Genomic DNA, 56,685 nt, shown 5'->3' with positions numbered 1-56,685 from the left:
TGTTCTTTAACAATGATAAGACTGTATTTCGACAGTTAGTTAGCTTTTTAACCCCTAAACCTATGAAAATCGGGTGGAGATGATTTTTTTGTCGTGTGCAGAGATGAATTATATAATTTGGAAAGCTGTTGAAGGTGCAGCGGCCTTCATGCAAAAACCAAATATTACTCAGGAACATGCATCAAATTCTATTTCTGGCAGCATAGAACGGATTTTCAGAAAGATATCTAGTGGCAACTGGTATCGCAATAAATCTTTCCGCGATGCTAGTCATCCACAGTCTGCTGTGGGCAAGGTGTTTTTTGATTATATGTTTGGAATAGAGGATTGTGGCTTTGACTGTACTCTGGATGAGCTATTTATTCCGTATAGGTCTAAAATGAAATTCAAAGCGATGGATTACTCAACACTAGCAAGGGTGGAAGGTTATGACCAAAAAACCAAAGTTAATAATATATTTATATTATAAGTAACTCTACTTTATCTAGACAACTATATAATAAATAGTCTTATACTGGTGACAAATTTCATTTTATGTCACTATTAAACTCAGTTTACTATGGACATAAATTAAATGTACCTATATCTATGTTTTTAAAGGGCTAGAGTACTTGTCACTAGTGGTTAATGTTACGGATACATGGGCACGGGCGGCTTCTTATCCTCTGGTATGGAATACGTGCTAGAGCTTAACCCTGATGCGGTCATGCGTACCTATGGGCAAGAGTTAAACCCTGAGTCTTATGCCATCTGTAAAGCCGATATGCTGATCAAAGGGCAAGAGGTGAATAACATTAAGCTGGGCAATACCTTATCCAGTGATCAGCTGGTCGCTGAGAAGTTCGACTACATGCTGTCTAACCCACCATTTGGGGTAGATTGGAAAAAGATATCAGGCGAGATCAATGACGAGCATACGCAAAAAGGCTTTGATGGTCGTTTTGGCGCTGGCTTGCCGCGCGTGTCTGACGGTTCTCTACTGTTCCTGATGCACTTACTGAGCAAGATGCGTCCGATTACTGCTACTGAGCAAGAAGCTAGTAATGGTCAAAATAGCAATCAGGGCAGCCGCATCGGTATCATCTTAAATGGTTCACCGTTATTCACGGGCGGCGCAGGTAGTGGCGAGAGTGAGATTCGCCGTTATATCTTAGAGGCTGATTTGCTAGAGGCCATCATCGCCTTGCCAAATGATATGTTCTATAACACCGGCATTGCGACCTACATCTGGATATTAAGCAATAAGAAAGCGCCTGAGCGTCGCGGCAAGGTGCAATTGATTGATGGTAGTAACCTATACAGCAAGATGCGTAAATCACTTGGCTCTAAGCGTAATGAGATGAATGATGACGACATCAAGACCATTACCCGCAGCTTTGGTAACTTTGAAGTGGTTGATGCGCGCGTACTAGATAAGGTTGATGAGGTGAAGTCTAGTCGTGGTCGTCAGTCTGCTAATCTTAAGATTGAGGCTGCCAAGACCTTCGCCAGTAAGATATTTGCCACCCATGAGTTTGGCTATCGCCGTATCACCATTGAGCGGCCGCTACGTCTATCGGCGCAACTATCTGACAGCGCCATTGATAGCCTACGCTATGCGCCTAAACCGTTCGATATGGTCATGTCAGCGCTATATGAAGCCTTTGGTAGTAACTGGACGACTGATAATGACAGTGACAGCTATGGTGATTTATCAGTGGTCACCTTAGAAGCCCGAGCGATGATTAAGGCGGACTTTAGCGAGCTGAAAGAAAGCCAAATCAAAGACGTGCTTGATTCAAAAGTATGGCAGTTACAGCTTGTGCTTATGAATAAAGCCAAAGCATTACAAGCGGCTATAGGCGCAAGCCAATTCGATGACTTTAATGAGTTTGATAAAGTGTTTAAACAAGCGTTAAAAGATACTGAGGTTAATCTTGATATCTCTTTAGATGCTAAAGAGAAAAAGCAGCTGATGGATGCCATCACGTGGAAGAATCCTGACGCAGCACCCGTCATTAAAAAAGCGGTCAAGGTTGCCAATCCGCTCTATGGTGCGTTTAGCTACAAAGCTGCCAATTCAGACAAGCCAGCCAAAATAGTCGAGTTCCAAACTGATAGCGATCTACGTGATTATGAAAACGTGCCGCTTAATCCTGAGGTGACGACCACTGAGTTGATTGAAAGTTATTTCGCCCGTGAGGTGCAGCCGCATGTGCCTGATGCGTGGATCAATGCCGATAAGACAGATGCTATTGATGAAGAGGTCGGTATTGTGGGCTTTGAGATACCGTTTAACCGTCACTTCTATGTCTATGAGCCGCCACGTCCGCTACAAGAGATTGATGCCGACTTGGATGCTGTTAGCACTGAGATTATGAAGTTATTGGGTGAGGTGCATTCGTAATGGCGAAGTATCAGCAGTATGCAGAATATAAAAACTCTGGGGTTGAGTGGCTGGGGGAGATTCCTGATCATTGGGGGCTTAGTAAGCTTAGGTATATGTTTTCATTTGGTCGGGGTTTAACTATAACCAAAGCAGACCTCTTAGATACTGGTGTACCTTGTGTAAGCTATGGAGAAGTTCATTCAAAATATGGCTTTGAAGTTGATCCAAAGAAGCATTATCTAAAATGTGTTGATGAAGGGTATTTACAATCATCTCCTTATGCCTTGCTTACTAAGGGTGATTTAGTGTTTGCTGATACTTCTGAAGATATAGAAGGTTCAGGGAATTTTACCCAGTTAGTTAGTGATGATGTAATTTTTGCTGGTTATCATACAGTTATTGCTCGCCCTTTTGACCGTCAATGTAGTCGCTTTTATGCCTATTTGATGGACTCTAAGGAAATAAGAACTCAAATTAGACACATGGTGAAAGGCGTTAAAGTTTTTAGTATCACCCAAGCTATTCTTAAAGGGGTCGAAATTTGGTTGCCGTCTTTAGATGAAAGACAAACCATAGCCAACTTCCTCGACCACGAAACTGCCCAAATTGATACCTTAATTGATAAGCAACAAACCCTCATTCAACTGTTAAAAGAAAAGCGCCAAGCCGTCATCAGTCATGCCGTGACTAAAGGCTTAAATCCTGATGCGCCGATGAAAGATTCGGGTGTTGAATGGTTAGGGGAAGTGCCTGAGCATTGGGAAACTTGGAAGCTATCATATGCATTTAATTCTATTGGGTCTGGCACGACACCCTCAACAAGCGACGATAATTCTTTTAATGGTACTGTTCCTTGGGTTACAACAGGTGAGTTAAGAGAAAATGTTATAACAGATACACTAAAAAAAGTATCTACACTAACAATGAAAAAATATTCGGCACTAAAAATCCATCCCTCTGGATCTGTTGTTATTGCTATGTATGGTGCGACTATTGGCAGAGTAGCAATACTGGGTGTTGATGCTACTACAAACCAAGCATGCTGTGTTCTTTCAGACTCTAAAGTTATATTTAATAAATTTCTATTTTATTGGTTGTTTGCGTATAGGAATGAAATTGTTCAACTGTCATCAGGAGGTGGGCAACCAAATATCAATCAGGAAAAGGTTGCATCTTTGAAAGTTGCAGCGCCAGAAATGGACAAACAAATTAAAATAGTAAACCATTTAGATGACTTAACCTTGAAAATTGACACTTTAATGGAAAGAGCTAATAAGCAAATTCAACTCATGCAAGAACGCCGCACCGCTTTAATCTCTGCCGCCGTCACTGGCAAGATTGACGTGCGCGGCTGGCAAGCGCCTGATGTGATTGATGATGTTGAAGTAGAAATTGAATCCATAACATAATACTAATAATAAGAACCACACCATGACTCAGACCAGCACTGCTATTAACGCGCACAACGTCACTTATGAATCTGTCTTCCAAGCCGATATCGTCAGCCAAATGCAAGCGCAAGGCTGGCAATTGGGTAGTCCTAACGGCTATCAAGCAGAGACCGCGCTATATGAGCAAGACGTGCTAGACTTTGTGCAGACCACCCAGCCGCAAGAGTGGGAGAAGTTTTGCCGTACCTTTCCTATCGACTCTGAGCGTCACTTCATCGCCGCATTGGTTAAGCAGTTAAACAAAGCCGATGAGCAGTCCACTGATAGAGCGTCGCGCACTTACGGCACATTGGGCGTATTGCGTCATGAGTTAAAGATTCGTAATGCGCGTTTTAGCTTGTGCCAGTTTAAACCTGAACATAGCTTGAACCCTGAAATCATGGCACGGTACGAGGCCAATATCTGCCGTGTTGTCCCTGAGGTAGTCTATAGCCCTCATGCCAGTTTAAAAGACGGCGCTGATGCTAATGACAAAGTCGCTAAGCGTAACCGTATTGATGTCGTGCTATTCGTCAATGGCATACCCGTGACGACGATGGAGCTAAAGTCTGAGTTTAAGCAATCGGTACAAAACGCTATTACTCAGTATAAGAAGACACGCCTGCCAAAAGACCCTGATACCAAAAAGCCTGAGCCGCTACTAACGTTTAAGCGCGGCGCATTGGTACATTTTGCCGTCAGTCAATATGAAGTCTATATGACAACGAAGCTGGCAGGGGACAGTACTTACTTCTTACCGTTTAATAAAGGTACTAAAGCGGGCGGTGCGGGTAATGATACGCCCAGCGATAGCAGCCGCTATGCTACTGATTATCTATGGAATGAAGTACTCACCCCAGACAATCTCTTGGCCATTCTCGGCCATTTTATGCACTTGCAGATAGAGGAAGAAGAGGACGCGATTGGGCGCAAGTCTAAACGCGAGACCATGATGTTCCCACGCTATCATCAGTGGGATGTGGTGACTAAATTGGTTGATGCTGCCGTGACCGAAGGTGCAGGGCAAAAGTATCTGATTCAACACAGCGCAGGCTCAGGCAAGTCTAACTCTATCGCATGGACGGCGCATCAGCTATCCACGCTATACAACAGCGACGGCGATAAACAGTTTCATTCAGTGATTGTCATCACCGACCGTACGGTGCTTGATGACCAGCTCCAAGAAACCATCTATCAGTTTGAACATGCCGATGGCGTGGTAGGTAAAATCAATAGAAAAGAAGGTGACGGCTCTAAATCTGAGAAACTTGCCGCCGCACTGGTAGATTCACAGCCCATTATCATTGTCACCATTCAAACCTTCCCGTTTGTGCTTAAAGCCATTGAAGATTCAAGCGTCCTAAAGTCGCGCCGTTATGCCATCATTGCCGATGAAGCACACTCATCACAGACCGGTTCTACAGCTCGCCAGCTTAAAGAAGTACTGGTCTCTGGTGATATAGAGAATAATGCAGACGATGACGCGCCGCTATCTAGCGAGGACATATTGGACGCCACGCTTGCTGCCCGCCGTAGCAGTCCCAACCTAAGCTACTACGCCTTTACTGCCACGCCTAAACCTAAAACCATCGAGCTGTTTGGACGCTTCCCTAATCCTGACTTGCCAGCATCGAAAGATAACCTGCCAGCTGCTTATCATGTCTATTCAATGCGCCAAGCTATTGAAGAGGGCTTTATCCTAGATGTGCTAAAAAACTACACCAACTATAAGGTGGTCTATCAGCTCAAACAAAAGCTTGCCGCTGCTGATGATGAAGTCGATGCACGCCGCGCTAAGATTAAGCTCAATAACTGGGTACGCCTCCATGAGCACAATATCGCCCAGAAAGTAAAAATCATCATTGAGCACTTTAATGACAACATCAAAGGCTTACTTGGCGGCCAAGCCAAAGCGATGGTCGTGACGGGTTCACGTAAAGAAGCGGTACGTTACAAAATCGCTTTTGATAACTATATCGCTGAGTACGGCTATAGAAACATCAATGCTATGGTGGCGTTCTCAGGTGAAGTCACCTTTACTGATAATGATCCTGATAGCAGCGCATTGCTTGGCGAGAAGTTCACCGAAAGTAATATGAATATCGGACTCAAAGGTCGAGATATGCGTAAAGCCTTTGACAGTGATGACTATCAAGTGATGCTGGTAGCTAATAAGTTCCAGACAGGCTTTGACCAGCCTAAACTCTGCGCTATGTATGTCGATAAGAAACTGACGGGCGTGGACTGCGTACAGACCTTATCACGGCTTAACCGTACCTATAAAGGTAAAGCGGAGAGTGGCACCTTTGTCCTCGACTTCTTTAATGATCCTGAAGATATTTTAGAGGCCTTCCAACCGTATTATGAAACCGCACACTTAGCGGACGTGTCTGACCCTGATCAAGTGTTTGATCTCTACGAGAAGCTGCGCGTTAGTGGTATCTTCACTAAGAACGAAGTCGAGCAGTTTGTTGAAGCCTTCTATAGCAAGAATAAGTCTAATGCCGCCATTAGTAATATCTGCAAGCCCGCGGTCGAGCGTTGGCAAAAGCGCTATAAGCTGGCACGCGAACAAGCACAGCATGCTAAAGCAATGCTTGAGCGTACCAAAGCGACGGGCGATGTGGTGCTGATGACCAATGCCGAAAACGACTATAAAGGCTTTAAAACCGATCAAGATGCGCTGGAGATCTTTAAAAAGGATTTAGGGACATTCACCCGTCAATATGAGTTTATGTCACAAATCGTTGACTATGACGATAAAGAGCTGGAGAAGCTTAGCCTATACGCACGCAATCTACAGCCGCTACTGCGTGAAAGCTTTGATGATGAAGATGAGGTTGATCTAAGTAATATTGTCATGAGCCATTACCGTGTCTCAATTCTCCATCAGCAAGACCTAAAGCTACAAGAGGGTAGTGGGGAACTAGAAGCGGGCGGTGGCGCTGGTACGGCCACGCCTAAAGATATAAAAGAAGCGTTTTTATCGCAGGTAATTGAGCGCTTGAATGAGGTGTTTGCTGGCGAGGACTTTACCGAGAACGACATGGTTAATTTTCAAAACACCATTTGGGATAAAGTCACCGAAAATGAGATTGTGGTCAAGCAATTCAGTAATAACAGTACGGATCAAATCATGCTGGGTGGTTATCCTGATGCCGCAATGGATGCGCTATTTGAGAGCCAAGAAGCTTATGAGGGCATGACCATGCACTTATTGTCTAATCCTAATCAGTTTAAGAAATTTATTAGATTGATGCTTGATACGAAGTTGGGTGCTGAGGTTTCAGGATAGGTTATACAGAAAATTTAAGGTAACAAGGGGTTCTATTCATCTAGGTGAATAAATCCCTTTTTCCTGCTTACTCGTGATTCCAAATTCCTTCTCTGATTCTGCTGTATCTATTACGTGTTAAGCGATTGGCGTGATTCCAATATTCTGAAAAAGGCGGGTTTTGCTTCCTAATTTTCTTGATTCCACGGTTTTGCTTCCAAGTTTTTCGTGTTCAATCGATCAAATAATGGCGGTATGGGTAATCCAAAGCCAAGTCGCTAGCCCTAAACTTGGGGGTATCTGTTAATGCAGTCAATATGTTCAGATGGGCTTATGAGCGTAGTATCATCAGGCACAAAAAAGGCAGACCATACACGCCTGCCTATATGATTAACTATTATTATCAGCTCTGATACTGTACTGCCAAAACTGACAAAACCAAACGCTAGGTAATAAAAAAGGACGCTATTTTTAAATAACGCCCTATAACTGCACTGACGAAACTGACGAAACTGACGAAACTGACGAAACCTATATAAGCTCAGTTAATTTGGGGTTAATCCAGTAGCGTTCTGTTGGTCTGCCACCTTGTCCTGTGCTTTTTACTTCTTTATAGTCGAGCCAGTCATATTCTATCAATACGTCAAGTGCTGTTTGGACGGCATTATCATCAGTTAAGCCTTTCCAGTTCTTGCGCTTTAGACTGCGAGCGGTAAAGCCGTGGCTAATCCAATCGGTTTTGTCAGTTTTATCACTTGGCTTTTTAAGTAATGCCAGTATTTTATTAGCTAATAAAGACGCTTTGAGGTGCGAATTATCAGTAATACAGCTATACACTCTAAGCATGTGCGTTTCTAACATATCACCCCACGCAATCGCTGCCCTTAATGCGTTAAGGCTAACCCCACCTAAATAGCTGCCAATCTCGATACAATCCACTAAATGAAATATCAACGCTAGAGCTGGTATCAGTCTGCCATATTTAAGTAAGTGCTGAGCTATCACCTCATGTTCTGTATCATCAGCTTTGGCTTGTAGTGCATCGTACCAATCCATAAAAACTTTGTAAGCATCATCAGCAAAACGGAAGTAAGGGCGCTTGTAATACTCGTTTGACTCATTAGCGCCATAGCTGGCAAGTTTGCCCTCAAAAAGCCCATCAGCGGCTATAAATAATTCGTACACGGCATCGCGGCTTTCCCTATCGACTGCTATGTCTTTTTCTTTACGTCTTGGTAGTGGGTCAGGGTAAACCATCATCTGAAAGCGTTGCATCAAGCCATCATTGCCTAACCCTCGCATGGTCTGCTCTAAGTACATCTCTAATTTATCAGGCTGTATGCCGCCCATGACCGATAAACAATGATTTTCAATGAATAATGAACCACGCCCTATTCTGTCCACCATTTCGCTACCTGTGCCGTTGAACCCTGATAGATAAAATGCCCTTTGTTCTTGCTCGCTGTCCTTTTCAAGGCTGGCTAAAAATCCTGATAGTTCATCACGAAACTGTAATACACCATTGTTATTTTGGTTCTCGATTTCGCCCAGCTTTTCCATAGTAATATTACCTACCATATGTCTGCGCGGTATGGGTATGCTTTCATCTTGCTTTTTGCTGTCTGCTATAAAGGTGGCTTTTTGTCGTAAGTCACCATCAGTAACTTTGTCCGTGCCGTCATCGTCATCAGTTTGACTAGCCAGCGTATCAGCGAGCTTCTTTAACTCCTTTTCGGCTATCTTGGCTTTACTGTCATTAATGAGCTTTTGGGTTTCATGTTCTTGTTTATTCAGCTCATAGTCTGCCCGTGCTTTACTGACTAGGTTATCAATGGGTTTCATTGCTTCTGTAATTGATGGACTTTTCTTACTAGATGGTTTGCCTATAACTGCACCCCATAGATTAGGCACAATATCCCAGTTATCATAGCGTTTTGGCATGATAGCCACCTTGGTGCCAATAACGCTCCCTAGTGCCACTACTAACGGTACTGCTACAAACTCAATCGGTACGCCTAGACGTTCGGCTGTATTGATAGCATAGTTATATAGGGGTTCAGGTAGCATGTCAGGCGTTATGCTGGTCACTGGTGGCAATATGTGATTGATAGGTTTGGGGTCTCCCCATGCGTCAGCTTGTAAGTTGGTTATAGTGGTTTTACTGTCTGCCAAAATAGCCGCATAGCTTAAGCCGCCATATTCCAAGTGTTCTAATACGGTTCTATCACTGGTAACTACCACATTTACGTTATGACCTGCCAGCGGCTTACCTACCTCGTCCACTTTGTCCAATGTTGTACAGATAGTGATGGGTCTGTCTTGTGAAAAATGCTTAACCGTGTCATTGAATAACCATTCAGTAGGGCTAATAGCTATCGTTACATGCTCGTTGATTAAGCATTTGGCTAAGGTTATGCCATCGTCAAAGTTATCTACTGCGATAAGCTCGCTGTCATTGCTTCGTGAGCCAATAAGATAGGCGGACGGCTGGCTAGTGTCGGTTATGATCGGAGTGATATTGTCATCAGCATATAAGCATCGTAAGCTTGTCGGCTCGTAGTTTTTGTTATATAAAACCATTCCTATAGTGCCTACTGTGTCCAGCTTATCTGCTGCATTTTCTCCTTTGATTGGTGTTACCTTTTCATCAATAACTATTAAGCTTCTAGGGTTCAATAATGGGTAGTTTTGAGCTAAAATAGTAAAGTCTGATAGTGCTTCGATAGTTGCTACTGGATAGTCACCTAAGATGCTAGATAAGCCCACCTTGCCGTGGGCTTTTTCTTGGCTGTCGGTTTGTGCTGTGGTGGTCATCTAGTTCTCCTTGCTTGTGACTGGTTCGGCTTGCGCTGCTCTCCATACTTCTCATAGTAGCTTTTACGCTTGGCATACTTATGGCTTTGCTTTGGCTGCGGGTAGTTTCTCATTAGCTGCCCACCTTAATAACGAAGATTTTAGGTTCGTTTTGCTGGCCAGCCACTAATGATATAAGTAAGCCAATGGCTACTACCTGTGCCATAAAAATGATAAATCTTAGCAGTAGGCCACGCTTGCCAGCCTGTTTGTCGCTGTGCTGCCCGTGGTCGGCTTTTAGATTGGTTTCAGTTTCATTACTACTCATGGCTTGATACCTCCGCTTGTGGTGCTGACAACATGCCGTCTAGCTGGTCGGCTATGTCCTCAGTGGTGGCGGCATTGTCCGATAGCGCCATGATGACCGCGTTAATCACGCCACCTGATACCGCGCAATCTACTTGCACGGCTTGCAGTGCCATTGCTAAATGACCTGCATCAATACTCAATAATACTATCTGCTCATTGATACTTTCTAACTGGTCGGCTGATACTACTATTTGATTACTCATTGATTGATACCTCGTCTTGTGTGATTAGCTCGCCCATGATGTCCGCGCTCATTTTGCTGGCGTGTTCGCTGTGTGCCAGTAGCGCGGAACGTACCGCCACAATCACGCCCTTGCTTGCTGGATCGGCTGTTTCAATCAGGTTCAAAGCATAAGCAAGGCTTTCACAATCGTTCGATACGTCTTGCATGTAGTCGTCCACATGGCACAGCGTATAAGTGTCCACGGCCACTAGGCGCGGTTTTAAGACTTCTAATTGTTCGGTCATGCTCATGGTGTCACCACGCTGTCTGTAGTGTTGGTTGGCTGGGCTATCCAATAACGCTTAAACTGTTTGCCATTTTGCGTGACCATTTCATCATCAATGCTCACACCACTAGCGCGTAACTGACTGATCCGTTGAGCCAAACAAGTGATTTGATGAAGACAGATATAGTCCCATATGGTGATAGTTGCGTCTGTCATTAGGTGCGCCATCATAATTTGGCTATAGGTTTGCTTGGTTGGCTGTTTTGAGGTAATCATGGCTTATACCTCGCTAGTAGTTGCGGCATGACTGGCAAGCCATGCATTAATATCAGACAAGCGCCATAGACTAGACCGTCCGATTTTTACGGGGGCTGGGAATTTATGCTGATTGATTAGATGGTAGATATGTTTGGCACTAAAGCCAGTAATACCGCGTGTGGCAGCTTTGGCTGTGACGGTGCGCTGTTGGCCTGATCGGGTGGTATAAGTCTTGGCTTTACGCTCAGGTTGATTGGCAAGGTCTGCCATTCTTAGATATTGGTCGACTAAGGTCATGATAATTTACCTCGTAGCTATTAAAGGAATTGCCAGTAATGGCGGGTTGCTATGAGGTAAATAATAGAGGGTATTTATATACTGAAATAGACAGTATGGTAGGGAACTATTTCCCGACCATTAAATTAAGAGGTAAGATATTCAGAATGCATAATTTCCCAAAACTTAGTGTTTATAAGCTTTTTAATAGGGGGGTGGGTTAAAATGGCAAGTCATCTTTTTCATGTTCTGAAACGTTAATACTAGGCAAAATAGCGATTAATTCTTTGTGAATTTTTATTTCCTTGCTACTAGCATTAGAATGTTCTTCTAATGGTAGGGTATGTTTGTTTTTTGCTCGCCCACCCTTAGTTGCCCAATTAGAAATGCTTGCCAAACTTTCAAAAACTTTGACGCTCTGATTTTCTACTCCATACGATGAAGCGTTTTTTGATATCCAATTAGTCATGAACTGTTTATATGTTTCACCTTGTAGATCAGCTGTTTGAGCAACCTCCCAAGCTTTAACACATACTGCTAATTTAGGAGCGTAATGAAGATGATTTGAATCCATGTAGTCATCTTTTTTCCCGTTTGGAAATAGCAGAGGAGGATAAACACCTCTATCTTCGAGCCAGTTTTTTAAATCTTCTCTATCTATCATAGTTTCTTTGGGATCAATTCCATTCAAAACTATCCAATCGCTTTGCAAGTTAGATTGTGAAACTCGTTTTTCATTTAGGATTGATACTATGTTTGCTTTCAATCTGCCTACAGTTATAGAACGAGTTAATGATGTCTTAGCAATATTGAATGACGTTTTACTTGAATTTGTGTAGCTTCTATTTTGTTCATTTAAAAAGAAAAAATCATACTGTGAGTCATAGTCCACATCACTTGGTGATGCTCCTGAAATTAATGCAGCTGCATCATTAATGCTTAGTATGTCCATTAGCCTGAAGGACTCTGCATCGGTAATACCAACATATTCCATAATTCACACCTTCTAATACACACTTTAGTATAAAAAGGTGCAAGGCATTACCGTCATAAAGGTGTGTAAAACTGACGGTGTTCGGGTAATTAATCCTAGCCTTGCAATTGGTTATGACAGCGATTGACGCTATCAAGTTCGGTTTTGTCTGTTATATCGCCCTTACCAATAGGTTTCGTCAGTTTTGGCAGTGTTATCATGACGCATAGTCATATTTTCATAGTTAAAATCAGCTGCTTCATGTTGTTAAATGTTGTTAAATGTTGTTGTTAAAGCTGCTCGGCAAGTTTGGCTAGTACCTCTTGTGATACGCCTTGTGCCCGTAAGCTCTTTATCAAAATATCTTTATCATGCAGTGCTATATCAGTCGCTTGCTCATTTCTGCTATCCATTTCTTTAGCGAGTTCATCAGGAGTCAATAAATCAAAGCTGATCACCTTGCCAGCCCGTAAGTCATCAAGATAGTTCGCCCAGCGGTGCATCATCATTTGGCGCTCGGCTAAATGCTCTGATAGGTCATAGCGTCTTCTGACGCTAGATTGTTCAAGGTGGGCGAGTTGTATCTCTATCAAACTTTCAGAAAATTGCAGCTCATACAGTCCTGTGCTGGCAAGCTGCCTAAAGCCGTGACCTGTCATCTTAGGGTAGGGATCATCTTTATAGCCCATACGCTGTAACGCCTGATTGAACCACGCTTCACTATAGGGCTTGTTTGACTCAAAGTTATAGAACACATAGCCTGTCTGTTCGGTCATGGGTCGCATATGCTCAATGATAGCCATGGCTTGCGGTGATAGCGGGATAATATGGTCTTGGCGCATTTTCATCTTGGCGGCTGGAATACGCCACACGCTTTTATGATAATCAATCTCTGACCATTCAAAGTGCCTAAGCTCTTTTGTACGCACAAAGCACAGCGTCATAAGCTGTAAACCTGCTACGGTCTGCTCATGGGCGTTTGGGTGATTGTTAAGATATTGGTCAATGTTACGGAGTAGGTCGGGGAATTGGTGCTGCTCTACCGCTTTCATGCGTTCGGCTTTATGTGGTCTGAGTGCCTTGTTGCGGCCAATGGCAAGGTTAATAATATCATAGCCTAGCGTATTAATAGCATACTCAAAGATTGAGCTAATCAGCCCCATACACTTATGCGCGGTTTCAGAGGTATGTTTGCCTTGCTGCTCGAAGGTCGCTTGAATGGCAAGCCCTGTCTTAATGATGTCCTGCGCGGTGATAGCACCAATAGGGTATGCGCCTAAGTGCTTTAAGATATGATTGTCTAAGAATCCTTGCAGCTTTCGCACGTTCTTAATCGTGGTCTTAGACTTTTCATCTATATAGCTTTTGGCAATGACTTTGAATAAGTCCTTTTGCTCAAAGTTATTCTTTTCGATGCTCTTATGGGCGGTGGGGTCGATACCAACAGTCAGTAACGCTTTAGCCTTGTCACGTTCGATACGCGCTTGCTTTAGCGTTACGTGCGGCTTGAATGAGGCGTCAATGGCTTGCTTTGATGATTTATAGATACCGATTTGATAGGTTTTCTGTTTTGGCTGAATATCCTTGTCCGATTGATAGCGGTATGATATTTGCCAAAACAATGAACCATTGGGGTGTTGTATCAGATATAGGCTATTACCATCGCTATGACGAGCGACTTTATCAGGCGCTGCCTGCTTGGCGATAGATTTCACGCCATTATCAGTTAATAAATAGTCTTTTCTCTTATTCATGCCAGCCCCAAAGATGTTAAATAAATTTTAACAACAAATTTAACAACATTCTATAGGTGCTACTAGGTAATGACAAGTAATATTGAAAGACTTGATATGTTGATAACAAAGGGGTTTAGAGGTTTTAGGTAATGCTAGGGAAGGGGGTAATACGATGATTGGTGCGCTCGGCGGGAATCGAACCCACGACCCTCGGCTTCGGAGACCGATACTCTATCCAACTGAGCTACGAGCGCAAAAGTGCCTAAAAATAAAGACCGCTTAGTCTAACAAATAAAAGTCATAAAGCCAATGAATGAAGCCAGCTATTGAGGTTTTTTAAGAAAAAACAGCATAGTCCGCAAACAGGCATGGCAATCTACCCGTCTTTTCCCTTATAATGTCAGGGAGAATCCATATTTATAATCACCGATTACAAGTGCGCTCGCATGCGGGATGGCTGTTTGCTATTGACAACGGTTTGTTGTCAAAGGAGGACAGACAGAATGTCTAAGTCTTGCTGACCCTTGTATACGTAATAAGAGAACGTGACGAATGAGAAAAGTAGTTATGTTATCGGCAGCTGCCATTCTAGGAATCGCTAGTATCGCTGTGAGCCAAGCTGAAAGTGCTATAGATACACCCGTTACTATATCTGCTGTCGCAGAAGGCAAAGAGGTTGTCGAAAATGCCCCTCAAAAGCTAGGTGATGAGCCTCAAGCGGCGGCTGACACCACGGATGGCGCTGCTTCTGCTGATGCAACTGCACAAGCAGACGCGACAGCAACAGATGCACCAGCCGAGGCAACTGCGGCAGCCGCACCAGCTGCTGTTGAAGAGCCAATTCCACAAGATACGCCGCAAGTACAAAAATTGATTGCGTTATATCCGAACCTGATTGCTCGTATTCAGCCTGTTGCCAAAATATGTTTTGAAGAAGATGAAGTTTGTGACGTGACGGCTCGTTCTGCTGGTCCAGCTGCAGGCGATGGTCCTCGTGATGGTAAAGCAGTCTATAACGCGGTATGCCAAACTTGTCATGCGTCAGGACTGCTTGGCTCTCCTAAGTTAGGTGATGCGGGTGCTTGGGGACCTCGTATAGCAAAAGGTAAAGATACCCTATATACCCATGCTATCAATGGTTTCAATGCTATGCCTGCCAAAGGCGGCGCAGATATTCCTGATGAAGAAGTGCAAAATGCCGTTGATTATATGGTTGGTGAAGCCAGCTAGTTTTTATGGCTAAGGTGCTTTAATATCGCACTTTAAAAGGCAATAAATAAAAAGCACTTATCTCATAGTGAGGTAGGTGCTTTTTTATGTATGATTGATAGGACTCATGTCGTCGTTATGATATACCACCGTTGAAATAGCTTCCCTTAAGCCTCACATTAATACACGACAGCAACGATTATAAGAATTGGCATGCTGATACAGCATTTTTTAGATTAATCATTCATAAAGAGGTATTCATGTCTGAAGTACCAGCACTATCGATTCAGAATTTATCCAAAACTTATAGCAACGGATTTTCGGCATTAAAAGATGTCAGTCTTACGGTTCCGCAAGGGGGATTTTTTGCGTTACTGGGACCAAATGGTGCTGGTAAGTCAACGATGATTGGTATCATCAGCTCGCTCTTTAAGCCAACAGCGGGTAGTGTCCATATTTTTGGTACGGACTTGTTATCTGATCCCTCAAAAGCCAAGCAGTTTTTGGGCGTAGTACCGCAAGAGTTTAACTTTAATCAGTTTGAAAAAGTTGAAGACATTCTTATTACTCAAGCAGGCTATTTTGGCATTGCAGCAAAAGAAGCAAAACCGCGTGCAGAGAAGTTGCTCAAAGCTTTGGGACTTTGGGAAAAACGTGACAGCAAATCGCGTGAGCTCTCAGGTGGTATGAAGCGTCGATTGATGATTGCACGGGCGCTCATACATAAGCCACGTCTATTGATATTAGATGAACCGACTGCTGGGGTTGATATTGAGCTACGCCGCTCAATGTGGGAGTTTATGGAGCAGATTAATATTGAAGAAAACACGACCATTATTCTAACTACGCATTATCTTGAAGAAGCTGAGCAGCTGTGTAAGCGTATCGCGATTTTGGATCACGGTGAAATTCGTATCAATACTGAAATGAAAGACTTGCTTGCGCAGTTATCGGTTGAGACTTTTGTCTTTGATGTGGCGACTCCGTTAACACATCAAATAGTATTAACTGGTGTGACGGATGTCGTGCAGCCGGATGATTTGACGATTGAGGTAACATTGACAGAAGGTGAGTCGTTAAATGGTGTCTTTACTCAATTGTCTGAGCAAGGTATTACGGTCGCGAGTATGCGTAATAAAGCCAACCGTTTAGAAGAGCTGTTTATGCGTCTGGTAGATAAAAGCCTACATGAACCTTTAAGCTCGTAGCTCTTTAGCATTAGCTACCTTTGAAAGTTGGGCTTTATAACGAATTTTTATGAATAACAAGACCGTATTAATAAGTCTTCATTCAACATATATATTAAATAGAATAATCAGATAAGCAACTCTGTTTGCACTAGAGACTATTTACTCTAGCAAGCATAGGCGCTTAGGAGAGATACCGCATGAACTTTGCACAACGCTGGATTGCATTTCGCACTATTTTGGTCAAAGAAGTGCGCCGGATTCTACGTATTTGGCCGCAGACGTTATTGCCGCCAGTCATTACCATGAGCCTGTATTTTGTCATCTTTGGTAAGATGATTGGACCACGTGTGGGTGAGATGGGCGGTGTGCCGTATATGCAGTTTATCGTGCCTGGTTTGATTATGATGGCAATCATCACTAACAGCTATTCTAATGTGGTCTCAAGCTTTTTTAGTGCCAAATTCACCGCCAGTATCGAGGAGCTTTTGGTCTCGCCTGTATCAAAACATGCTATTTTGATGGGCTATATCAGCGGTGGTATTTTCCGCGGATTAGCGATTGGTATCATTGTCTCGATCGTGGCGCTGTTCTTTACTGATTTGGGTATTGAACATTTATTTGTGACCATATTTACTGTCCTTGGCACCTCTATTCTGTTTTCATTGGGCGGCTTTATCAATGCTGTATTTGCCCGCTCTTTTGATGATATCTCCATCATTCCAAGTTTTGTATTAACGCCGCTGACCTATCTTGGCGGGGTGTTCTACTCGATGGAAAACTTATCACCATTTTGGCAAAATATCTCATTATTGAACCCAATCGTCTATATGGTCAACTCATTCCGCTACGGGATTTTGGGCTATTCTGACGTCAATGTCTGGTATTCAATGGGCGCTATTTTTGCTTTTTGTGCGATATTTTATACCATTGCCTATCGACTATTAAGTGACGGCTCGCACGTACGTTTGTAGGAAGAATAAGGTTTATATAAATCTTTCATTCCGTTCGAGCACTTGAACTGGTTAATAATTTTACTAAAACTTTAAATGTTATTTAATTTCAATCATTACTATTAGGAAATACCAATGAGTATCCACGGTATCTTGGGTGAACAAACCACTGATTATCCAACTGAGTATAGTCCAGAGACGTTATATCCGATTGCTCGTAGTATGGGGCGAGAGGTCATTGGTTGGCAGGATGATAAGCTAGAGATAGGTATCGATTGGTGGCAGGCATTTGAGCTGTCATGGTTAAATGAGCAAGGTATATCGCAGGTCGCGATAGCACGCTTTGGCATTCCGGCAAGCTCGCCATTTATTGTTGAATCAAAGTCATTGAAGCTTTATTTAAATAGTATCAACTTTACTGAATTTGGTAGTTGGGAAACAGTACAAACGCTGATAGCGAAAGATTTGTCGAAATGCGTACAAGCTGAAGTTAACGTTGAATTGTTTGACTTAGAGGATGAGCATTCAGGGCTATTGATCGCTCAGCCTTATGGCATTTGTATTGATGATGCACTAGCGGACAGTACTGAGAAAGTAGCATTAACGCTGCATCCTGATGCGTCATTATTAGAACATGATTCAAGTGATGCTAAAATATCAGAGGGTAAAACTTTTAGCTTTTATTCTAATCTATTACGTAGTAATTGTCCGGTGACCAATCAGCCAGATTGGGGGACATTGGCAGTTTCAATAACCACTAATAAGCCAGTTAATAACGCAAATATGCTGCGTTATATATTAAGTTTCCGTCAGCATAATGGCTTTCATGAGCAGTGTGTTGAGCAGATATTTGCTGATTTGAGTCAATACTATGAGCCAAGTGAGCTCATGGTTCGTGCTTGGTATACACGTCGAGGTGGTATTGATATCAATCCTTGTCGTGTGAGCGATATTGCATTATTGCCTGTGCCTAGCCGTTTGATTCGTCAATAATAAAAGCATTGTGAATGGTTGTTAAATAAACCTCTAAGAATAAAAAGCGCCTATCTCATATAATGAGATAGGCGCTTTTTATGGTACTAATTTTATCGTTGCACTATTTACCGCTGACTTTAGCTACTACTTCATCACGGCTAAGTAGTTGCTTCTCACTATCACGGCGATTAACGTATTCGTACTTGTCTTCTGCCAAGTTACGGTCAGATACTACGATACGATGCGGAATACCAATCAGCTCAAGGTCAGCAAACTTCACGCCTGGGCGTTCATTACGGTCATCAAGCAATACATTGATACCAAGAGCTTTTAGCTCCTCGTACAATGCCGTTGCTGTTTCCATAACGGTGTCTTCTTTTGATTTCATTGGCACGATAGCGACTTCAAAAGGTGCTAAAGAATCACTAATATCTGGCGTTGATGGCCACATAATGCCGTTTTCATCGTTGTTTTGCTCAATAGCAGCAGCGATAATACGGCTGACGCCAATACCGTAACAACCCATCATCAAAGTGACTGGCTTGCCATCTTCACCTGAAACAGTGCAGTTCATCGCTTGTGAGTACTTATCACCCAACTGGAAGATATGACCGACTTCGATACCACGTTTGATCTGTAGCGTACCTTTACCATCAGGAGAAGGGTCGCCTTCGTGTACATTGCGAATATCAACAATACGGGTGATATGCGCGTCACGCTCCCAATTCATACCCGTCGTGTGCTTGTTAATTTCATTGGCACCAGAGACAAAGTCTGATAGCGCTGCTGCTGCACGATCTACAAAGACGGGCATATTAAGCTCAACGCCGATATAGCCTTTATGCAGACCAGCGGCTTTTAGCTCTTCTTCCGTTGCCATTGTTAAAGGAACATTGGCTTCTTCAATTTTTTCGGCTTTTATGGTGTTTAGTGTATGGTCGCCGCGTAATACCACAGCGATAAGCTGCGGCTCACCTTCTGGCGTATGACCTTGCACAATCAATGTTTTGACGGTTGTGGCAAGTGGAACATTTAAATGCTCAGCAACGGCTTCACAGGTTGGCATATTGACGGTATCAATATTCTCGCGAGCCATCGTTGCAGGCTGGCGTTCTGCCGTACTCACAGATTCTGCAAGCTCGATATTGGCAGCATATTCAGACGAATCAGAAAAAGCAATATCATCTTCACCGCTGTCTGCTAAGACGTGAAACTCGTGAGAGGCAAAACCACCGATTGAGCCAGTGTCTGCTTGTACCGCACGGAAATCAAGACCTAAGCGTGTGAATATGCGCGTATAAGCGTCATACATCTCATCATACGTCTTTGCCAGTGATGCTTGGTCAACGTGAAATGAATAGGCATCTTTCATAGTAAATTCGCGTGCGCGCATCACACCAAAGCGTGGACGAATTTCATCACGGAACTTATTTTGAATTTGAAAGAAAGTAATCGGTAATTGCTTATAACTGCGCAGCTCGCCTTGGGCAAGATTGGTGATGACTTCTTCGTGAGTCGGTCCCAATACAAAATCGCGGTCATGACGGTCTTTAAAGCGTAGTAGCTCAGGACCATAGTCATTAAAACGTCCGGTCAGCTGCCAAAGCTCAGCAGGCTGAGTCATCGGCATAAGCACTTCTTGAGCACCGATATTTTGCATCTCTTCGCGAACGATACGCTCGACTTTTTGCAATACGCGCAAACCCATTGGCAACCAGATATATAATCCAGAAGCGATTTTGCGAATCAGACCGGCTCTAACCATTAATTGGCTTGAAGCGATATCTGCATCACTGGGTGTTTCTTTTAACGTGGCAAATAAAAATTGACTGGCTTTCATAAATAAAGCGGAACCTTATCGACGATAAAATAAATAAGAAATAGTAGGATGTTGAGCGTGTGGTTTGATAGCCGACGCAAGATTACCTGTTATTACTTGGTAATAGTGTAGGACATGCCCTAGCTAGAAAGTACTACAACAGACAGTACGCTAGTAAGCAGTGCGTTCGTAAACAGCATTTAAAAAAGGATATAACATATTATTTTGTATAAAAATACCAGACTTCATCGAGCGCTGTCTTTAGCATAAAGCTCGAAAAATACCTGTATACCGATATTTTAAGCATACAACCTGACTATGTTAGGTAAAGTTCGCCTAAGACGCAATGACTTTTTGTTTTTTCAGAGCGAAGGTTACTTAAAGGGTTGAATCAGACAGCTATAACTCGATTATTTACCAGTTCTAAATGTATTTATAGCAAATGAATAAGTGGTTTTTGAAAAGGGCAGTATTGGTAATTATGTAGAGTATTGGTAGTCATTACTTGAAGTTGCTGCTTAAAAATGGCATTTATCATCTAGTATGTCGTTTTTTGTGTAGTTCTAATAATAGGGCATTATAAAAATAATCGATAAAACTATGATAAAACCACAAAGGTGTTTATATGAACAGTTCTGATAATCGAACTCCTATTAATACGACTTCTTCAAAAGCGAAAAAATCCATCGCTATGATGTCGTGGATCGTATTGCTTGCTGGTCTCGCAGCCGTCATTTTCGCTATCTATACTGTGCAGAATATTACCAAAGAAGAGCCCATAGAAACCATCACTCGTGAGGGTGTGGTGACACAAATTCAGAACTTGAATCGTTTGGAGACGGTGGCATTCAGCGTTGATACGGTGATTACTAGTCAGCGTTCAGGCAGTTGGATGAAGCTATGGCAAGATGAGCAAAAGGCGCTATTTATTACTCGTGGTCGCGTAGAGGCAGGCATTGACTTGAGCGCATTGACACCTGAGATGGTACAAGTGATACAGCCTACGGAGTCGGAAATAAATAATGCTGAAAACGCTGATGTTGATGCCTCCGTTTCTATTATGCCCCAAATTAATATTACGCTGCCGCCATCAGAGATATTTTCAGTCTATCTAGATGATATTGAGATTTATGATTGGCAAACCGGTGCTTTTGGGATGATGCAAGTCGATCCAAAAATCTTACAACAAGCACAAAGTATGGCGAAAGAAGAAGTGCTTGAACGTGCTTGCCGTGGTGATGTCATGACTATGGCGTTAGAGAATGCACAAGTGCAGTTGCAACAGCTGTTTGCGTTAACTGGTGCAGTAGTGACGGTCACGACGCAAGGTGCTGGCTCGTGTCAGATGCCGTCAGTCGCTTCAGTATCGGCAACTGCTACGGTTAACAAATAATTAAACCAATTCTCAGCAGGTAATGGTTGTATAGTCAGGGAAAAGTAATATCGATACATCAAGTACTGCTGATATTCATTTTTCTTGCTTGCTGTGCCTACGCAGACAGAGGCTGCAAAAAATTTATACCAGCAGCACTGTAGCGTTTTTGAGATATTTTAACTATAGATATTACTCTTTTTTAAATTCAGCAATCGCTAATTGTCGTGCCAGTTTATGCTCAACGATTGGCACAGGATAATCAATATCTGCAAAGGTACCATTCTTACTCAGAGCCTTGCGCATTTTATCCTCGCTATGCAAGATGCTGGTAGGAATCGATTTTAACTCAGGTATCCAAGTCTTAATAAATATCCCATCAGGGTCATGGCTTTTAGCTTGGCTAAAGGGATTCATAATACGAAAATAGGGCGCAGAATCTGTACCTGTTGATGCGCTCCACTGCCAGCCACCATTATTAGACGCAAAGTCACCATCTATCAGCTGCTGCATAAAGTAACGCTCACCCCAGCGCCAATCAATCAATAAATCTTTAGTCAAAAACATCGCGGTAACCATGCGCAAGCGATTGTGCATAAAGCCTGTCGCATTAAGGCAGCGCATCGCTGCATCGACTAATGGCACACCCGTTTTGCCCTCACGCCATGCTGCAAAAGCATCTTCATCATATGACCAGTTGATTTTCTTATCAGTCTCATATTTATAAGCCTGATGGCGAATAAGCTTAGGCTTATAGTCTAAAACATGGCGATAGAAATCTCGCCAAGCCAGCTCGCTTATCCAGCGGTTGATATCGTTATTGTCACCGCTGTCAAAGTTGTCACCATCATTTCTATGTAATTCCCCTAGTGCCTGAGTAGCTTGTAAGTAGCACAGTCTAGGACTGATTGTTCCGATAGTAAGGTAAGCGGATAGCTGACTGGTCGCGTGTAAGCTGGGCGCATCGCGGCTCACATCATAGTTATTGATATCATCCGCGATAAAGCGCTCTAATCGATGACAGGCTTCCGCTTCGCCAGCAGGATAAGCAAGGCGCGCTTGGCTAATTTGCTTGTCCGTATCTATATTTTGATAGGATTCATGAGTTTGTAGATATTCTTGATAGTCGTGGACAGTTTTTTTGCACAATGCTTCTATATCTTGAGTAGTGTTTGCACTGTGTTCTGATAATGTTAAATTAACTTGTTTATTACCTATGATGGCAAGTGCTGTATGAATTTGTATGTCACTCACCTCCAAGGTATGCCGCCATTTTTTATAAAATGGGGTAAACACTTGATACATGCTGTCATCATTGGTAGTGATACTTTTCGGTGGTAAGATACATTGGTCATGCCAGCGGATAAACTCAATTTCGTTGTTTGCAAGTTGTTTGGTTAACAGTTCATCCCGCGCAACCTCATTACCTTCGTACTCATGATTTGCCATCACGCAGCTGATATTATTTGACTCACATAATGCGCTCAACGCAGCTATACAATCAGTGAAACTAGGGCAGATTTGCACGGTTAAAATGATGTTCAACTGGTGCAGTTTTTCTGCGAGGATAGGAAGTGTTCGCGCAATATGATCAAGCTGTGTAAGCGACATGTCATGTGCCTGCCACTGCTCAGGGGTAAGAAAAAAAACCGCGCTGAGCTGAGCATTGTCTTCGTTTGCACGCTCACAAATGGCAGCCAAAGCAGTATTGTCATGAACGCGTAGATCACGGCGAAACCACATGAGGTAATGCAACTGATGACTATCCTCGACTTTGTTGTGTGAATTATTTTTTATCGCTACCGCCGTTTTAGACATTCATCTATTCCCATATTAATCAATCGCAATCATAAACAAAACTATGAATAAAAGTATGCTAGGATAAGTTTTTGGATGCAATTGATTTGCTCCTTTATTAACAAATCATCATATTCAGTCTTTCGCAAGGTTACCTCATGCACGTTAAGTTTTGTGGATTTACTCAACTTGATGATATTAAAGCTGCTGTTAAACTCAATGCGGACGCCATTGGCTTTGTATTTTATCCGCCAAGTCCTCGTGCGGTTACAATCGAGCAGGCGCAAATATTGAGTGCTGCAGTACCGGCTTTTATCAGTGTGGTGGCTTTGGTCGTCAATATGCCTGAAGATGAGCTTATTGAACTGGCAAATCATGTCTCTTTTGATATTATCCAATTTCATGGCGATGAAACGCCCGAGCAGTGCCGTCAGCTGGCAAATCTCGTCAATAAACGTTGGATTAAAGCGTTGCGTGTCAATACTGAACAGGATGCGCTTGAGAGTGTGAATATGCAAATTGACAGTTTTGCCGCAGCAGGCGCAAGCAGCATTTTACTAGATGCCTACCATCAGCATAAGTATGGCGGTACAGGCGCACGCTTTGACTGGAGTCTGATACCGAATGACAGCTCACTACCGATTATCTTAGCCGGTGGACTTGATGCCGATAATGTCGCTGCCACTTATGACTTACCAATTTATGCCGTTGATGTCAGCGGTGGGATTGAGTCTGATAAAGGCAAAAAAGACGTTGGCAAAATGCATGCCTTTATGAAATCAGTCAAACGCGACCGATGGCAAAACGAGACGCTTAGCGAATCTTCGAATATAAGTAGTTAGCTTTACTGCTGTCAAATTGCCAAAGCAAACTATGTAAACAGTTTTCCCTATAGTTTTTCTAAAAAACAGATATCCTAAAAAATACCACTTATTACAGTAGGAATTACCATGAGTCATGTCGCTAACAAAGATGTATCTGCCACCGCACACGCTATTAATAGCTTTACTAATCCAGAAAGCGTGCAAGATTTTAACCAGTATCCTGATGCGCGAGGACATTTTGGCGTCCACGGCGGACGCTTTGTCTCTGAAACCTTGATGGCAGCGTTAGAAGAGCTAGAAACGTTATATAACACAGTCAAAAAAGACCCTGCATTTTGGGAAGAATATCACAATGATTTGGTCAACTATGTTGGACGCCCAACGCCTCTCTATCATGCCAAGCGTCTAAGTGATGAGATTGGCGGTGCGCAAATTTACTTTAAGCGTGAAGACTTAAACCATACTGGCGCTCATAAGGTCAATAACACTATTGGTCAAGCGCTCCTTGCCAAAATGAGTGGCAAAAAACGTATTATTGCAGAAACTGGAGCAGGGCAACATGGCGTTGCGACGGCGACGATTGCCGCGCGTTTGGGACTAGAGTGTATCGTTTATATGGGCGCGGACGATGTTGAGCGTCAAAAGATGAACGTCTACCGTATGCGCTTACTTGGTGCGACAGTTGTGCCAGTAACATCTGGCTCACGCACTCTCAAAGATGCGATGAATGAAGCCATGCGTGATTGGGTAACCAATGTGGATAGCACGTATTATATTATTGGTACAGTTGCAGGTCCGCATCCTTATCCGTTACTCGTACGCGACTTCCAAGCAATTATTGGTAAAGAAGCGCGTGTGCAACATCTGCAAATGACGGGTAAATTACCAGATGCGCTAGTCGCTTGTGTTGGCGGCGGCTCAAATGCCATTGGTCTATTCTTTGACTTCTTAAATGATAATGACGTTAAAATGTATGGCGTGGAAGCAACAGGTGATGGTATTGAGACGGGTCGTCATTCTGCACCATTAGCTGCTGGTCGTATTGGTGTATTACACGGTAACCGTACTTACTTGATGGCCGATGATGAAGGTCAAATCCAAGAAACCCATTCTATCTCAGCTGGTCTTGATTACCCTGGTGTTGGTCCTGAGCATAGCTTCTTAAAAGATATGAAGCGTGTTGAATATGTTGGTTGTACCGATAAGGAGTCGTTAGAAGGTTTCCATGAAGTCACGCGTAAAGAAGGCATCATTCCGGCGCTTGAATCTGCTCATGCGGTTGCTTATGCACTAAAGCTGGCTAAAACGATGACGCCTGATCAAACCATTATCGTCAATATGTCTGGTCGCGGTGATAAAGATTTGCATTCAGTGATGAAGGCAGAAGGGATTGAGCTTTAATAGCTACTTTTTAGTAACAACTGGATTATTCCTTGGAAGAAAAATTACTGATTTGACCCGTTATTATTAAATAAAGGGTCAAATGAGCCAGTTTATAATAATTAAGAGACCACTATGACCCGAATTGAAAGCACCTTTGAAACCCTAAAAGCACAAAATAAAAAAGCACTCATCCCTTATGTGATGGCAGGCGATCCCAATCCAAACAACTTTGTTGGCTTACTACATGACTTAGTGAAGCATGGCGCAGATATGATTGAAGTGGGCTTACCATTTTCTGATCCAATGGCAGATGGTCCTACAGTAGCATTGGCAGGCGAGCGTGCATTAGCAGCGGGTACAAGCACTCGTGATGCGCTAAAGATGGTTGCAGAATTTCGCCAGCAAGATACGCAGACGCCAATTATCCTGATGGGTTACCTCAATCCAGTAGAGATTATCGGTTATGATAACTTTGTTGCGCTATGCGAGCAGTCAGGCGTCGATGGTATTTTGATGGTTGATTTGCCGCCAGCAGAAGCGGGTAGCTTTACCCAGCATTTGACTGAGCACGCGATGAATGAGATTTTCTTATTATCACCAACTACGCTGGCTGAACGTCGTCAGCAAGTATTGACCCATTGCGGTGGTTATATCTACTACGTGTCTTTAAAAGGTGTGACGGGTTCAGCAACGCTAGATACTGACGATGTTGCAAGGCAAGTACAAGCCATTAAAGCAGAGACGGATTTGCCAGTATGTGTGGGCTTTGGTATTCGTGATGCAACTTCTGCCAAAGCAATTGGTGCTCATGCGGATGGTATTATCGTCGGTAGTGCATTGGTGCAGAACTTTGCTGATATCGATGCCAATGATATCGCTGCAGTCGCTAATGCTCAGCAAAAAATTATGGCAAAAATGGATGAGTTACGCGGCGCACTCGATAGTTTATAAGCACCCGCTCAAACAGTTGGGCAAGTTATCGTCACAATATTTATGAGGGTATTTATAACAATGTTTATAAAGACACAGGCAAATGGCTTTGCTAAAGTTAGTTTACGTGTGTAAACTAACATCACATATAAATGGTCACAGTTATGCATTAGCGTGCCTTATAATTGCTAAAGTCATGAGGATATGTGACGATTAAACTGATTCTTATAAATGGACTCTTACGGACAAGTGCACAAGTGAGCTTGCCAATAAGCCTTAGATAATGGCGAATAATATGACTGATACGATGACAAAACCTGATATAAATAACGATAGTACAAGCCTGCAGCAGAATGGCAATAAAGCTGGTCAATCATGGTTTGAGCGCCCGATTCCGGGTATCAAACAGCAACTAACGGCGCAATTGACCGCTGTAGAGACAGAGCCTTCTACAAAATGCAGCAGCTGCCATTCGATCATTACCAATACAGCGCTGATTTTTAACTGTTACGTGTGCCCGCATTGTGACCATCATTTACCGATGAGTGCTCGTGAGCGCTTGAACTGGCTGCTTGATAAGGTAGAAGGCGAGCTTGGGCAAGAGTTTACCGCCAAAGACCCGCTAAAATTTGTAGATAGTAAGCCTTATCCTGCGCGTATGGCAGAAGCACAAGAAAAAACGAAAGAGAGTGAAGCGCTGATTGTGCTATATGGCAAATTGCGCAATCTCGATATTGTAACTTGTGCGTTTGACTTTCGATTTATGGGTGGCTCTATGGGCTCGGTGGTTGGCGACCGTTTTGTTCAAGCTGCCGAAAAAGCCCTCGCAGACAGAGTACCTTTGGTCTGTTTCGCTGCTTCTGGTGGTGCGCGTATGCAAGAAGGCTTGCTATCATTGATGCAAATGGCAAGAACAGCAGCAGCAATCGAGCGTTTGAGAATTGCTGGCGTGCCATATATCGTGGTACTGACCAATCCTGTTTATGGCGGTGTGACCGCATCTCTTGCGATGCTTGGTGACATTCACTTAGCAGAACCAAAAGCCATGATTGGCTTTGCTGGTAAGCGTGTGATTGAACAGACAGTACGTGAGACACTAGAAGAGCCGTTTCAACGTGCAGAGTTTTTGCTAGAGCATGGTGTGGTTGATGAAGTGGTACATCGTCATCAAATGATTGATACCATTTATCGTCTGCTGGCAAAACTGTGTAGCGTACCCAATGTTGATGCTCAGTAGGTAGTAAAAATAAAAACAAGTGGGTTAGATTCAAGCAGCTGTTTTATAATTTCACTGCATAATGATCGAGCGGCGTGCTAATATCTGCCAAATATGTAAAACTAATGAATAGCATTTATCGTGTATAACGGTAAATGCTATTTTTGCTTTGTAGCAAGCTAGTCATACTGTTTTTATTTTTTTATATAAGTTTTATCTTTTATCTCAAATTTTGATATAGGTTCTGTCCATGTCTGATTCTTTAGCGTCTCATAGCCCCAGTAGTAGCCTTGACACCCAAGCCACTTTAACCGAATGGCTGAATTATATGCAGCAGATTCATGTCTCGGCGATAGATATGGGGCTGTCACGAGTACTGCCAGTTGCTGAGGCATTGGGAGTCGTACAATCAGCCAAAGATGACGCCTATGTATTTACGGTTGCAGGTACTAATGGCAAAGGCTCGACGACTGCGGTCATCGCGCAGATGTGCCAAGCCGCAGGATATAAAACTGCCTTATATCAATCGCCGCACTTGAATGTCTTTAACGAGCGGGTACGGATCGATGGCGAGATGGTCAGCGATGAAACCCTGATTGCTGCCTTTAGTAAGGTAGAAGCGGCACGGTTGCAATGTGATTTAACATTGTCATTTTTTGAGATGACAACACTGGCAGCATTGTTGATATTCGCGGAAGCGGATTGCGATGTTTGGGTGTTAGAAGTCGGACTGGGCGGTCGCTTAGATGTGGTCAATATCATCGACCCTGATATGGCAGTGATTACCAACATTGCCATCGATCATGTTGATTGGTTGGGTGATAATGTGGAAGCCATCGGAGCGGAAAAAGCAGGTATTTTACGTGATGGGATTAGCGTCATTTACGGTGCTACAGAGATGCCAAATAGCGTACAGCAAGCGATAGATAAGCATCAGGCGACTTGTTATCAAGTCAGTAAAGACTTTAGCTATTGTAAAAATGATTCGACTACGTGGCAATATAGCAATGCAGCTGTCACTCTACAATTGCCTCGACCCGCACTGTCATTGACCAATACTGCCAATGCTCTGTCAGCAGTACTTGCAAGTCCCTTAGACGTCGATACCAATGCTATAGGGCAAGCGCTAAAAACAGTTAAGCTTGCCGGTCGCTTCGATTATCGTGAAGTCCATGAGCGTCATTGGCTATTTGATGTGGCGCATAACGATCAAGGCGTTGAGTTTTTATTGGCACAATTATTACCGCTTTGGCAGCAGCATTTAACACAGCAAAGTACACCTGAACAAGTTAATCAAACTTCAGGTGAACCTGCTACCATTAAAATGTTGTTTTCTATGCTAGGTGATAAAGATATTAATAAAGTGGTGCAGCGTTTGACGACAGCAGGCTTGCCAATCAGTGATTGGTTCATCGCTGAGATTGATTATCCACGTGCTGCCACTACGGAGCATTTGCAAGGTATCTTAGCGAGCTATGTCGATGATGCTCAGATACATGAGTTTGCGCGTTTGCAAGAAGCCACTCATGCGATTATAAATGCCAGTCAGCCACAAGATTTAATCGTAGTCTGCGGCTCTTTTCATACGATTGGAGAGGCATTGTCTACGCTTGAAACGCGATAATTTACGTTAAAACATTGACTGTTTGATGTTAGTCTTAGTAATAGCGTGGTGGCAGACAGCATGAAAAATATGCTTTATAATCAAAGTGATTAAAACCTAGCGCATTAGTATTAACACGGATGGAAGCAACTGGCGCTAATAGCTTGCTGATTTAATCTATCTATAATATAGTTTAAAACAATAACCGCGCCGCCCAATCAACCTTATTACCAACTAAGAGACGTAAACGGATGAATTTTTCGAGACAAGCCTTATTGGGCATTGGGATGATTATCGGTGGTAGCGTGATGCTATACGCCATGGTACAACAAATTGGTGATACCAATAAATCACAGCCAGCATCGGCAATGATCGATCAACCGAGTGCTGAGCCTACGTCTGTACAACCACTGACAACAGATATCGAAACAGAAAAACGTATCTTGGCACAAAAACAAAAAGAGCGTGCCGCTCGCGTTGCAGAACAAGAAAAGCGTGCTCAGCAGTTCTTAACTGAACAAGAAGCGGCAGAGGCGCAAGCATTGGCAAAAGCACGCGCTGAAAGTCAGCAATATCTGGCGAGCACCACACCAAGTATCGAAGATAACGCTGATACTAACAGCAATAATGAAAAGGCGACGAAGAACACACTTGCAACACCTATATCAGCGCCTTCTAGTGCAGAGACGTCCACTAATTCCGCTGATGGTGCTGAAGCAAAGAAGAAAGCACTAGCGGAGCAGCAGGCAGCTGAAAGACAAGCAACTATTAGAGAGCAAGCTGCTGCTAAGAAATTAGCAGATAGCAAAAAAGAAGCAGACGTTAAAAAGCAAGCTGAAGCGCAAGTAGCTGCGGAAAAAAAGCGCGAGGCGGATGAAGCCGCAAAAAAGACCCCATCTAAGTCGCCCTCTGACTATCAAGTCAAAAGAGGAGATGGGCTGATTAAATTGGCACGCCAGTACGATATGCCGGTAGAAGTCTTAGCTCAAGCCAATAATCTCTCACCATCAACATCGCTAAATCTTGGTCAAACCATTACGATCCCATCGCGTAAGCAGGTAGAGCGTTTAGAGCGAGAAGCAACAGCGGCTGAACAGGCACGTGAAGAAAAGCGTCAAAGAGAAGAAGCTTTAGCTAAAAAGTCAGCAGACGCTAAACGTGATGCTCAGCAAAAACTCAGTGAAGCCCGCAAAGAAGTCAAAGAAACCGATGCTAAAGGTAGCTTTGGGGTACAAGTAGCGTTAGCAAACGACCAATCCAAAGCGGATGAGATGGCAAAAAAATTCCAATCTGCAGGTTATCAAGTTAAGACCAGCCCGACGAGTCGCGGTGTGCGGGTTATTGTCGGTCCTGAGCGCGGTAAAGTAGCCGCTTTAGCCTTGAAGGATAAGATTAATAGTGACCCTAAAGTGAATACCACCAGCGCTTGGGTATTATATTGGCGCTAGATATTGTTAAACTGCTAAACGCATGATAATGAATGTGGACCTACAATCTTAGTGAGAGTGCTTTCATTTATCATCATTTGATGCTTTTATAATTAAAACACGACATCTATTGTCGTGTTTTTTGTTTTAGTGTTTGTCCATTTGCTCATACTTAGTTACCATGAGCACCATTTTTGTTTCTCTCTGTATAACCTGTTAGCCCATAAGGGTCGACCTGCTGCAGTTAAAGGTAGTTTGTTATGTTAGCTGGGCTAGCATATAGGCAAGCTATCTAACTGCTTAGATATTGCATAAGGTAAAACCATGTCATTTGGCGCTATATTTTTAATATTGGCAGTTGGCTTTTTGGGGCTGATTACCTTACCAAAATTATTTTCTAATAAACAAGCTGTTGAACCAGATCCGCCGCCTGTACGCGGTGATGAGTTGGCTATTTGGCCGTTTGCGCCGATGCCTATCATGACCCCTACTGAAGTGATATTTTTTAATAAGTTAAAAAATGCATTACCGGAATATCATATTTTTGTGCAAGTACAGCTGTCACGGATTATCGAAGCGAACAGTAATGAGACGTCTGAGCGCAGTTTTTGGTTCAATCGTATCTGCCGCCAAAGTGTTGATTATGTGATTGTTGATATTGATGCGCAGACTACCTTGGTTGCCATCGAGCTTGATGATTGGACACATAGCAGTAAAGCAAGGCAAAAAGCCGATGACAAAAAAGACAAGGCGCTTGCCAGTGCGGGTATTGCTATCGTGCGTTTTCATGCGGAGCGCATGCCGAGTGCCGACATGCTGAGATATGAGCTGATGCAAGTGATTGAGAGTTATTAAAAGCTATTAAGATGATGATAAAAGCTTAAAGTTTATTTTCTACTTGTTCGGTCTGCTTAGGATAAATGACAATCGGTCTATCGCCTGCAAAATATAAACCTGTTTTTAATATATCGTTTTTAGAATTGTTCAGTGGCGACTGACGACCGTCATAAAAGTCGCGTTTGCTAAACCATTCAATATAATAAGCAGCGCGCAATGTAGCAATATCAATCGTCGAAAGATTTGCGCTATCAGTCTTATCACACCACTCATGTATAGGAAAGCTTGGTGTCAGCCAAGACGGATAAGTAAAATTACAGGTATTTATCGGCAAAAAGAATCGCCCTTTTATCACGCCATAGCGCTTATCAATTTTAATTTGACCATGTTTTTCCGTATCTACCCATACGGTGCGAAACTGCTTGGTTTGCATGTGGGTCATTTTGCGTTGTAAATTGTCCTCTGAGTTGATGCCAACCCAGTTCTCAGGGGCAAAAGGCGCTGATCCCATAAAGAACTTAATAGCCAGTTCCCAATGCTCGACCAGATTTTCTGCATGATTATATAAGATTAAATCCAGCTCACCAGTCGTCTGCTTGCCATTATAGAGCTGCACATTATTAGCCAGTGTCTCATACGGATGTAGTTTGCGCGCATAGCCATCCTCTAACCAAAATGACAGTAACCCTTCAAAGTGAAAACCCAAACGATTGGGACTTGGACGCGCCAGTAAATAGCGGGTCAGCACCTGATAGTCATTGGTGCTATCTAGCTCTGTTAACCGCTGCTGATACACCGCAAACTGCGATTGCCAAAAGTGTGCGCTATGTACCGACACGGTATGTGTATTCTGATGCGGCGCAAAGTCCAGCCATTCCGTTAAGATGTTAGGGCAGGCAAGCACATACGCTAAATCACGCACATAAGGTCGCTGGTATACGTCCCAAGGTGCGTCATCTATAAGGTAAGTCGAGAAGGGCTGAGCGATAGGCTCGGGCATAGGATAAACCATCGTAACGTTGTAGTATTTACCCTAACGGCTCGCTCTATAAAAGTCTATAGGATACGAGTATCGGCTAGGGTAATGCTTAGTCTTTTGGACTTAAAACATGATATTAATGTGATGGATATGAATACTAATATCAGGCGGCGATAGCAAGTAAGGTAATAGAGTGCTGACTACCGTTTTTAGTAGAAAGAATTGCCATTTAGGTTGATATTGAGATGGCTTTTGTTTTGGATTTGTTGGAATGTGAATTTTCTGTTTCATGTGTCTAGCTCCATATTTGCCGTAACTTGATTGATACGGCTTATAGTTGCTAGTTTATGGTGTGGGGGTTTGCGTAGGTTCTATAGTAGATAGCAAGTTATCTATAGTAGATTAATTTAGTGGCTTTATATCGTTAATACGTGACAGCCATTTGCCTACGGCTTGATATTCGAGCGTTAAACCATCGTTTTGTAATATAGTGGTAATGCTAGCATTCAAAGATGGGTTGTTTTGGCTATATGGTTCGGCATTATCCAGATTAGTAAGTTTAGCCATTGCATACATTACCCTATCTAAAGCTCTATATGCTTGATGCGGTACTTTTTCTAAATCATCGGCTGGATTGACTGCGAGTGCAGCTTGTTCACTTTTACTTTCAAGGTCTGATATTTCTTTTCTCTGTTGGACATAAATTTCCTTAGCCTTTTCCAAACGTGCTTCTAAAGCCTGATTTTTAGCTAGTAGAGATGAGTAATCATCATGAGTAATCGGTTTTAATTTATGAATATCAATATCGGAGAATAAAGTTTTAGGCATGTCGTCAGCATGATATTCGGCAATAAATTCTTTTAAGTCAGTTACTTTTATAGTTCGTCGTTCAGGATTAATATGACCTATACCACTACTCACAGAGTCAGCTTCTTTTTTATCCTTGATATCATATTTATAGTAACCTTTACCGCCATCTCTGCCCATTTTTAACTTACCATCCTCAAAGGCCTGATGAAGTATTTCACATCTAGGTTCAACACATTGAACATATGGGTGCTTAACAATACTTCGGGATAATGCGTTTCCATCTCCTTTTGGAGTACATTGAGTCAATTCAGTAGCTAATTCACTTCTAGGAATACCACACCATAAAATTGCCGCTTCAGGCACAGTCAAATAATCAAAATTATTTTTAATATTGTCGCAATTATTAAACTGTGAGTAATACTCTTTACCCTTAAGACTATATTGCATAATTCAAATCCTTACATCTTTCCAAAATAAGCATAAATCGCTATTATTCGAAGCGTTAACCTTACAGAACTGCTTATACTTTAATAAAAATCTGAGTTTATCTCATCTCTTACCTAAGATGTAGACACAAACCTTATAAATCTAACCCAAAAAAAAGCCAACCATTGAAAACAATGATTGGCTTTTCTCTTTACTACTATGTTTGGTCGGAACGGCAGGAGGTAAAGTATTAGCTGAAAGCATTGGTATTAAAGGTTTTAGGTTTTATTAAAATAAAATATACCGCAAAATATACCGCATTATGCAAAAGTCACTTAGCTTTTAGCCCTCATTTAGCTGTAAAAAGTAAAGATAACAGACGATAGGTTATGGTTATTAAAGTCATCATTATTATCAACATGCCAGCAACTTAGGCGTACTTTTTTATACTTGCACTTTGTTTGCATGGGGTTAAATTGCTAATGACTGCACGCGCTTAGATAATGGCGCTTAAAGTTAAGCGTTTATCGTGCGTTTGCTCGCACCAATTCGCACTTACTCGCAAAACTAGATAACCCCAAACTTGGGGTTATTTTGAGCCAGCCTCTTAAATATACTACTGCAATTTGCTGATACTAAAATCAACTTGCAACTTTCTTTCATGGGGTTGTCTTGCTAGTGGGTGGGTGCGTGTTAGAGGCGGTTTATTCATTAAGATTTTTATAAGTCATGACAGCGCCAAAAGAGCCTCATAAATGTGTTGTTCAGCATTGCTTAGATGCTCTCTTACCTTGCGTACATGGCTGCGCTTAGTTGTGCCTTCCCCGTGTTCATATTCACTCACCACCGATTTACTTAGCTTTGTATAAGACATGCTGTATAGATAATAGTGCCTTATAATCTTAGCCCACATCATAAGTTCCTTATCACCTGATTGCCTCATGCCACCTAATTCACGGTCTATCAGTGTGTAATAAGCTTCGTCGTTCATATCCCACAGCACTGGACGACTTCTTTCGCGACTTTGCTGCACATTATTATTTAAGACTTTTGCCATAGGTGACTGATACCCCAAATGACCGCCAACCTTTTCACGATTGCAAAAGTCACCCCAGCCAGTCAACCAGCTTTGCACCTCTAATAAATCAATCGCTTCAATCTTTCCAGTATTATTGCTCATGTGCCACCCTCAAAATAATGCATAATGTTTTTTGATAATATACCTTATTACTTGCTAGCCATAAAAAAGGGCAGACGATAAACGCCCACCTCTTATAGTAATAATTAAAAACAAGACTTTCGCGTCTTATGCCAGCTCATTAATACCCTTTGCGCGTGCAACATCGTTTAATGCTTGGATAAGGTCACTAGGTGCGCCATCAGTCAATACTTCATTCAAGTAAGCACTAATAAGGGTTTCATCTGTTAGGTACTCTGCCACATCAAAACCGCTGGTTTTAATATTGGTCATTGGGGGTACTCCTTTGCTTCATTCTTGTGCCGGCATAGGGTGGGGCATTACATCAATATAACTTCACTGTTTGGCATCTTAGCAGTAATGACCACTTCGCCACCTAACGACTGTACATAGTTCTGTAGGGTTGATAGTTGAATGTCCTTGCCGCTTTCTACCTTTGATATGCTGGCTTGCGATACGCCCATCATGGCGGCAAGCTCCGATTGTTTAAGGTTTCCCATCTTTCTAAGTTTAGCCAGCTCAATAGATTGGCTTAAGCGTTTGGCTTTATCAGTGATACGGCTTTGTCTATCGGCTGGCAGTTTTGCCATGTAGTCATCTAAGTTCGTAAATTTTGTCATTTGTTATTCTCCTTGTTATCTAGCGTTTCAAGGTACGCCTGATAGATACTTTCGGCTATCGGCATCATGCGCTTATAAAAACGCTTGTCACCTGTCTTGTCACCACCACATAGCATGACTGCTTGCCTATAAGGGTCGAACACATAAAACGCCCTGTATGGCTTGCCAGCATGTTGAACCCGTAGTTCTTTTAGGTTGGTTAGCTTACTGTCTTTTAGCGTATCAGCGTGTGGTCTGCCTAATTGATGCCCGTATTGACGCAGTATCATTAAAGCGGCTAATACATCGTCCTGCTCGGCTTGGGTTAGTGACTCTAGCCAGTCCTCAAATTGAGGGGCAAATATAATCTCATACATATAGTAAGCCTTATTTCTTATTTATTATATAACAATACGGTTATATCTTGTGAGGTTTCTAATAGCTGGGCTTTACTCGTACCGGTCAATATAGTTTTATACCTAAGAAAAGCTGCTTAAAATGCTTAAACTGGCTATAACGTATGATGGGTAAGAGATTAGCTTAAGGTAGGCGTTTGCTTAACGTTGCTTAAACTGCTTAAGTTCGTCTTAAATTGGCTTGTTTTAGGCTGAGTTTAAGCAGTTTAAGCAAGCTTAAGATTTGGCAATCTTAATAGAAAACCCCTAACCATAAGGGCTAGGGGTAGTTTAAGCAGTTTAAGCAAGATTTCTTAAGCGTTAATACTAATTGTATAGTTTGGGGTTAATAAGTATCACCTTACTACGCCCCTCCATTTCCTGCCTGATATGTTTAGCAGACTCTAATTTATCTAACTCACTTTGTAATAACTTAGTATTTTTACGCATGGGGTTAGGTGCATTATTAGCAATATAAGTCCTGCTTAACTTATGCGGATTTTTACCTTTCGCTTTATCTACTAGCCAGCTACTTAGTTTCTCACTGTCGTTCTGTTCCCCATTATGCGTTGCATCAAGATAGCGTAAACGTTCGGCTGTGGAATACTCAACCAACATAAAAGCGCGTGCTATATCATCACTGTTGATGGTATTACGTCCCTCAAAGAACGCCATTAATGATGCTATACGGCTGGCATTCTCTGCCATACGTGAGGCATACGCTTTTAGGTACTCCAATGTCTGCCCTTGTGCTTGGCGGTTCTCTATCGCTTGCATGTGAGTGCAAAATACTTGTTGTGCACCATCTGCCCATTGTATTTTTAGGCGCTGGGGTGTGCCGGTACTATCGTTTGGCTCATTGGCTGGCAATGGGTCAAGTAAGCTTTGACAGCGTGACCAGTATTCTATTAAGTGTGGGTTGTCATAAGGGCTATCGTTTCTACGCTGGGGATTGTCCCACACACGTTGACCACGTAAGTCAGGAGGGCAAGCAATCAATGCCCTTGCTAAAAACCCTTGCCCATTCATCAAGGGGTCAGTTAATGCCTGTTCTAATACTACCCGTTGCCCTTGTAGCAGTAGCGTCATGCGTACACCATGCGCGTCTGTTTGAGGCGTGGCATAGGCAGACTTTTGCGAGCGTAACCGTGATACTTCGCCATCACTCCATAACTTAGTAAGTGCTGATAGGGCACTGCCAGCGGTATCACCTGTCATGGTATGACCATTAAAGAATTGCCCTGCCTCGTCTGTCGTCCATGATGCGTTATTCATTTCCCCACTGATAAACCTATCCAATATTGGTTCTATGGTCGCATCATCGAATAAGTTCTTAGGGTTGTACGGTCTAGGATTTTCATCTAAGAACGTAGATAGCTCTTTACCCTTTAAACTAACCTTGTCACTTTCCCAAGTTGATACGTCATTTAGATAGTTGGTGTATTGTTGGCGCTCATACTCTTTAATCTTGAAATGAGTTAAGCCCATCGCTTGCGTTTTACCGCTACCACTTTCCCCCTCTGTGATTATTATGAGGCTTACCGGCATGTGCCCATGTCCCATAGGTGCATCAATGAAACGCTGCCCCATGTGCGCCAGTGCCCCTAAAACGCATTGACCTGCCATAGCAGTAGGTACTTGTGCATAATATGCCACGGCTTCAATGACTTGTCGCAATAAGCCTGTGAACGCATTTATAGGGTAGGGTGTCGGTGCGCTTGGGTCATTAGCCAGTGGTTCAGGGTCGCCCCAAGCATCAGCTTGTAGATTGGCTATAGTAGTTTCACTGTCTGCCAAAATAACAGCATAGCTTAAGCCCCCATATTCCAAGTGTTCTAATACCGTCCTGTCACTGGTAACTACTACCTTTACGTTATGACCTGCCAGCGGCTTGCTTACCTCGTCCGCTTTGTCTAATGTCGTAAAGATAGTGACCGGTCTGTCTTGTGAGAAATGCTTAACCGTTTCATTGAATAGCCATTCAGTAGGGCTAATAGCTATCGTCACATGCTCGTTGATTAAGCATTTGGCTAGGGCTATGCCATCGTCAAAATTATCTACTGCGATAAGCTCGCTATCATTGCTCAATTTACCGATAAGATAGGCGGACGGCTGGCTAGTATCGGTTATGATGGGGTCGTGACTGTCATCAGCGTACAAGCATCGTAAGCTTGTCGGCTCATAGTCTTTGTTATGCAAAACCATTCCTATAGTGCCTACTGTGTCCAGCTTATCCCCTGATACCTTTACCTTGTCATCAATAACAAGCAAGCTTTTAGGGTTCAATAACGGGTAGTTTTGGGCTAAAATAGTAAAGCCTGATAGCGCCTCGGTAGTTGCTATTGGATAGTCACCTAAGATGCCAGATAAGCCCACCTTGCCGTGGGCTTTTTCTTGGCTATCGGTTTGTGGTGTAGTGGTCATCTAGTCCCCCTTGCTTGCGACTGGTTCGGCTTGCGCTCGGCTCTATACTTCTTGTAGTAGCTCTTACGCTTGGCATATTTACGGCTTTGCTTTGGCTGTGGGTAGGTTTTCATTCTGCACCTACCTTGCTGTAACCAGTCATTGCTAGGGGTTCGTTAATGATGTCTAGTTGAGCGTAGAGTATTTCTGCCCATGTGCTAGTAGCGTCATGCGATAAACGCGCCATAGACTTAACGGCTTCCCCCTCTATCTTGCCATAGTAAATAAGCCCTAGCAGATAACCAACATCATGTAAGGCATTGGCTGCACCACAGATATCACCAGCAATATGGTTCAAGTCATGTGATGACATAGTTACGACTATATTGTCGTCTGCTTCGGTGGTGTCTATTACTTTGCGTTGGCTGTCTTGAGTGGCAAACCTGCCGTTATATAGCGTTGCAATCGCTTGGCGGTTGGCTGGCGTGTCTTGGAATAGTGACGGCTGATAATCGCCTGTTTCTGTATCGTGTGCTGGAACAAAATAGCCTTTATCATCGTAGTAGATGTTGCTGCCATCGTGAGTAAGTGCCAATAGGTCACGCTTGCCGTATGGGTCGGCTGTCAATACAAACGAGGTAAAGCTTAATGATGGGCATAGAACACTGTCACCAGCTTTGAATGTGGCTAGTGTAGGGATGTTTTGAGTGTTTGAGTTGGTACGGATTGATTTAGGCATGATAGCCTCCTAACGTTTTTTGAGTGAATGCCACGCTATACGGTAAAAGTATAGGGTGACGGGTCTTACTCTCGGTAACGTTAGTAACCGCCCTGCATATTCGCCTTACGGCTATTTTATTTTGCAGCGTCAACCCGTCATAGTCGGTTAGCAAGTGACTTGCTATAGATATGAGGGAATGCCCCCTTGATGCGCTTAAATGCGCTCTTAGGGTAGTGCTTGATGGCATAGTAACAGCTTGAGAGGCTGGGCTATTATCAGGCACAAAAAAAGCCAATAAATAACGGCTGGCTTGTCCGCTAACGTTTTTTGAGAGGTCTATATAGTAACCGCTGCTATCATCACATGCAATCTGTTTTACACTGGTTTGGGTGCAAGCCAGTAGTGAGAGTAGCAAGCCAATGCCAGCTACCCATGCCATAAAGATAGTAAACCTTAGCAGTAAGCCGCGCTTGCCAGCCTGTGCCCTGTATTGGGGCTTTGGATTGGCTCTAGTATTATCACTCATGGTCTGTTGCCTCCTGCTTTGCCGTAGTCAACATACAATCCAATTCCTGAGTAATGCTCTCCAGCGACTTTGACGCAGAGAACAAGGCAAGCATGACCGCATTGATAACGCCACCTGATACCGCGCACTCCACTTGCACGGCTTGCAATGCCATTGCTAGATGACTGGTATCAATATCGAGTAGCACTATCTGCTCATTGATACTTTCTAACTGGTCGGCTGATACTGATATTTGATTACTCATTGATTGATACCTCATCTTGTGTGATTAGATTACCCATGATGTCCGCGCTCATTTTGCTGGCGTGTTCGCTGTGTGCCAGTAGCGCAGAACGTACCGCCACAATCACGCCCTTGCTTGCTGGGTCGCTGGTTTCTATCAGGTTCAAGGCATAAGCAAGGCTTTCACAATCGTTCGATACGTCTTGTATGTAGTCGTCCACATGGCATAGCGTATAAGTGTCCACTGCCACTAGGCGCGGTTCTAATACTTCCAATGGTTCGGTTATGCTCATGGGGTCACCTCGATATTAGATAACTCACTGTCAAGTAAGGTATGTTCATCGAGCCAATAGACTGCAAACCACTTATTGTTATGCTTGACCATTTCACTTTGAATGACTAAGCCCTGACTTCTCAAATCGTGTATGCGCTGTGCTAGGCAAGTAATTTGATAGAAGCGGTAAGCGTCCCATGTGGTGATCGTTGCGCCTGTCATTAGATGCGCTCTAACAATCTCTATTTGGGTCTTGGGTGCTTGCTCATTGGTAACGGGTGCGGTGGCTGTAGTAGTCATGGTTACACCCCCTCGCTAGTGGTTGAGGTGTGACTTTCCAGCCACTCGATAACATCAGCATTGCGCCATGCTGTCATAGTAGGGGATAGTTTTATTGGTGCTGGGAAGCGTCCATCGCGTGACCATGCCCATAAGGTACTGCTACCAAACGGTAAGAATGGTATTAGCTGGCTGGCACGGCTCATGCCTTGCGGTGGTAAATATTTGACGTGTAGGCTTTCGGCTATTTGTTCAATGCTGTTTGATGTGTCATCAGTGAAAGCGATAACGGGATTATCTGTGGTGGTGTGCTGTGTCATGTCAATGACTCCGTACTACGTGCCACTACACTATGTAATGGCTTGTCTTGTACGGTTCATCTTATGGGGTATAGAATTAATTGCAGAATTGGAGCAGCTAAAGTGACATTTTAGCTAGTAAAATGGTGTTCTAGTCTTTGAAGTGCTTCTTCCGATGGGTGCTTAAGATATTAGATAATGAGCGTTCTGCATAACCAAGACCGTCAGACTTCCCTTCAAAATGAGCTATTATTTCTCTAGCAGCTTTATCATTTGAGCAAATAAACTTACCCCTTTCATTCTTATCACTAAGATATTTATCGTGATAATTCAATGCTTTTTGCTGCGGTTCGCTATAATTAATACCTTTTTGTGAACCTCCTTTTGCTCCAATCTTTCTATAATTACGTGATAAAATTTCGCTTTCTTCTACATACTCAGATGGGCTTAAACTCTCACCAACTATCGAACCTCCATACATTAATACCGCAGCTTCATGATGCCAACAAGAAACGTCATAGAGCCCATGCTCAAAAGCTAAGTATGCTAATCCTTTATATAACATTAACCTCAATACTTCTCTTAAGTTGCAACTTAAAAGCCTTTCTTTCTCCTCTACCGTATATTCTTCTAATATATGATTTACTAAAGAGTCATCTTTTATGTAAGGTTCAAATTTGAGAGCTAGATTTTTGAAAGCCGGCATAATAAATTTATTAAGATAGCACTCACAGTCATAATCACATTCACATTGAGGGTTATCCTCAAGATTATTGTGCTGTCTATACTCTAGTTCATTTCGTTGTAAGAACATAACTACAACATCTCGCACCCTGCCTAAGAAAGAAAGGTTGTTTTCGGACTGAACCTTATTGCAATCTTCATTAGATAGGATGGTTTTTGCAATCTGACTATCAGTAGGTCTTGATAGACTGAGTTCAAAAGATTTATACATCAACTTATGAGCTCGCTCATCTTCTGTAACATGATACATGTTCACACCTTTACACACCCTTAAAACAAAATAGGTGCAAGGCAGTGCCAGCCTAAAGGTGTGTGAACGGCTGGCTTTCGGGTAATTAATCCTAGCCTTGCATAGTCGTTATCACATGGGGTTATCCATGCTTCTGTGCTTGTTGTTTGAAGTTACCGTGTATGACGTTATCAATCTTGCCAGCGTAGGCATCATCAATGAAGTTTGCCCACTGGTGCATCATCTTGGTTCTATAGGGTAGATGCTGCGCCCCGTTGTATGCCTTGCTTACTTTGTTCTCTTTCTCGTGTGCCAGTTGTAGCTCTATCGCTTCGTGCATAGCGCCTTGCTCATGTAAGGTAGTGCTGGCAAGTCCACGGAAGCCGTGACCAGTCATACGCCCTTTATAGCCCATGCGCCATAGGGCAGTGATAAAGGCGTTTTCACTGTATGGCTTACGGGTTGTGGTATTAAAGAACACATGCTTGTCCGAAAGTCCTAGCTGTTTAATTTGCTCTAAGATTGCTATCACTTGAGGCGCAAGCGGTACTAGGTGGGGTCTATCCATTTTCATCTTGTCGGCTGGTATGCGCCATACTTCGGCTTTATAGTCTATCTCTGCCCATTCCATGAAGCGTAGCTCTTGCGTTCTCACGAACGTATAGCACATAAACCAAAAGCCTAGCTTCACCAGTAAGTCACCACCATAGGCATCAATGTCTTGAAGTAGTTTAGGTAGCTGCTGGCTAGTGATACGGCTATGGTGCTTCACCTTATGCGGTTTTAATGCTTCGGTTAGGTCGTTGGCTGGGTTATGAGTTACTAGCCCCTCACGTATGGCTTGCTTGAATATCTGTCCTGTTTGACGCATTGCACGCCTTGCCATATCGGGTGCGCCCCTCGCTTCGATAGCTTTACCAATGGCTAAAACATCAGGCGCGGTTATGTCCTCTATGTTCATGTGACCAATGACGGGCTTAATATCGCGCTGGTACTGTGAGTAGTCACGGCTATAGGTCTTAGGGGCAATGTGGGCTTTGCGTTCGTCATGCCAGCGTTCGGCTATGGCATCAAATGCTTTTGTACCGTCAGTATCGGCTTGCAAGCGTTTCTTATCGTGCTTAGGGTTGATGCCTTGCGCTATCAAGTCTTTTATCTGTTGGTTGCGCTGGCGTGCATCGGCAAGGCTCATTGCTGGATATTTACCAATGGTTAGGCTTTGGCGTTTATCAGCATACTTATAGTCACATACCCATACCTTACTACCCGTACTACGGACCCATAGGCGTAGGTTATTACCATCACTATATTTGTCAGGTCGGCTAGGTGTGCAAGTATCGGACGGCTTAAGGCGTTTGATTTGGCTATCAGTTAATGACATGACGGTATATTTCCATGACGGTATAAAATATACCGTAAAATATACCGCACTTTGACATGGATTACCATGCTTTATGATGGCTTGTTATGTAGGGCGTATTGTTTGAAACGCCCATAGAAAAAGGGCAGACGGTTAATGACGGTCTGCCCTAATATTGTGTTTGGTCGGAACGGCAGGATTTGAACCTGCGACCACTACACCCCCAGTGTAGTGCGCTACCAGACTGCGCTACGCCCCGAATGACTGACTATTTTACGCAAAATTATGCATATTGCAAGAGCTATTTATTTTAGCCAAAATCTACAATTGTATTTTACATATCATAGCCAGTATAACCAATGAGCAGTTAACCTTAACCCAGTAACTCTTTTAGAATTTGGTTGACTTGCTGTGGATTGGCACTACCGCGACTGGCTTTCATTACTTGACCAACTAAACCATTGAAGGCTTTTTCTTTACCGCCGCGATACTCTTCAACCATCGCTGCATTCTTAGCGATGACCTCTTCAACGATGGCTTTGATAGCGCCCGTATCGGTTTCTTGCTTGAGACCTTTTTCCTCGATGATTTTATCTGCTGCATCATCAGCATCGCCGCCTTCGCGCTCATATAAGGCGCTAAAGACCTTCTTAGCTAGTTTGCCAGATAGAGTATCGTCTTTAATACGCGATAGCATACCAGCCAATTGCTTGGCGCTGATAGGGGAGTCAGTAATTTCCTTATCATCTTTGTTCAACGCACCGAGTAGGTCACCCATTACCCAGTTAGCTGCCATTTTGGCATCTGCTTGCCCAACTTCTGCAACCACATTTTCAAAGTAATCAGCAATTTGACGGCTACCAGTCAAGATACGAGCGTCATATTCTGAAAGACCAAGCGCTTCTTCAAAGCGAGCACGGCGGGCAACCGGTAGCTCAGGCATCGCTGCACGAATGCTATCAACCGTATGCTGCTCAATACGCACAGGTAGCAAGTCAGGATCAGGGAAGTAGCGATAATCATTGGCGTCTTCTTTAGTACGCATAACACGAGTTTCGTCGCGCTCTGGGTCATAAAGCATCGTTGCTTGCACAACTTTACCGCCGTCTTCTAAGATATCGATTTGACGCTCGATTTCGCGATTGATGGCACGCTCGATAAAGCGGAATGAGTTTAGGTTCTTAAGCTCAGTACGTGTACCAAGCTCGCTTCCAGGCTTACGGATAGAGACGTTACAGTCGCAGCGGAATGAGCCTTCTGCCATGATAGCGTCTGAGATACCCAGCCAAGTCACCAGCTGATGAATGGCTTTGATATAGGCCAGTGCTTCGTGAGCTGAGCGCATATCAGGTTCAGAGACGATTTCAATCAAAGGCGTACCAGCACGGTTCAAATCCACACCAGTCATACCATCGACGGCATCGTGTACTGATTTACCAGCATCTTCTTCTAGATGCGCGCGGGTGATACCCATGCGCTTAGGATATTCGTTCTTTTCACCTTCATTGACCACGACATCTATATAGCCTTCACCAACGATAGGATTGACCATCTGGGTGATTTGATAGCCTTTCGGCAAGTCAGGGTAAAAGTAGTTTTTACGGTCAAAAGTATTAAATAGACCCAGCTCAGCGTTGACGCCGATACCGAATTTCAGCGCACGATCAACCACACCAGCATTTAGCACTGGCAAAACACCCGGTAAGCCTAAATCTACAATACTGGCTTGGCTGTTTGGCTCGTGACCAAAGTCAGTCGGCGCGCTCGAGAATATCTTACTTTCTGTGTTCAGCTGGCAGTGAATCTCGATACCGATGACCACTTCATAACCATCGACGAATAGCTCTTTACGAACATCGTGTTTGCGAACGGCGTTGTTATCAGTAGTAGTTGCTGTATTCATTATACCGTCTCCTTCGCGATGGTAGAGTGTTGCAGATGATGATCTGTATGCTGCTGGAATAAATGAGCAGTAGAGAGCAATTTGCTCTCTTGCCAATATTGTCCAATCAATTGCAAACCAATAGGCAAGCCTGCTGAGGTTAAACCAACTGGCTGACTAAGCGCAGGTAAACCCGCTAAGTTGACACCAATGGTATAAACATCACCTAGATACATCGTTGCAGGATCGAGGTCTTCACCAAGTTTATAAGCCGCTGTTGGCGCCGTTGGACTGGCGATCACATCACAGTTGGCAAAAGCATCTTCGAAGTCTTTGATAATTATGCGGCGCACTTTTTGTGCCTTAGTATAATAGGCATCAAAGTAACCAGCAGATAGCGCATAAGTCCCTGACAAAATACGGCGCTGTACTTCAGGACCAAAGCCTTCAGAACGCGAGCGCGTATATAAGTCAATCAAGTCTTTAGGGTTTTCACAGCGATACCCAAAGCGCACACCATCGAAGCGTGATAGGTTTGATGATGCTTCAGCTGGGGCGAGCATATAATAGGTAGCAAGGGTGATCTCTGGATCGGTGATTGTCACCTCTACAATGGTCGCGCCAAGCTCTTCGTATTTCTTTAATGCTGCACGAGCTGCTTGTTCGACTTCAGTATCAAGTCCTTTACTAAAGTATTCTTTAGCAACACCAATACGTAAACCGGCAAACGGTTTATCACCAGCGCTGGTAGCTGCGTCATTTAAATCTTGTACATAATCAGGCATGTCGTATTTGATAGAAGTCGCATCGCGTGGGTCATGACCAATCATTGGCTGTAATAGGAAGGCACAGTCCATGGCACTGCGACCCATACTACCGGCTTGATCAAGACTCGAGGCATAAGCAATCATACCGAAGCGAGAGACGCGACCATAAGTAGGTTTGATGCCCGTTAAGCCGCAAAATGAGGCAGGCTGACGAATAGAGCCACCAGTATCACTACCAGTCGCAACGGGTACAAATCCTGCTGCAACGGCTGCTGCACTACCACCTGATGAGCCACCAGGTACATGCGCTATGTTCCAAGGATTGTGCACCGCACCATAATATGAGCTTTCATTATCCGAGCCCATCGCAAACTCATCCATATTAAGCTTACCAAGGCTAATCATCCCAGCTTTATCAATGTTAGTGACGATGGTCGCATCATAAGGAGAGATAAAGTTATGCAGCATTTTAGAGCCACAGGTCGTCAATACGCCTTGAGTACAAAAAATATCTTTATGCGCCATGGGTACGCCAAGTAATGGGCGTTTGTCCCCTTGTACACGCATCTCGTCCGCCGCTTTTGCTTGCGCGCGTGCTGTCTCAGAGGTATGAGTGATAAAACTGTTAATCTTGCTATCAAGCGCGTTGATACGTTTGATGTAGTGGTCAGTCAGCTCAAGGCTGCTAAATTGTTTGTCTTGCAGACCAGTAATGAGCTGCTGGGTACTTAATAAATGAAGTTCAGACATAAGGTGTCGTCCGTCAAAATGTTAATAGCATAAAGTAAGATACGAAATCAGAGAGCGCCAGCCGCCTATTCAATCACTTGCGGTACCAAATACAAGCCATCTTCGACAGCAGGGGCGACCGATTGATTGCGTTCACGATTGATATCGTGTTTAGCGACATCAGCACGCAAATCTTGGCAAGCTTCATGAATGTTTGATAAAGGTTTGATATCGGTGGTATCGACATTACCAAGCGTGTTCATCAGCTTAAGTATTTTAGAGATATCAGCAGCATAGCTATCGGCAGTATTTTCATCGACACCTAAACGGGCAAGGTTGGCAACTTCTAGGATTTCTTCACGGCTGACAGTGTTGTCAGACGTTAATGGTTGCTGTGACATAGTGTCTCCAGTTACGGACAGTTTTTGTTAGAGTAGAATATGACTAAAACAGATAAGCACTAAAATAAGCGACTTATATAAAGATGTAAGTATACAGTGGCTTTATTATAAAGCATCTGACCGAAGTTTACAGAGCAGGACACTTGATTACAGCACAATCTTTACTCACAAGATTGTTTAAAAGGGCTTATTCACGACTCTTCTATTAAAAAAGGCTCAACTTAATAAGCAATTATGCAAAGCTGACTGGATAGTAAAAGTTGATGGTCAATAGCTCCCCATTTAATGACGAAATACGTTACAGTGGGTAGCTGCTGCTAAGCAAGTTATCAAGCAAATTACTTAATAAGTATCATAAGACGGTAGCTCCTTGTGAGTGATTGAATTAAAGGCTGTTTCATCAAAGCGGCTGGTATGGTCTGCGATTTCAAACTTTGTAACAACTTTTAGCGCATAAGCGCAAAATCCGAGCGTACTAATGCAAATATCTGTGTTTTTTTTGAGCCAAATCGGTATAATTTAGCTCAGTTTTTTCATTTCATCATTATAGCTTCGGTTTGACTTGTTACGATGATAAACTCTCGCCACGGGTAATGTCTAAAGACGACCTGCTCAATACTGACGAGTAATCCCTCGGTCACTCTCATTTGCCTCATTCGCCTCATTTGTAATACGCTGGAAATATTAGTCATGAACCTGTTTGGATTTTTATCAAATAATATCGCAATCGACCTCGGTACTGCGAACACCCTTATTTTTATTCCTGGTAAAGGCGTGGTGCTCGATGAGCCTACGGTGGTCGCTTTAAGAAGCAATCGCACACAGAACCCTACCGTTGCTGCTGTTGGTATTGATGCCAAGCAGATGCTGGGTCGTACGCCTGCCAATATTACGGCTATCCGCCCTTTAAAAGACGGCGTAATTGCTGACTTTGAAGTGACGCAAAAAATGCTTAAGCATTTTATCGCCAAGGTAAAGGCTAAGCGTTTTATGGCCCAGCCTAATGTGGTGGTTTGCGTGCCTTGCAAGTCTACCCTTGTTGAGCGAAAAGCGATTCGTGAAGCGGTATCGTCAGCTGGCGCCAGCAAAGTATTGTTACTAGAAGAGCCAATGGCAGCAGCGATTGGTGCTGGCATGCCGGTTCATGAAGCCAGCGGTTCGATGGTCGTTGATATCGGCGGTGGTACCACTGAGATTGCCGTTATCGCTTTGTCAGGTTGTGTCTATGCTGAGTCTATCCGTATCGGTGGCGATATGTTTGATGATGCCATTATTACCCATGTACGTCGTATTCATGGCTGCGTGATTGGTGAAACCACGGCTGAGCGTATCAAACAAGAAGTTGGCTCTGCGCTAAATGAAGACAGCCAGTTAGAAGTAGAAGTACGCGGACGTAGCATGGCAGAAGGCGTACCAAAAACCTTCACTGTCAACTCAGAAGAAGTGCAGAAAGCTTTGAGTGATCCGTTAAGTGGTATCGTCAGCGCGGTAAAAGCAGCACTTGAGCAGACGCCACCAGAGTTGTCATCAGACATCGCTGAACGCGGTATTGTCTTGACTGGTGGCGGCGCACTATTACGTGACCTAGATAAGCTCATCTCAAGAGAGACAGGCTTACCAGTTACAGTCGCTGAAGATCCATTAACTTGCGTGAGCCGTGGTGGCGGTATTGCGCTTGATTTTATCAATAACAAAAGCCTAAATATGATTTTTGTATAAATCACTGTTTATCAAGCATTGTCATACTAGCAATGTTAGACAAGGCTGAAGTTAACGATAACTAGGCATGAGAAAGGGTGGATAAATAACATTGAAGGTAGCCAAAAAGGTTGCCTTTAATATTATCAATAAAGGCAATCAATATCTGATAGATACTGAGCTTTTTTTGATATCAAATGCCTTTTATATAGTGCTATTCAGTGCTGGCTAATGCTCACATTAAAACCTCTACATTAGACGAACTATGACTCCAAGTATTTTTGCCCGCCAGCCACTCGCGCTTCGTATGACTGCTGTTTTATTAATAGTGGCATTGATATTGATGTGGTTTGATAGCAAAAATCCAGAATGGTTCAAGCCCATACGCTCAACGAGCCACGCCGCAATGCAGCCTATTTACGAGCTGTCATTATTACCCAGTTATGCACAACACTGGTCAAGCGGCAGCCTACAATCAAAAGAAACGCTGCGCCGCGAAAACATGCAGCTCAGATCTCAACTTATTCACGCGCAAGCTAAATTGCAGCAGCAAGATTATATCTTGGCGCAAAACGCTCGCCTGCAAGGTATTCTATCGACCACGCGCCCTGAACAATTTGATTTAAATCTGGCACAGGTAATTGGTACTGACACCAATCTACTGCGTCAAATTGTGGTGTTGAATAAAGGGGAGCAAGATGGGGTACAAGTTGGGCAAACGGTCATTGATGAAAACGGCATTTTAGGGCAGATTATCAATGTCTATCCTAATACCAGCCGTTTATTGCTTATTACTGATGAACAGCAGTCCGTCGCCGTTACTGTCAAGCGGACAGGTCAGCGCGCTATTGTCACTGGTCAGGGTATACCTACTTCATTGAGCCTTGAGTACGTCTTTAAAACCTCAGATGTACGCGTCGGGGATGAGCTGGTCTCGTCTGGATTAGGGGGGCGTATCCCTGCCGGCTACCGTGTTGGTCGTATCACCCATATTGAAGACACGCAAGCGGATAATTTTAGAAGCATTGATGTCACACCTGCCGCAAACTTTGTCGATAATGCTTATGTGCTGATATTGCAAGACAAGCTGGCTAATAAAAACAATATTGGCCTCAATGAGTCTTGATGGTCATTGTTAGAGATAATCATTGCCCGATAACCAGCCGCTATTCTATTTAAGTGCGCTGTTTTACTCCTCGTTTTTTATTCCCTGCAATGCTGAATTCATTATTAAGTAGCTGCTAAACATCCGCTAAAGGTACGTATTCATGGCATATCCTGATTCTGATCATGCAAATGGGCTGCTGCATGCCGTGATTGTACTGAGTTTTATTATTGCCTCATCGCTCAGTGTTTATCCATTAAGTCCTAGTATGGCCACATTGCGTCCTATGATCATGATCATGGTATTGATTTTTTGGTTATTGTTTCAGCCGCGTTATGTGGGCATTTTTAGTGCCTTTGCTATTGGCCTTATTGCTGATTTGCTGATGGATACTCATTTAGGACAGCAGGCTTTTTCTGCTGTGGCAGTGGCGCTTATGATAAAGGTGACCAGTATCTATATCAGACAGCTAAATACGATTAGTGCATGGATAATAGCGAGTTTAGGATTGTTTGTATTTCAAGCAAGTCTGTGGATGCTACAGATGTTTGTACAAGATGTCTTTGTTGCCCAATCTACTTTTTCTTTGTTGATGAGTATTATTAGCTGGCCATTGGTACTATTGACGTTACGAAAATTTGTGCGTTAATCAGGTTGGTTACATCGATTATCAATATAAGTATTTTCATCACATATGGTTTTTACAAGCATCAAAGATAAACGACCCTCGTTTATTTATGACTAAACCTATCAATATCAAGTTTCTACATAATATAGAGAGTAGTGATGGATATTATCTTAGCATCCGGCTCGCCGCGTCGTCGCGAGTTACTAAACAGAGCGCAACTAGAATTTACTGTCATCAGCGTTGATATCGATGAAACGCCTTATCAAGATGAGTCGCCCAAAGACTATATTGTTCGTATGGTTGCCGCCAAAGCAGAGGCAGCAACTGTGCAGCTAAATAGACAGTTAAAGAATAATGACGCTCACTTATATCAATTACTCTTATCGAAGCCTATTATTTTATTGACCTCTGATACCATTGGGGTATTGCCAGATGGCAAAACAGTCTTGGTCAAACCGAATAATCGCGAAGATGCTTATCGTATGTGGCAGCAAATGTCCGATAGTACTCATGAAGTATGGACGGCGGTACAGGCAACGCAACTCTCATTACAGCCTAAACGTTCTGATGAGTTCGATAATGAGCAAGTATGGCAAATCATCAATCAGCAACAAGTTATTGAACGCACAGAGGTCACCTTTGTAGTGCTTACTCCAGAGATGATGAGTGATTATTGGGACAGCGGCGAGCCTGCAGATAAGGCGGGTGGCTATGGTATTCAAGGGTTGGGTGCGGCTTGGGTTAGCCGTATTAATGGCAGCTATACCAATGTAGTGGGCTTACCGCTTGCCCAAACGCTGGCATTGATTAAAGAGATGACCAACAATGCTACGCTTTAAAATTTTGATGCCTAAATAGATAATACCTAATAAAGCTTACATGCTCAAAAAGGTTAGAGTAGGGGTATGGATCCAGCAGTGCTTTAAGATGAAGTTCGATATTAAACCATCTGCACATAATGACACGCTTGTGTCATGGGCAAAAGCAAGCGGCATTTGTTACACTGTCAGGCTACCAAACTATGAATGCTTCACCAGAAAGCTAAGTGATAAGAGAAAATACTATGTCCGAAGAGCTGCTGATTAATATTAGTCCCATGGAGTCCCGTGTTGCCGTACTAGATAACGGTATCTTGGGCGAGATTTATATTGAGCGTCATCATAAACTGGGTTTGGTTGGTAACATTTACTTGGGTACAGTGGTGCGCGTTCTGCCGGGTATGCAGGCAGCCTTTGTCGATATTGGTCAGTCACGTACTGCATTCTTACACGTTAATGATATGCAGCGTGAACCTCGTCCAGCTGCCAAAAGCATTAAAGTCGAAAAGACTGGTGATGAGCGCACTATTATAGAGGTGACGGCTGACGATTTAGCCATCACGCCGCCTGTAATAAGTACGCAGAACACAGAAGTTGTATCAGTTTCGAAAACTCTCATCCAGCATCGCCTACACGAGAGCCAACGTATCTTAGTTCAAGTCACCAAAGATCAGTTAGGCAGTAAAGGCGCGCGCTTAACCACCAATATATCACTGCCATCTCGCTATCTGGTCTACTTGCCATCGAGTGAGCATATCGGTATCTCGCAGCGTATTGATGGTGAAGAAGAGCGTACCCGTCTCAAGACTGAGCTTACTAGTCTGATGCAGACGGTTAATCTTAAAGGTGGATTGATTGCGCGTACAGCCGCTGAGCGTGTCCCCGTTGATAAACTTGAAGAAGATATCTACTACTTATTGCAGCTATGGCGGACGATATGCGCCCGTCGCCAAGAAATGAAGCCTAATCAAAGCTCAGAGCTTATTTATCAAGAATTATCGCTACCACTGCGTTCTATCCGTGATTTGGTACACGCTGGTACCGAAAAAGTCGTGATTGATAATTCGCAGATATATGAGCAGGTTAGATACTTTGCCAAGGAATTTGTGCCTTTTGTCTATGATCGCATAGTACATTATACCGCTGAGCAGTCTCTGTTTGATGTGCACCGCGTCGAAGATGATTTACGTGATGCGCTCAAACGTCGCGTTGATTTAAAGTCGGGCGGCTATCTGATTATTGACCAAACTGAAGCGATGACCACCATTGATGTCAATACTGGCTCATTCGTTGGTGGGCGTTCATTAGAAGATACCGTCTACAAAACGAATCTAGAGGCAACACACGCGATAGCCCGTCAACTGCGCTTACGTAATCTAGGCGGTATTATTATCCTAGACTTCATCGATATGCTTGAGCAGCAGCACAAGGATGATATCTTAGAGAGCTTGCAGTCACAGTTAGTACAAGATTATGCCAAAACCAAAATCACTCAAGTCAGTGAGCTTGGTTTGGTTGAGATGACCCGTAAGCGTACCCGTGAATCGCTTGGTCAGCAACTATGTGAGCCTTGCTCGACCTGTCAAGGGCGCGGCTTTGTCAAAACCGCTGAGACGGTCTGCTTTGAGATATTTCGTGAAATCATGCGCTGTGCTCGTACTTATAACTCTCCAAAGAAGTTTACGGTGGTCGCTCATGCGGCAGTGATTGATTTATTACTGACGTCAGAATCGGATACCGTGGCAGATTTAGAGTATTTGCTTGGTAGAGTGATTACCTTTGATGTTGAGAATTTATATACCCAAGAACAATACGATATAGTATTAGATTGAACCTCAAGGCGGGATCTGAATAGTAAGTATTGCCGTCAAATGTTGAAAACTTAGGGCATTTAATGGGACGGTTTAGCTTTGATGCTTAGTAAGCAATTGGTTAAAAGTTAAGAGAATTTGGTTTAAAAACCAATATTTATATCAAACAGTTGTGTATATCATTGTAAATAATCCCCTTGCAATCATCTGATTATTATGTATAATACAGACCACTGAATTATATATGCGCAGCCAATCAAACAGCTGGCGCTATGACAGCTAGAGCATCGTTTCTAGCACTATTTCATTATGCCTTTGCTGACATCCTACAATGGAAGGGTCGGCGGGGCTTTAAACTATTTTGCTTTTGGCACGCTATAAGTTCGGATAAAGAACTCATTCTGGTTTAGAACAGAAGGCCGCTTTAAGTGAATATTTAACCAAACGGCTTTTGCTCATATCCTTGCAAAGCAAGAATGACAAAAGCACATATTAGGAGCTTGCTGGCATGGCTAACCAGAGAATCCGTATCCGTCTTAAGTCTTTTGATCATCGTCTGATTGATCAATCTGCACAAGAGATTGTTGATACTGCAAAGCGCACCGGTGCGCAAGTTTGTGGTCCTGTACCGTTGCCGACTCGCATTGAGCGCTTCAACGTTCTAACTTCACCACACGTAAACAAAGACGCTCGTGATCAGTACGAAATCCGTACTCATAAGCGTATGGTTGACATTGTTCAACCTACCGATAAAACTGTGGATGCGCTAATGAAGCTTGACTTAGCGGCGGGTGTTGACGTTCAAATTGCTTTGGGTTAATGCACATAAACACCCAACCCATTAATATAAGATATAAAGAGGTCTAAAATGGCGATCGGTTTAGTCGGTAAAAAATGCGGCATGACCCGTGTCTTCACTGAAGCAGGCGCATCTATCCCTGTAACAGTGGTTGAGATCAGTGCTAACCGCATTACTCAAGTAAAAAATACTGATGTAGATGGCTATCAAGCCATCCAAGTTACTACAGGCACCCGTCGTGACAGCCGCGTAACAGCAGCTCAAAAAGGTCACTTCGCTAAAGCCGGCGTTGCCGCTGGTCGTGGTGTTTGGGAATTTCGTGCCAATGACAGCGATCTTGAAGGTCGTGAGATTGGTGGTGAGATCCTAGCTGACTTGTTCGAACAAGGTCAGATGGTTGATGTCACAGGAAACAGTAAAGGTAAAGGCTTTCAAGGCGGCGTGAAGCGTCACAACTTCAGCATGCAAGATGCCACTCATGGTAACTCAGTATCTCACCGTGCCATTGGTTCAACTGGTCAAAACCAGTCACCAGGTAAAGTCTTCAAAGGCAAAAAAATGCCAGGTCAGATGGGTAACAAACGCGTTACCGTTCAAGGCCTAGAAGTGATATCGGTTGATGTTGAAAATGGGTTACTTGTCATCAAGGGTGCTATCCCAGGTGCCACCGGTGGCGATGTCATCGTACGTCCGTCAGTCAAAGCCTAAGCAAGGGGATTAACGTGGATTTAAAAACAGTTACAGGGGCGGCAGTTGAGCTTTCTGATACGGCTTTCGGTCGTGAATTCAACGAAGCACTAGTGCATCAAGTCGTCACCGCATATCTTGCTGGTGCTCGCCAAGGTACACGCGCTCAAAAGACCCGTGCCGAAGTTTCTGGTGGTGGCATTAAGCCATGGCGCCAAAAAGGTACTGGTCGCGCTCGTGCAGGTTCTATTCGTAGCCCAATCTGGCGTGGGGGCGGTCGTGCATTCGCGGCTAAGCCACAAGATTGGTCACAGAAAGTTAACCGTAAGATGTATCGCGGTGCTATGCAGTGCATCCTAGCCGAATTGATTCGCCAAGAGCGTCTGATTTTGGTTGAAGAGATAAGCGTTTCTGGTCCTAAGACCAAAGAGCTGATCGCAAAGTTAGGTGAGTTAAATGCATCACGTGCATTAATCGTCACCAAAGAAGTTGACGAAAACTTATACTTAGCTGCTCGCAACATCCCACATGTCAATGTACTTGATACAAGTGAAGTGGATCCAGTGAGCTTGATCGCTTTTGATAAAGTGATCATGACAGTCGAAGCTGCGAAACAATTTGAGGAAGCACTAGCATGAATAACGCAAGACTTTATCAGATCCTAAGAGGACCTGTATTCTCAGAGAAATCTCAAATGCTTGGCGACTCACTTGGTGTGCAGGTATTTAAAATTGACTCTAAGGCTACTAAGCTTGAAGTTAAAAAAGCAGTTGAGATGATGTTTGAAGGTGTTGAAGTTTTAAAAGTAAACACATTGAACGTTAAAGGTAAGACAAAGCGTTTTGGTAAAAGTATCGGCCGTCGTAATGACTATAAAAAAGCCTATGTTACCTTAAAAGCTGGTCAAGATGTACAAATGGCTGATGCTGGTGAAGAGGTCGCAAATACGACTGCTTCTACTAGTGAAACAGCGAATAACGAATAAGGATTACACTCATGCCTATCGTAAGAGCAAAGCCAACATCACCAGGCCGTCGTTTTGTTGAAAAAGTAGTGCATCCACACCTTTATAAAGGTCGTCCGTTTGCAGCGCTTCTAGAATCAAAAAGCAAGACCGGTGGTCGTAACAATAATGGCCGTATCACTACTCGTCACATCGGCGGTGGTCATAAGCAACATTATCGTATTATCGATTTTAAACGCACTAAAGACAATATCCCAGCTACAGTAGAGCGTATTGAATACGATCCTAACCGTACTGCGCATATTGCTTTACTTAAGTACGCTGACGGCGAACGTCGTTATATTATCGCTGCTAAAAAGCAAGCAGTTGGCGATACTGTAATGTCAGGTGAATTATCACCAATTCGTCCAGGTAACTGTTTACCGCTAAAAAACATACCACTAGGTACTGTGATCCATAATATCGAACTTAAAATCGGTAAAGGCGCACAGATGGCTCGTGCTGCGGGTGCTAGCGTTCAGCTACTAGGTCGTGACGGTATTTATGCAATTCTTCGTTTGCGTTCTGGCGAAACTCGCCGTGTACACGTAAATTGCCGTGCTGTTATCGGTGAAGTTTCTAATACTGAAAACAACTTGAAATCACTTGGTAAAGCCGGTGCTTCACGTTGGAGAGGTATTCGTCCTTCTGTTCGTGGTGTCGCTATGAACCCGGTTGATCACCCACATGGTGGTGGTGAAGGTCGTAACAAAGGTCGCCATCCTACTAGCCCTTGGGGTCAGAAGTCTAAAGGACTTAAAACGCGTCACAATAAGCGTACTGACAACATGATCATCCGCCGTCGCGCCAAGAAGAAATAAAGGAAGAATTTCATGCCTCGTTCATTGAAAAAAGGTCCATTCATAGACGCGCATTTATTTGCTAAAGTTGAAACTGCATTAGAAACCAACTCACGCAAACCAATTAAAACTTGGTCGCGCCGTTCAATGATTCTGCCACAAATGGTTGGCCTAACTTTATCTGTTCACAATGGCCGTACTCATGTACCGGTTATCGTAAGTGAACAGATGGTTGGTCATAAACTAGGTGAATTTGCCCCGACTCGTACATATCGTGGTCACGGCATTGACAAGAAAGCTAAGAGATAAGGTGCTTACCATGGAAGTAACTGCAAAATTACGCGGTGCCGCCATATCGGCACAAAAAGTTAGACTCGTTGCTGATGAAGTTCGTGGCAAATCTATTGAGCGTGCTTTGGATATCCTAACGTATAGCAATAAAAAAGGCGCGGTTTTTGTTAAGAAATGTCTTAACTCTGCCATCGCCAATGCTGAAAACAACAACGGTTTAGATATCGATACTCTTAAAGTATCAACCATCTACGTTGATGAAGGCATTACGCTAAAACGTATCCTACCACGTGCTAAAGGTCGCGCTGATCGTATTAGTAAGCGTACCTGTCACATCACTATAA

General features: G+C 43.3%; 56 protein-coding genes, 2 tRNA genes and 1 pseudogene (1 of these 59 only partly in view). 28 read left to right on the top strand and 31 right to left on the bottom strand.

Annotation, left to right across the window (positions count from 1 at the left end):
* The first annotated feature begins 148 nt into the window (after nt 1–148).
* The 4 genes and pseudogenes from JMX89_RS06415 (at nt 149) to JMX89_RS06400 (ending at nt 7,093) form a co-directional block, all read left to right on the top strand.
* Nucleotides 149–469, top strand: a complete 321-nt coding sequence (locus tag JMX89_RS06415) for a hypothetical protein (protein WP_201551117.1) — start codon at nt 149–151, stop codon at nt 467–469.
* 174 nt (nt 470–643) lie between these two features.
* Nucleotides 644–2,386: pseudogene (locus JMX89_RS06410) on the top strand (class I SAM-dependent DNA methyltransferase); the annotation flags it as partial.
* On the top strand, nt 2,386–3,777 hold the full coding sequence (locus JMX89_RS06405) for a restriction endonuclease subunit S (RefSeq protein WP_201551115.1): 1,392 nt from the start codon (nt 2,386–2,388) through the stop codon (nt 3,775–3,777). The pseudogene JMX89_RS06410 and the gene JMX89_RS06405, both read left to right, overlap by 1 nt.
* A 22-nt stretch (nt 3,778–3,799) precedes the next feature.
* Complete coding sequence (locus JMX89_RS06400) at nt 3,800–7,093, top strand: type I restriction endonuclease subunit R (RefSeq protein WP_201551113.1); 3,294 nt, start codon at nt 3,800–3,802, stop codon at nt 7,091–7,093.
* A 510-nt stretch (nt 7,094–7,603) separates the two neighbouring features.
* Here the strand turns inward: JMX89_RS06400 and JMX89_RS06395 are convergent.
* The 9 genes from JMX89_RS06395 to JMX89_RS06355 form a co-directional block, all read right to left on the bottom strand.
* Nucleotides 7,604–9,886, bottom strand: coding sequence for a YfjI family protein (locus tag JMX89_RS06395; RefSeq protein ID WP_201551111.1), 2,283 nt, complete (start codon nt 9,884–9,886; stop codon nt 7,604–7,606).
* A gap of 112 nt (nt 9,887–9,998) precedes the next feature.
* Nucleotides 9,999–10,193, bottom strand: coding sequence for a hypothetical protein (locus tag JMX89_RS06390; protein ID WP_201551109.1), 195 nt, complete (start codon nt 10,191–10,193; stop codon nt 9,999–10,001).
* On the bottom strand, nt 10,186–10,437 hold the full coding sequence (locus JMX89_RS06385) for a hypothetical protein (protein WP_201551107.1): 252 nt from the start codon (nt 10,435–10,437) through the stop codon (nt 10,186–10,188). Before JMX89_RS06385 ends, JMX89_RS06390 begins: the two co-directional genes overlap by 8 nt.
* A complete protein-coding gene (locus tag JMX89_RS06380; protein WP_227673028.1) occupies nt 10,430–10,624 on the bottom strand; it encodes a hypothetical protein in 195 nt (64 codons plus the stop codon). Before JMX89_RS06380 ends, JMX89_RS06385 begins: the two co-directional genes overlap by 8 nt.
* Nucleotides 10,625–10,704: 80 nt before the next feature.
* Nucleotides 10,705–10,959 (bottom strand): helix-turn-helix domain-containing protein, encoded by a 255-nt coding sequence (locus tag JMX89_RS06375; protein WP_201551105.1) that lies wholly within the window; start codon nt 10,957–10,959, stop codon nt 10,705–10,707.
* A 3-nt stretch (nt 10,960–10,962) separates the two neighbouring features.
* Entirely contained in the window at nt 10,963–11,238 is a 276-nt protein-coding gene (locus tag JMX89_RS06370; protein ID WP_201551103.1) for a helix-turn-helix transcriptional regulator, read from the bottom strand.
* Between the two features lie 199 nt (nt 11,239–11,437).
* Nucleotides 11,438–12,211, bottom strand: a complete 774-nt coding sequence (locus tag JMX89_RS06365) for a hypothetical protein (RefSeq protein WP_201551101.1) — start codon at nt 12,209–12,211, stop codon at nt 11,438–11,440.
* Between the two features lie 269 nt (nt 12,212–12,480).
* Nucleotides 12,481–13,944: a tyrosine-type recombinase/integrase gene (locus JMX89_RS06360; RefSeq protein WP_201551099.1), complete on the bottom strand. Its 1,464-nt coding sequence runs from the start codon at nt 13,942–13,944 to the stop codon at nt 12,481–12,483.
* Between the two features lie 159 nt (nt 13,945–14,103).
* Nucleotides 14,104–14,180 (bottom strand) — tRNA-Arg (locus JMX89_RS06355).
* 298 nt (nt 14,181–14,478) lie between these two features.
* Here JMX89_RS06355 and JMX89_RS06350 point away from each other — a divergent pair.
* The 4 genes from JMX89_RS06350 to queF all read left to right on the top strand — a co-directional run bounded on the left by JMX89_RS06350 (nt 14,479) and on the right by queF (nt 18,268).
* Nucleotides 14,479–15,156, top strand: coding sequence for a c-type cytochrome (locus tag JMX89_RS06350; RefSeq protein ID WP_011512827.1), 678 nt, complete (start codon nt 14,479–14,481; stop codon nt 15,154–15,156).
* Between the two features lie 239 nt (nt 15,157–15,395).
* Complete coding sequence (locus tag JMX89_RS06345) at nt 15,396–16,343, top strand: ABC transporter ATP-binding protein (RefSeq protein WP_201530717.1); 948 nt, start codon at nt 15,396–15,398, stop codon at nt 16,341–16,343.
* Between the two features lie 179 nt (nt 16,344–16,522).
* Nucleotides 16,523–17,296 carry an ABC transporter permease gene (locus JMX89_RS06340; RefSeq protein WP_020442790.1) on the top strand — a complete coding sequence of 258 codons (774 nt, stop codon included), beginning with the start codon at nt 16,523–16,525 and terminating at the stop codon, nt 17,294–17,296.
* A gap of 114 nt (nt 17,297–17,410) precedes the next feature.
* The gene (queF, locus tag JMX89_RS06335) at nt 17,411–18,268 is read left to right on the top strand and encodes an NADPH-dependent 7-cyano-7-deazaguanine reductase QueF (RefSeq protein WP_020442791.1); all 858 of its coding nucleotides are present in this window, start codon (nt 17,411–17,413) and stop codon (nt 18,266–18,268) included.
* A gap of 103 nt (nt 18,269–18,371) precedes the next feature.
* Here queF and JMX89_RS06330 read toward each other — a convergent pair whose 3' ends face one another.
* The gene (locus JMX89_RS06330) at nt 18,372–20,090 is read right to left on the bottom strand and encodes a proline--tRNA ligase (protein ID WP_201530716.1); all 1,719 of its coding nucleotides are present in this window, start codon (nt 20,088–20,090) and stop codon (nt 18,372–18,374) included.
* Between the two features lie 604 nt (nt 20,091–20,694).
* On the opposite strand from JMX89_RS06330, the gene JMX89_RS06325 reads away from it, so the two are divergent.
* Nucleotides 20,695–21,462 carry a DUF4230 domain-containing protein gene (locus JMX89_RS06325; protein WP_201530715.1) on the top strand — a complete coding sequence of 256 codons (768 nt, stop codon included), beginning with the start codon at nt 20,695–20,697 and terminating at the stop codon, nt 21,460–21,462.
* 171 nt (nt 21,463–21,633) lie between these two features.
* On the opposite strand, the gene JMX89_RS06320 is transcribed toward JMX89_RS06325, so the two are convergent.
* Nucleotides 21,634–23,259 carry a cryptochrome/photolyase family protein gene (locus JMX89_RS06320; protein WP_201530714.1) on the bottom strand — a complete coding sequence of 542 codons (1,626 nt, stop codon included), beginning with the start codon at nt 23,257–23,259 and terminating at the stop codon, nt 21,634–21,636.
* Between the two features lie 137 nt (nt 23,260–23,396).
* On the opposite strand from JMX89_RS06320, the gene JMX89_RS06315 reads away from it, so the two are divergent.
* From JMX89_RS06315 to JMX89_RS06285, 7 genes are all read left to right on the top strand, one after another.
* Nucleotides 23,397–24,080: a phosphoribosylanthranilate isomerase gene (locus tag JMX89_RS06315; RefSeq protein ID WP_011512834.1), complete on the top strand. Its 684-nt coding sequence runs from the start codon at nt 23,397–23,399 to the stop codon at nt 24,078–24,080.
* A gap of 180 nt (nt 24,081–24,260) precedes the next feature.
* Nucleotides 24,261–25,463, top strand: a complete 1,203-nt coding sequence (gene trpB / locus JMX89_RS06310; RefSeq protein WP_181210862.1) for a tryptophan synthase subunit beta — start codon at nt 24,261–24,263, stop codon at nt 25,461–25,463.
* Nucleotides 25,464–25,577: 114 nt separating this feature from the next.
* Nucleotides 25,578–26,396 (top strand): tryptophan synthase subunit alpha, encoded by an 819-nt coding sequence (trpA, locus tag JMX89_RS06305; protein WP_201530713.1) that lies wholly within the window; start codon nt 25,578–25,580, stop codon nt 26,394–26,396.
* A gap of 262 nt (nt 26,397–26,658) precedes the next feature.
* A complete protein-coding gene (gene accD, locus JMX89_RS06300) occupies nt 26,659–27,612 on the top strand; it encodes an acetyl-CoA carboxylase, carboxyltransferase subunit beta (protein WP_188018940.1) in 954 nt (317 codons plus the stop codon).
* A 229-nt stretch (nt 27,613–27,841) separates the two neighbouring features.
* Nucleotides 27,842–29,215, top strand: a complete 1,374-nt coding sequence (locus JMX89_RS06295) for a bifunctional folylpolyglutamate synthase/dihydrofolate synthase (protein WP_201530712.1) — start codon at nt 27,842–27,844, stop codon at nt 29,213–29,215.
* A gap of 230 nt (nt 29,216–29,445) precedes the next feature.
* Complete coding sequence (locus JMX89_RS06290) at nt 29,446–30,642, top strand: SPOR domain-containing protein (protein ID WP_133105440.1); 1,197 nt, start codon at nt 29,446–29,448, stop codon at nt 30,640–30,642.
* 303 nt (nt 30,643–30,945) lie between these two features.
* Nucleotides 30,946–31,476 carry a DUF2726 domain-containing protein gene (locus JMX89_RS06285; protein WP_020442801.1) on the top strand — a complete coding sequence of 177 codons (531 nt, stop codon included), beginning with the start codon at nt 30,946–30,948 and terminating at the stop codon, nt 31,474–31,476.
* Nucleotides 31,477–31,501: 25 nt separating this feature from the next.
* On the opposite strand, the gene JMX89_RS06280 is transcribed toward JMX89_RS06285, so the two are convergent.
* The 20 genes from JMX89_RS06280 to gatC all read right to left on the bottom strand — a co-directional run bounded on the left by JMX89_RS06280 (nt 31,502) and on the right by gatC (nt 46,701).
* Nucleotides 31,502–32,458 carry a DUF1853 family protein gene (locus tag JMX89_RS06280; RefSeq protein ID WP_201530711.1) on the bottom strand — a complete coding sequence of 319 codons (957 nt, stop codon included), beginning with the start codon at nt 32,456–32,458 and terminating at the stop codon, nt 31,502–31,504.
* A 102-nt stretch (nt 32,459–32,560) separates the two neighbouring features.
* Nucleotides 32,561–32,728: a hypothetical protein gene (locus tag JMX89_RS06275; RefSeq protein WP_193013275.1), complete on the bottom strand. Its 168-nt coding sequence runs from the start codon at nt 32,726–32,728 to the stop codon at nt 32,561–32,563.
* A 111-nt stretch (nt 32,729–32,839) separates the two neighbouring features.
* Entirely contained in the window at nt 32,840–33,694 is an 855-nt protein-coding gene (locus JMX89_RS06270; RefSeq protein WP_193011057.1) for a hypothetical protein, read from the bottom strand.
* Between the two features lie 706 nt (nt 33,695–34,400).
* Nucleotides 34,401–34,853 carry a hypothetical protein gene (locus tag JMX89_RS06265; RefSeq protein ID WP_201530710.1) on the bottom strand — a complete coding sequence of 151 codons (453 nt, stop codon included), beginning with the start codon at nt 34,851–34,853 and terminating at the stop codon, nt 34,401–34,403.
* Between the two features lie 126 nt (nt 34,854–34,979).
* Complete coding sequence (locus JMX89_RS06260; protein WP_201530709.1) at nt 34,980–35,144, bottom strand: DNA-binding protein; 165 nt, start codon at nt 35,142–35,144, stop codon at nt 34,980–34,982.
* 47 nt (nt 35,145–35,191) lie between these two features.
* On the bottom strand, nt 35,192–35,491 hold the full coding sequence (locus JMX89_RS06255; protein ID WP_201530708.1) for a helix-turn-helix domain-containing protein: 300 nt from the start codon (nt 35,489–35,491) through the stop codon (nt 35,192–35,194).
* Nucleotides 35,488–35,847 (bottom strand): type II toxin-antitoxin system RelE/ParE family toxin, encoded by a 360-nt coding sequence (locus JMX89_RS06250; protein ID WP_201530707.1) that lies wholly within the window; start codon nt 35,845–35,847, stop codon nt 35,488–35,490. The genes JMX89_RS06255 and JMX89_RS06250 overlap by 4 nt, the downstream gene beginning before the upstream one ends.
* A 345-nt stretch (nt 35,848–36,192) precedes the next feature.
* Entirely contained in the window at nt 36,193–38,289 is a 2,097-nt protein-coding gene (locus JMX89_RS06245; RefSeq protein ID WP_201530706.1) for a DUF3987 domain-containing protein, read from the bottom strand.
* A gap of 109 nt (nt 38,290–38,398) precedes the next feature.
* Nucleotides 38,399–39,007 carry a hypothetical protein gene (locus JMX89_RS06240; RefSeq protein WP_201530705.1) on the bottom strand — a complete coding sequence of 203 codons (609 nt, stop codon included), beginning with the start codon at nt 39,005–39,007 and terminating at the stop codon, nt 38,399–38,401.
* A complete protein-coding gene (locus tag JMX89_RS06235) occupies nt 39,000–39,515 on the bottom strand; it encodes a hypothetical protein (RefSeq protein ID WP_201530704.1) in 516 nt (171 codons plus the stop codon). The genes JMX89_RS06240 and JMX89_RS06235 overlap by 8 nt, the downstream gene beginning before the upstream one ends.
* Complete coding sequence (locus JMX89_RS06230) at nt 39,508–39,759, bottom strand: hypothetical protein (protein WP_201530703.1); 252 nt, start codon at nt 39,757–39,759, stop codon at nt 39,508–39,510. The genes JMX89_RS06235 and JMX89_RS06230 overlap by 8 nt, the downstream gene beginning before the upstream one ends.
* Nucleotides 39,752–40,030, bottom strand: a complete 279-nt coding sequence (locus JMX89_RS06225; RefSeq protein ID WP_227673027.1) for a hypothetical protein — start codon at nt 40,028–40,030, stop codon at nt 39,752–39,754. The genes JMX89_RS06230 and JMX89_RS06225 overlap by 8 nt, the downstream gene beginning before the upstream one ends.
* On the bottom strand, nt 40,027–40,311 hold the full coding sequence (locus JMX89_RS06220; protein ID WP_201551097.1) for a helix-turn-helix domain-containing protein: 285 nt from the start codon (nt 40,309–40,311) through the stop codon (nt 40,027–40,029). The genes JMX89_RS06225 and JMX89_RS06220 overlap by 4 nt, the downstream gene beginning before the upstream one ends.
* Nucleotides 40,312–40,313: 2 nt before the next feature.
* Nucleotides 40,314–40,610, bottom strand: coding sequence for a helix-turn-helix transcriptional regulator (locus JMX89_RS06215; protein WP_201530701.1), 297 nt, complete (start codon nt 40,608–40,610; stop codon nt 40,314–40,316).
* Between the two features lie 130 nt (nt 40,611–40,740).
* On the bottom strand, nt 40,741–41,583 hold the full coding sequence (locus tag JMX89_RS06210) for a hypothetical protein (RefSeq protein WP_201530700.1): 843 nt from the start codon (nt 41,581–41,583) through the stop codon (nt 40,741–40,743).
* Between the two features lie 121 nt (nt 41,584–41,704).
* The gene (locus tag JMX89_RS06205) at nt 41,705–42,943 is read right to left on the bottom strand and encodes a tyrosine-type recombinase/integrase (RefSeq protein WP_201551095.1); all 1,239 of its coding nucleotides are present in this window, start codon (nt 42,941–42,943) and stop codon (nt 41,705–41,707) included.
* A 161-nt stretch (nt 42,944–43,104) separates the two neighbouring features.
* Nucleotides 43,105–43,181, bottom strand: a tRNA-Pro gene (locus JMX89_RS06200).
* Nucleotides 43,182–43,295: 114 nt separating this feature from the next.
* Nucleotides 43,296–44,825 carry an Asp-tRNA(Asn)/Glu-tRNA(Gln) amidotransferase subunit GatB gene (gatB, locus tag JMX89_RS06195; RefSeq protein ID WP_201530698.1) on the bottom strand — a complete coding sequence of 510 codons (1,530 nt, stop codon included), beginning with the start codon at nt 44,823–44,825 and terminating at the stop codon, nt 43,296–43,298.
* Nucleotides 44,825–46,321, bottom strand: a complete 1,497-nt coding sequence (gene gatA, locus JMX89_RS06190) for an Asp-tRNA(Asn)/Glu-tRNA(Gln) amidotransferase subunit GatA (RefSeq protein ID WP_133105435.1) — start codon at nt 46,319–46,321, stop codon at nt 44,825–44,827. Before gatA ends, gatB begins: the two co-directional genes overlap by 1 nt.
* 65 nt (nt 46,322–46,386) lie before the next feature.
* On the bottom strand, nt 46,387–46,701 hold the full coding sequence (gatC, locus tag JMX89_RS06185) for an Asp-tRNA(Asn)/Glu-tRNA(Gln) amidotransferase subunit GatC (protein ID WP_011512845.1): 315 nt from the start codon (nt 46,699–46,701) through the stop codon (nt 46,387–46,389).
* Nucleotides 46,702–47,391: 690 nt separating this feature from the next.
* On the opposite strand from gatC, the gene JMX89_RS06180 reads away from it, so the two are divergent.
* From JMX89_RS06180 to rplV, 12 genes are all read left to right on the top strand, one after another.
* On the top strand, nt 47,392–48,420 hold the full coding sequence (locus JMX89_RS06180) for a rod shape-determining protein (protein ID WP_011512846.1): 1,029 nt from the start codon (nt 47,392–47,394) through the stop codon (nt 48,418–48,420).
* A 244-nt stretch (nt 48,421–48,664) separates the two neighbouring features.
* Nucleotides 48,665–49,525 carry a rod shape-determining protein MreC gene (gene mreC / locus JMX89_RS06175; protein WP_201530697.1) on the top strand — a complete coding sequence of 287 codons (861 nt, stop codon included), beginning with the start codon at nt 48,665–48,667 and terminating at the stop codon, nt 49,523–49,525.
* 142 nt (nt 49,526–49,667) lie between these two features.
* Nucleotides 49,668–50,153: a rod shape-determining protein MreD gene (gene mreD / locus JMX89_RS06170; RefSeq protein WP_133105432.1), complete on the top strand. Its 486-nt coding sequence runs from the start codon at nt 49,668–49,670 to the stop codon at nt 50,151–50,153.
* Between the two features lie 137 nt (nt 50,154–50,290).
* A complete protein-coding gene (locus JMX89_RS06165) occupies nt 50,291–50,971 on the top strand; it encodes a Maf family protein (RefSeq protein WP_201530696.1) in 681 nt (226 codons plus the stop codon).
* 224 nt (nt 50,972–51,195) lie between these two features.
* Nucleotides 51,196–52,782 (top strand): Rne/Rng family ribonuclease, encoded by a 1,587-nt coding sequence (locus tag JMX89_RS06160; protein WP_201530695.1) that lies wholly within the window; start codon nt 51,196–51,198, stop codon nt 52,780–52,782.
* 487 nt (nt 52,783–53,269) lie between these two features.
* A complete protein-coding gene (gene rpsJ, locus JMX89_RS06155; RefSeq protein WP_010196670.1) occupies nt 53,270–53,581 on the top strand; it encodes a 30S ribosomal protein S10 in 312 nt (103 codons plus the stop codon).
* Nucleotides 53,582–53,629: 48 nt separating this feature from the next.
* A complete protein-coding gene (rplC, locus tag JMX89_RS06150; protein ID WP_011512851.1) occupies nt 53,630–54,268 on the top strand; it encodes a 50S ribosomal protein L3 in 639 nt (212 codons plus the stop codon).
* Nucleotides 54,269–54,282: 14 nt separating this feature from the next.
* Complete coding sequence (gene rplD / locus JMX89_RS06145) at nt 54,283–54,885, top strand: 50S ribosomal protein L4 (RefSeq protein ID WP_011512852.1); 603 nt, start codon at nt 54,283–54,285, stop codon at nt 54,883–54,885.
* Nucleotides 54,882–55,232, top strand: coding sequence for a 50S ribosomal protein L23 (gene rplW, locus JMX89_RS06140; protein WP_011279789.1), 351 nt, complete (start codon nt 54,882–54,884; stop codon nt 55,230–55,232). The genes rplD and rplW overlap by 4 nt, the downstream gene beginning before the upstream one ends.
* An 11-nt stretch (nt 55,233–55,243) precedes the next feature.
* A complete protein-coding gene (rplB, locus tag JMX89_RS06135; protein WP_011512853.1) occupies nt 55,244–56,071 on the top strand; it encodes a 50S ribosomal protein L2 in 828 nt (275 codons plus the stop codon).
* Between the two features lie 12 nt (nt 56,072–56,083).
* Nucleotides 56,084–56,359, top strand: coding sequence for a 30S ribosomal protein S19 (gene rpsS / locus JMX89_RS06130; RefSeq protein ID WP_011279791.1), 276 nt, complete (start codon nt 56,084–56,086; stop codon nt 56,357–56,359).
* A 10-nt stretch (nt 56,360–56,369) separates the two neighbouring features.
* Nucleotides 56,370–56,685, top strand: partial view of a 50S ribosomal protein L22 gene (gene rplV, locus JMX89_RS06125; protein ID WP_010196689.1) — the 5' portion only. The gene runs 14 nt beyond the window's last position; 316 of the gene's 330 nt are visible here — the first part of the coding sequence; it begins with the start codon at nt 56,370–56,372; its stop codon lies beyond the right edge, outside the window.

Origin of the sequence: Psychrobacter sp. DD43 (assembly GCF_904846555.1) — a bacterium.
GTDB lineage: Bacteria > Pseudomonadota > Gammaproteobacteria > Pseudomonadales > Moraxellaceae > Psychrobacter > Psychrobacter cryohalolentis.
Note: the sequence above shows the minus strand (reverse complement) of the source record. Positions and strands in the feature narration are given on the sequence as shown.

What these genes read in the sequence shown, in the direction of transcription:
- JMX89_RS06415 (WP_201551117.1), top strand. Translation starts at nt 149, where the DNA reads ATGCAAAAACCAAATATTACTCAGGAACATGCATCAAATTCTATTTCT.
- JMX89_RS06405 (WP_201551115.1), top strand. Translation starts at nt 2,386, where the DNA reads ATGGCGAAGTATCAGCAGTATGCAGAATATAAAAACTCTGGGGTTGAG.
- JMX89_RS06400 (WP_201551113.1), top strand. Translation starts at nt 3,800, where the DNA reads ATGACTCAGACCAGCACTGCTATTAACGCGCACAACGTCACTTATGAA.
- JMX89_RS06395 (WP_201551111.1), bottom strand. Translation starts at nt 9,886, where the DNA reads ATGACCACCACAGCACAAACCGACAGCCAAGAAAAAGCCCACGGCAAG.
- JMX89_RS06390 (WP_201551109.1), bottom strand. Translation starts at nt 10,193, where the DNA reads ATGAGTAGTAATGAAACTGAAACCAATCTAAAAGCCGACCACGGGCAG.
- JMX89_RS06385 (WP_201551107.1), bottom strand. Translation starts at nt 10,437, where the DNA reads ATGAGTAATCAAATAGTAGTATCAGCCGACCAGTTAGAAAGTATCAAT.
- JMX89_RS06380 (WP_227673028.1), bottom strand. Translation starts at nt 10,624, where the DNA reads ATGCAAGACGTATCGAACGATTGTGAAAGCCTTGCTTATGCTTTGAAC.
- JMX89_RS06375 (WP_201551105.1), bottom strand. Translation starts at nt 10,959, where the DNA reads ATGATTACCTCAAAACAGCCAACCAAGCAAACCTATAGCCAAATTATG.
- JMX89_RS06370 (WP_201551103.1), bottom strand. Translation starts at nt 11,238, where the DNA reads ATGACCTTAGTCGACCAATATCTAAGAATGGCAGACCTTGCCAATCAA.
- JMX89_RS06365 (WP_201551101.1), bottom strand. Translation starts at nt 12,211, where the DNA reads ATGGAATATGTTGGTATTACCGATGCAGAGTCCTTCAGGCTAATGGAC.
- JMX89_RS06360 (WP_201551099.1), bottom strand. Translation starts at nt 13,944, where the DNA reads ATGAATAAGAGAAAAGACTATTTATTAACTGATAATGGCGTGAAATCT.
- JMX89_RS06350 (WP_011512827.1), top strand. Translation starts at nt 14,479, where the DNA reads ATGAGAAAAGTAGTTATGTTATCGGCAGCTGCCATTCTAGGAATCGCT.
- JMX89_RS06345 (WP_201530717.1), top strand. Translation starts at nt 15,396, where the DNA reads ATGTCTGAAGTACCAGCACTATCGATTCAGAATTTATCCAAAACTTAT.
- JMX89_RS06340 (WP_020442790.1), top strand. Translation starts at nt 16,523, where the DNA reads ATGAACTTTGCACAACGCTGGATTGCATTTCGCACTATTTTGGTCAAA.
- queF (WP_020442791.1), top strand. Translation starts at nt 17,411, where the DNA reads ATGAGTATCCACGGTATCTTGGGTGAACAAACCACTGATTATCCAACT.
- JMX89_RS06330 (WP_201530716.1), bottom strand. Translation starts at nt 20,090, where the DNA reads ATGAAAGCCAGTCAATTTTTATTTGCCACGTTAAAAGAAACACCCAGT.
- JMX89_RS06325 (WP_201530715.1), top strand. Translation starts at nt 20,695, where the DNA reads ATGAACAGTTCTGATAATCGAACTCCTATTAATACGACTTCTTCAAAA.
- JMX89_RS06320 (WP_201530714.1), bottom strand. Translation starts at nt 23,259, where the DNA reads ATGTCTAAAACGGCGGTAGCGATAAAAAATAATTCACACAACAAAGTC.
- JMX89_RS06315 (WP_011512834.1), top strand. Translation starts at nt 23,397, where the DNA reads ATGCACGTTAAGTTTTGTGGATTTACTCAACTTGATGATATTAAAGCT.
- trpA (WP_201530713.1), top strand. Translation starts at nt 25,578, where the DNA reads ATGACCCGAATTGAAAGCACCTTTGAAACCCTAAAAGCACAAAATAAA.
- accD (WP_188018940.1), top strand. Translation starts at nt 26,659, where the DNA reads ATGGCGAATAATATGACTGATACGATGACAAAACCTGATATAAATAAC.
- JMX89_RS06295 (WP_201530712.1), top strand. Translation starts at nt 27,842, where the DNA reads ATGTCTGATTCTTTAGCGTCTCATAGCCCCAGTAGTAGCCTTGACACC.
- JMX89_RS06290 (WP_133105440.1), top strand. Translation starts at nt 29,446, where the DNA reads ATGAATTTTTCGAGACAAGCCTTATTGGGCATTGGGATGATTATCGGT.
- JMX89_RS06285 (WP_020442801.1), top strand. Translation starts at nt 30,946, where the DNA reads ATGTCATTTGGCGCTATATTTTTAATATTGGCAGTTGGCTTTTTGGGG.
- JMX89_RS06280 (WP_201530711.1), bottom strand. Translation starts at nt 32,458, where the DNA reads ATGCCCGAGCCTATCGCTCAGCCCTTCTCGACTTACCTTATAGATGAC.
- JMX89_RS06275 (WP_193013275.1), bottom strand. Translation starts at nt 32,728, where the DNA reads ATGAAACAGAAAATTCACATTCCAACAAATCCAAAACAAAAGCCATCT.
- JMX89_RS06270 (WP_193011057.1), bottom strand. Translation starts at nt 33,694, where the DNA reads ATGCAATATAGTCTTAAGGGTAAAGAGTATTACTCACAGTTTAATAAT.
- JMX89_RS06265 (WP_201530710.1), bottom strand. Translation starts at nt 34,853, where the DNA reads ATGAGCAATAATACTGGAAAGATTGAAGCGATTGATTTATTAGAGGTG.
- JMX89_RS06260 (WP_201530709.1), bottom strand. Translation starts at nt 35,144, where the DNA reads ATGACCAATATTAAAACCAGCGGTTTTGATGTGGCAGAGTACCTAACA.
- JMX89_RS06255 (WP_201530708.1), bottom strand. Translation starts at nt 35,491, where the DNA reads ATGACAAAATTTACGAACTTAGATGACTACATGGCAAAACTGCCAGCC.
- JMX89_RS06250 (WP_201530707.1), bottom strand. Translation starts at nt 35,847, where the DNA reads ATGTATGAGATTATATTTGCCCCTCAATTTGAGGACTGGCTAGAGTCA.
- JMX89_RS06245 (WP_201530706.1), bottom strand. Translation starts at nt 38,289, where the DNA reads ATGACCACTACACCACAAACCGATAGCCAAGAAAAAGCCCACGGCAAG.
- JMX89_RS06240 (WP_201530705.1), bottom strand. Translation starts at nt 39,007, where the DNA reads ATGCCTAAATCAATCCGTACCAACTCAAACACTCAAAACATCCCTACA.
- JMX89_RS06235 (WP_201530704.1), bottom strand. Translation starts at nt 39,515, where the DNA reads ATGAGTGATAATACTAGAGCCAATCCAAAGCCCCAATACAGGGCACAG.
- JMX89_RS06230 (WP_201530703.1), bottom strand. Translation starts at nt 39,759, where the DNA reads ATGAGTAATCAAATATCAGTATCAGCCGACCAGTTAGAAAGTATCAAT.
- JMX89_RS06225 (WP_227673027.1), bottom strand. Translation starts at nt 40,030, where the DNA reads ATGAGCATAACCGAACCATTGGAAGTATTAGAACCGCGCCTAGTGGCA.
- JMX89_RS06220 (WP_201551097.1), bottom strand. Translation starts at nt 40,311, where the DNA reads ATGACTACTACAGCCACCGCACCCGTTACCAATGAGCAAGCACCCAAG.
- JMX89_RS06215 (WP_201530701.1), bottom strand. Translation starts at nt 40,610, where the DNA reads ATGACACAGCACACCACCACAGATAATCCCGTTATCGCTTTCACTGAT.
- JMX89_RS06210 (WP_201530700.1), bottom strand. Translation starts at nt 41,583, where the DNA reads ATGTATCATGTTACAGAAGATGAGCGAGCTCATAAGTTGATGTATAAA.
- JMX89_RS06205 (WP_201551095.1), bottom strand. Translation starts at nt 42,943, where the DNA reads ATGTCATTAACTGATAGCCAAATCAAACGCCTTAAGCCGTCCGATACT.
- gatB (WP_201530698.1), bottom strand. Translation starts at nt 44,825, where the DNA reads ATGAATACAGCAACTACTACTGATAACAACGCCGTTCGCAAACACGAT.
- gatA (WP_133105435.1), bottom strand. Translation starts at nt 46,321, where the DNA reads ATGTCTGAACTTCATTTATTAAGTACCCAGCAGCTCATTACTGGTCTG.
- gatC (WP_011512845.1), bottom strand. Translation starts at nt 46,701, where the DNA reads ATGTCACAGCAACCATTAACGTCTGACAACACTGTCAGCCGTGAAGAA.
- JMX89_RS06180 (WP_011512846.1), top strand. Translation starts at nt 47,392, where the DNA reads ATGAACCTGTTTGGATTTTTATCAAATAATATCGCAATCGACCTCGGT.
- mreC (WP_201530697.1), top strand. Translation starts at nt 48,665, where the DNA reads ATGACTCCAAGTATTTTTGCCCGCCAGCCACTCGCGCTTCGTATGACT.
- mreD (WP_133105432.1), top strand. Translation starts at nt 49,668, where the DNA reads ATGGCATATCCTGATTCTGATCATGCAAATGGGCTGCTGCATGCCGTG.
- JMX89_RS06165 (WP_201530696.1), top strand. Translation starts at nt 50,291, where the DNA reads ATGGATATTATCTTAGCATCCGGCTCGCCGCGTCGTCGCGAGTTACTA.
- JMX89_RS06160 (WP_201530695.1), top strand. Translation starts at nt 51,196, where the DNA reads ATGTCCGAAGAGCTGCTGATTAATATTAGTCCCATGGAGTCCCGTGTT.
- rpsJ (WP_010196670.1), top strand. Translation starts at nt 53,270, where the DNA reads ATGGCTAACCAGAGAATCCGTATCCGTCTTAAGTCTTTTGATCATCGT.
- rplC (WP_011512851.1), top strand. Translation starts at nt 53,630, where the DNA reads ATGGCGATCGGTTTAGTCGGTAAAAAATGCGGCATGACCCGTGTCTTC.
- rplW (WP_011279789.1), top strand. Translation starts at nt 54,882, where the DNA reads ATGAATAACGCAAGACTTTATCAGATCCTAAGAGGACCTGTATTCTCA.
- rplB (WP_011512853.1), top strand. Translation starts at nt 55,244, where the DNA reads ATGCCTATCGTAAGAGCAAAGCCAACATCACCAGGCCGTCGTTTTGTT.
- rpsS (WP_011279791.1), top strand. Translation starts at nt 56,084, where the DNA reads ATGCCTCGTTCATTGAAAAAAGGTCCATTCATAGACGCGCATTTATTT.